Source organism: Flammeovirga agarivorans (assembly GCF_012641475.1).
Classification (GTDB): Bacteria; Bacteroidota; Bacteroidia; order Cytophagales; family Flammeovirgaceae; genus Flammeovirga; species Flammeovirga agarivorans.
The window spans coordinates 346,028-403,698 of the sequence record NZ_JABAIL010000004.1 but is presented as its reverse complement, the minus strand read 5'-3'; the positions used below and the strand labels follow the sequence as shown (position 1 = coordinate 403,698).

General features: G+C 33.0%; 50 protein-coding genes (2 of these 50 running past the window's edge). 19 read left to right on the top strand and 31 right to left on the bottom strand.

All coding sequences use genetic code 11. The annotated features are described in order from the left end of the window. From tamL to HGP29_RS14525, 3 genes are all read right to left on the bottom strand, one after another. Window positions 1–469 carry the start of a translocation and assembly module lipoprotein TamL gene (tamL, locus tag HGP29_RS14535; RefSeq protein WP_168883145.1) on the bottom strand. Its footprint begins 1,835 nt before the window's first position, so only the first 469 of its 2,304 coding nucleotides appear in the window; its start codon is at window positions 467–469; its stop codon lies beyond the left edge, outside the window. After that, window positions 459–5,756, bottom strand: coding sequence for a translocation/assembly module TamB domain-containing protein (locus HGP29_RS14530; RefSeq protein ID WP_168883144.1), 5,298 nt, complete (start codon window positions 5,754–5,756; stop codon window positions 459–461). The genes tamL and HGP29_RS14530 overlap by 11 nt, the downstream gene beginning before the upstream one ends. A 115-nt stretch (window positions 5,757–5,871) precedes the next feature. After that, the gene (locus HGP29_RS14525; protein ID WP_168883143.1) at window positions 5,872–6,303 is read right to left on the bottom strand and encodes a DUF7832 domain-containing protein; all 432 of its coding nucleotides are present in this window, start codon (window positions 6,301–6,303) and stop codon (window positions 5,872–5,874) included. Window positions 6,304–6,566: 263 nt separating this feature from the next. Here HGP29_RS14525 and HGP29_RS14520 point away from each other — a divergent pair, with 263 nt between their 5' ends. The 3 genes from HGP29_RS14520 to HGP29_RS14510 are packed head-to-tail and all read left to right on the top strand — an operon-like array spanning window position 6,567 to window position 10,809. After that, complete coding sequence (locus tag HGP29_RS14520; RefSeq protein ID WP_168883142.1) at window positions 6,567–8,888, top strand: TonB-dependent receptor plug domain-containing protein; 2,322 nt, start codon at window positions 6,567–6,569, stop codon at window positions 8,886–8,888. 40 nt (window positions 8,889–8,928) lie between these two features. Next, complete coding sequence (locus tag HGP29_RS14515) at window positions 8,929–10,101, top strand: NTP transferase domain-containing protein (RefSeq protein WP_168883141.1); 1,173 nt, start codon at window positions 8,929–8,931, stop codon at window positions 10,099–10,101. A gap of 51 nt (window positions 10,102–10,152) precedes the next feature. Beyond that, a complete protein-coding gene (locus tag HGP29_RS14510; RefSeq protein ID WP_168883140.1) occupies window positions 10,153–10,809 on the top strand; it encodes a bifunctional nuclease family protein in 657 nt (218 codons plus the stop codon). Between the two features lie 41 nt (window positions 10,810–10,850). Here HGP29_RS14510 and scpB read toward each other — a convergent pair whose 3' ends face one another. Further along, window positions 10,851–11,480 carry an SMC-Scp complex subunit ScpB gene (gene scpB / locus HGP29_RS14505; RefSeq protein WP_317169946.1) on the bottom strand — a complete coding sequence of 210 codons (630 nt, stop codon included), beginning with the start codon at window positions 11,478–11,480 and terminating at the stop codon, window positions 10,851–10,853. Between the two features lie 64 nt (window positions 11,481–11,544). Next, a complete protein-coding gene (locus tag HGP29_RS14500) occupies window positions 11,545–11,922 on the bottom strand; it encodes a TraR/DksA family transcriptional regulator (RefSeq protein WP_168883139.1) in 378 nt (125 codons plus the stop codon). Between the two features lie 367 nt (window positions 11,923–12,289). Here HGP29_RS14500 and HGP29_RS14495 point away from each other — a divergent pair, with 367 nt between their 5' ends. The 4 genes from HGP29_RS14495 to purU all read left to right on the top strand — a co-directional run bounded on the left by HGP29_RS14495 (window position 12,290) and on the right by purU (window position 16,533). After that, a complete protein-coding gene (locus HGP29_RS14495; protein ID WP_168883138.1) occupies window positions 12,290–12,958 on the top strand; it encodes a DUF4178 domain-containing protein in 669 nt (222 codons plus the stop codon). Window positions 12,959–13,286: 328 nt separating this feature from the next. Then, entirely contained in the window at window positions 13,287–14,027 is a 741-nt protein-coding gene (gene lptB, locus HGP29_RS14490; RefSeq protein ID WP_168883137.1) for an LPS export ABC transporter ATP-binding protein, read from the top strand. Between the two features lie 121 nt (window positions 14,028–14,148). Then, window positions 14,149–15,660, top strand: coding sequence for a GH3 auxin-responsive promoter family protein (locus tag HGP29_RS14485; protein ID WP_168883136.1), 1,512 nt, complete (start codon window positions 14,149–14,151; stop codon window positions 15,658–15,660). A 15-nt stretch (window positions 15,661–15,675) separates the two neighbouring features. Next, entirely contained in the window at window positions 15,676–16,533 is an 858-nt protein-coding gene (purU, locus tag HGP29_RS14480; RefSeq protein WP_168883135.1) for a formyltetrahydrofolate deformylase, read from the top strand. Between the two features lie 60 nt (window positions 16,534–16,593). Here the strand turns inward: purU and greA are convergent, their stop codons facing one another. The 3 genes from greA to HGP29_RS14465 all read right to left on the bottom strand — a co-directional run bounded on the left by greA (window position 16,594) and on the right by HGP29_RS14465 (window position 18,371). After that, window positions 16,594–17,064 carry a transcription elongation factor GreA gene (gene greA, locus HGP29_RS14475; RefSeq protein WP_168883134.1) on the bottom strand — a complete coding sequence of 157 codons (471 nt, stop codon included), beginning with the start codon at window positions 17,062–17,064 and terminating at the stop codon, window positions 16,594–16,596. A 111-nt stretch (window positions 17,065–17,175) separates the two neighbouring features. Continuing rightward, window positions 17,176–17,682 (bottom strand): NADH-quinone oxidoreductase subunit J family protein, encoded by a 507-nt coding sequence (locus tag HGP29_RS14470; RefSeq protein ID WP_168883133.1) that lies wholly within the window; start codon window positions 17,680–17,682, stop codon window positions 17,176–17,178. Continuing rightward, window positions 17,682–18,371 carry a 4Fe-4S dicluster domain-containing protein gene (locus HGP29_RS14465; protein WP_168883132.1) on the bottom strand — a complete coding sequence of 230 codons (690 nt, stop codon included), beginning with the start codon at window positions 18,369–18,371 and terminating at the stop codon, window positions 17,682–17,684. Before HGP29_RS14465 ends, HGP29_RS14470 begins: the two co-directional genes overlap by 1 nt. 198 nt (window positions 18,372–18,569) lie before the next feature. Between HGP29_RS14465 and HGP29_RS14460 the strand changes: the two genes are divergently transcribed. After that, window positions 18,570–19,250, top strand: a complete 681-nt coding sequence (locus HGP29_RS14460; protein WP_168883131.1) for an arginine-tRNA-protein transferase — start codon at window positions 18,570–18,572, stop codon at window positions 19,248–19,250. Here HGP29_RS14460 and lpxK read toward each other — a convergent pair. The 3 genes from lpxK to topA all read right to left on the bottom strand — a co-directional run bounded on the left by lpxK (window position 19,218) and on the right by topA (window position 24,244). Next, window positions 19,218–20,216: a tetraacyldisaccharide 4'-kinase gene (lpxK, locus tag HGP29_RS14455; protein WP_168883130.1), complete on the bottom strand. Its 999-nt coding sequence runs from the start codon at window positions 20,214–20,216 to the stop codon at window positions 19,218–19,220. The genes HGP29_RS14460 and lpxK overlap by 33 nt on opposite strands. An 89-nt stretch (window positions 20,217–20,305) precedes the next feature. Then, complete coding sequence (gene sucC, locus HGP29_RS14450; RefSeq protein WP_168883129.1) at window positions 20,306–21,496, bottom strand: ADP-forming succinate--CoA ligase subunit beta; 1,191 nt, start codon at window positions 21,494–21,496, stop codon at window positions 20,306–20,308. Window positions 21,497–21,832: 336 nt separating this feature from the next. After that, window positions 21,833–24,244 (bottom strand): type I DNA topoisomerase, encoded by a 2,412-nt coding sequence (topA, locus tag HGP29_RS14445; RefSeq protein WP_168883128.1) that lies wholly within the window; start codon window positions 24,242–24,244, stop codon window positions 21,833–21,835. A gap of 428 nt (window positions 24,245–24,672) precedes the next feature. Between topA and HGP29_RS14440 the strand changes: the two genes are divergently transcribed. Both HGP29_RS14440 and HGP29_RS14435 read left to right on the top strand, forming a co-directional pair. Continuing rightward, complete coding sequence (locus HGP29_RS14440) at window positions 24,673–25,953, top strand: citrate synthase (RefSeq protein ID WP_168883460.1); 1,281 nt, start codon at window positions 24,673–24,675, stop codon at window positions 25,951–25,953. Window positions 25,954–26,067: 114 nt separating this feature from the next. Further along, the gene (locus HGP29_RS14435; protein ID WP_168883127.1) at window positions 26,068–27,453 is read left to right on the top strand and encodes an outer membrane protein transport protein; all 1,386 of its coding nucleotides are present in this window, start codon (window positions 26,068–26,070) and stop codon (window positions 27,451–27,453) included. Window positions 27,454–27,504: 51 nt separating this feature from the next. Here HGP29_RS14435 and HGP29_RS14430 read toward each other — a convergent pair whose 3' ends face one another. The 6 genes from HGP29_RS14430 to mdh all read right to left on the bottom strand — a co-directional run bounded on the left by HGP29_RS14430 (window position 27,505) and on the right by mdh (window position 32,049). Next, complete coding sequence (locus HGP29_RS14430) at window positions 27,505–27,876, bottom strand: DUF983 domain-containing protein (RefSeq protein ID WP_168883126.1); 372 nt, start codon at window positions 27,874–27,876, stop codon at window positions 27,505–27,507. 3 nt (window positions 27,877–27,879) lie between these two features. Next, window positions 27,880–28,587, bottom strand: coding sequence for a cell division ATP-binding protein FtsE (locus HGP29_RS14425; RefSeq protein WP_168883125.1), 708 nt, complete (start codon window positions 28,585–28,587; stop codon window positions 27,880–27,882). A 6-nt stretch (window positions 28,588–28,593) separates the two neighbouring features. After that, on the bottom strand, window positions 28,594–28,797 hold the full coding sequence (locus HGP29_RS14420; RefSeq protein WP_168883124.1) for a fructose-6-phosphate aldolase: 204 nt from the start codon (window positions 28,795–28,797) through the stop codon (window positions 28,594–28,596). A 95-nt stretch (window positions 28,798–28,892) separates the two neighbouring features. Continuing rightward, a complete protein-coding gene (gene fsa / locus HGP29_RS14415) occupies window positions 28,893–29,549 on the bottom strand; it encodes a fructose-6-phosphate aldolase (RefSeq protein ID WP_168883123.1) in 657 nt (218 codons plus the stop codon). Window positions 29,550–29,614: 65 nt separating this feature from the next. Further along, the gene (hemG, locus tag HGP29_RS14410) at window positions 29,615–30,952 is read right to left on the bottom strand and encodes a protoporphyrinogen oxidase (protein WP_168883122.1); all 1,338 of its coding nucleotides are present in this window, start codon (window positions 30,950–30,952) and stop codon (window positions 29,615–29,617) included. A 164-nt stretch (window positions 30,953–31,116) separates the two neighbouring features. Next, the gene (mdh, locus tag HGP29_RS14405; protein WP_168883121.1) at window positions 31,117–32,049 is read right to left on the bottom strand and encodes a malate dehydrogenase; all 933 of its coding nucleotides are present in this window, start codon (window positions 32,047–32,049) and stop codon (window positions 31,117–31,119) included. A gap of 189 nt (window positions 32,050–32,238) precedes the next feature. On the opposite strand from mdh, the gene HGP29_RS14400 reads away from it, so the two are divergent. Beyond that, window positions 32,239–33,519 carry a UDP-N-acetylmuramoyl-tripeptide--D-alanyl-D-alanine ligase gene (locus HGP29_RS14400; protein ID WP_168883120.1) on the top strand — a complete coding sequence of 427 codons (1,281 nt, stop codon included), beginning with the start codon at window positions 32,239–32,241 and terminating at the stop codon, window positions 33,517–33,519. Between the two features lie 39 nt (window positions 33,520–33,558). Here the strand turns inward: HGP29_RS14400 and HGP29_RS14395 are convergent, their stop codons facing one another. The 3 genes from HGP29_RS14395 to HGP29_RS14385 all read right to left on the bottom strand — a co-directional run bounded on the left by HGP29_RS14395 (window position 33,559) and on the right by HGP29_RS14385 (window position 37,772). Then, window positions 33,559–35,706, bottom strand: coding sequence for a GH92 family glycosyl hydrolase (locus HGP29_RS14395; RefSeq protein ID WP_168883119.1), 2,148 nt, complete (start codon window positions 35,704–35,706; stop codon window positions 33,559–33,561). A gap of 80 nt (window positions 35,707–35,786) precedes the next feature. After that, window positions 35,787–37,160 carry a signal recognition particle protein gene (gene ffh / locus HGP29_RS14390; RefSeq protein ID WP_168883118.1) on the bottom strand — a complete coding sequence of 458 codons (1,374 nt, stop codon included), beginning with the start codon at window positions 37,158–37,160 and terminating at the stop codon, window positions 35,787–35,789. A 111-nt stretch (window positions 37,161–37,271) separates the two neighbouring features. Continuing rightward, window positions 37,272–37,772 carry a hypothetical protein gene (locus tag HGP29_RS14385; protein ID WP_168883117.1) on the bottom strand — a complete coding sequence of 167 codons (501 nt, stop codon included), beginning with the start codon at window positions 37,770–37,772 and terminating at the stop codon, window positions 37,272–37,274. 118 nt (window positions 37,773–37,890) lie between these two features. Here HGP29_RS14385 and HGP29_RS14380 point away from each other — a divergent pair, with 118 nt between their 5' ends. From HGP29_RS14380 to HGP29_RS14370, 3 genes are all read left to right on the top strand, one after another. After that, entirely contained in the window at window positions 37,891–38,148 is a 258-nt protein-coding gene (locus HGP29_RS14380; RefSeq protein ID WP_168883116.1) for a hypothetical protein, read from the top strand. Window positions 38,149–38,248: 100 nt separating this feature from the next. Then, complete coding sequence (locus HGP29_RS14375; protein ID WP_168883115.1) at window positions 38,249–39,466, top strand: bifunctional 3,4-dihydroxy-2-butanone-4-phosphate synthase/GTP cyclohydrolase II; 1,218 nt, start codon at window positions 38,249–38,251, stop codon at window positions 39,464–39,466. Between the two features lie 70 nt (window positions 39,467–39,536). Further along, the gene (locus HGP29_RS14370; RefSeq protein WP_168883114.1) at window positions 39,537–39,962 is read left to right on the top strand and encodes a redoxin domain-containing protein; all 426 of its coding nucleotides are present in this window, start codon (window positions 39,537–39,539) and stop codon (window positions 39,960–39,962) included. Here HGP29_RS14370 and HGP29_RS14365 read toward each other — a convergent pair. From HGP29_RS14365 to ftsH, 3 genes are all read right to left on the bottom strand, one after another. Next, window positions 39,948–40,697 carry a phenylalanine 4-monooxygenase gene (locus HGP29_RS14365; protein WP_168883113.1) on the bottom strand — a complete coding sequence of 250 codons (750 nt, stop codon included), beginning with the start codon at window positions 40,695–40,697 and terminating at the stop codon, window positions 39,948–39,950. The two genes, HGP29_RS14370 and HGP29_RS14365, sit on opposite strands and share 15 nt — an antisense overlap. 100 nt (window positions 40,698–40,797) lie before the next feature. Next, complete coding sequence (locus tag HGP29_RS14360; protein ID WP_168883112.1) at window positions 40,798–41,022, bottom strand: hypothetical protein; 225 nt, start codon at window positions 41,020–41,022, stop codon at window positions 40,798–40,800. 3 nt (window positions 41,023–41,025) lie between these two features. Further along, window positions 41,026–42,996 (bottom strand): ATP-dependent zinc metalloprotease FtsH, encoded by a 1,971-nt coding sequence (gene ftsH, locus HGP29_RS14355; RefSeq protein WP_168883111.1) that lies wholly within the window; start codon window positions 42,994–42,996, stop codon window positions 41,026–41,028. Between the two features lie 292 nt (window positions 42,997–43,288). Between ftsH and HGP29_RS14350 the strand changes: the two genes are divergently transcribed. Continuing rightward, complete coding sequence (locus tag HGP29_RS14350; protein ID WP_168883110.1) at window positions 43,289–44,227, top strand: tetratricopeptide repeat protein; 939 nt, start codon at window positions 43,289–43,291, stop codon at window positions 44,225–44,227. A gap of 13 nt (window positions 44,228–44,240) precedes the next feature. Here HGP29_RS14350 and HGP29_RS14345 read toward each other — a convergent pair whose 3' ends face one another. From HGP29_RS14345 to HGP29_RS14310, 8 genes are all read right to left on the bottom strand, one after another. After that, on the bottom strand, window positions 44,241–46,007 hold the full coding sequence (locus HGP29_RS14345; protein ID WP_168883109.1) for a tetratricopeptide repeat protein: 1,767 nt from the start codon (window positions 46,005–46,007) through the stop codon (window positions 44,241–44,243). 130 nt (window positions 46,008–46,137) lie between these two features. Continuing rightward, window positions 46,138–47,142: a sugar phosphate nucleotidyltransferase gene (locus HGP29_RS14340; RefSeq protein ID WP_168883108.1), complete on the bottom strand. Its 1,005-nt coding sequence runs from the start codon at window positions 47,140–47,142 to the stop codon at window positions 46,138–46,140. A 20-nt stretch (window positions 47,143–47,162) separates the two neighbouring features. Further along, the gene (dut, locus tag HGP29_RS14335) at window positions 47,163–47,597 is read right to left on the bottom strand and encodes a dUTP diphosphatase (protein ID WP_168883107.1); all 435 of its coding nucleotides are present in this window, start codon (window positions 47,595–47,597) and stop codon (window positions 47,163–47,165) included. A gap of 1 nt (window position 47,598) precedes the next feature. Continuing rightward, entirely contained in the window at window positions 47,599–49,122 is a 1,524-nt protein-coding gene (locus HGP29_RS14330) for a lipopolysaccharide biosynthesis protein (RefSeq protein ID WP_168883106.1), read from the bottom strand. A 77-nt stretch (window positions 49,123–49,199) separates the two neighbouring features. Beyond that, window positions 49,200–49,976, bottom strand: coding sequence for an enoyl-CoA hydratase-related protein (locus HGP29_RS14325; RefSeq protein WP_168883105.1), 777 nt, complete (start codon window positions 49,974–49,976; stop codon window positions 49,200–49,202). Window positions 49,977–50,069: 93 nt separating this feature from the next. After that, complete coding sequence (locus HGP29_RS14320; RefSeq protein ID WP_168883104.1) at window positions 50,070–51,080, bottom strand: tetratricopeptide repeat protein; 1,011 nt, start codon at window positions 51,078–51,080, stop codon at window positions 50,070–50,072. 46 nt (window positions 51,081–51,126) lie between these two features. Further along, a complete protein-coding gene (locus tag HGP29_RS14315; protein ID WP_168883103.1) occupies window positions 51,127–51,933 on the bottom strand; it encodes an OmpA family protein in 807 nt (268 codons plus the stop codon). 128 nt (window positions 51,934–52,061) lie between these two features. Next, complete coding sequence (locus HGP29_RS14310; RefSeq protein WP_168883102.1) at window positions 52,062–52,355, bottom strand: hypothetical protein; 294 nt, start codon at window positions 52,353–52,355, stop codon at window positions 52,062–52,064. A 190-nt stretch (window positions 52,356–52,545) separates the two neighbouring features. On the opposite strand from HGP29_RS14310, the gene HGP29_RS14305 reads away from it, so the two are divergent. The 4 genes from HGP29_RS14305 to HGP29_RS14290 form a co-directional block, all read left to right on the top strand. Further along, the gene (locus HGP29_RS14305; RefSeq protein WP_168883101.1) at window positions 52,546–53,838 is read left to right on the top strand and encodes a tetratricopeptide repeat protein; all 1,293 of its coding nucleotides are present in this window, start codon (window positions 52,546–52,548) and stop codon (window positions 53,836–53,838) included. Between the two features lie 73 nt (window positions 53,839–53,911). After that, window positions 53,912–55,852 (top strand): DNA topoisomerase (ATP-hydrolyzing) subunit B, encoded by a 1,941-nt coding sequence (gene gyrB / locus HGP29_RS14300; protein WP_168883100.1) that lies wholly within the window; start codon window positions 53,912–53,914, stop codon window positions 55,850–55,852. Window positions 55,853–55,924: 72 nt separating this feature from the next. Continuing rightward, window positions 55,925–56,869, top strand: a complete 945-nt coding sequence (locus HGP29_RS14295) for a lysophospholipid acyltransferase family protein (RefSeq protein WP_168883099.1) — start codon at window positions 55,925–55,927, stop codon at window positions 56,867–56,869. A gap of 308 nt (window positions 56,870–57,177) precedes the next feature. After that, window positions 57,178–57,671 carry the start of a PorP/SprF family type IX secretion system membrane protein gene (locus tag HGP29_RS14290; protein WP_168883098.1) on the top strand. 571 nt of this gene lie beyond the right edge of the window, so only the first 494 of its 1,065 coding nucleotides appear in the window; its start codon is at window positions 57,178–57,180; its stop codon lies beyond the right edge, outside the window.

Below are 57,671 nucleotides of genomic sequence, written 5' to 3'. Positions count from 1 at the left end.
CAATACTATCCAAACGATAAGGGTTGTCCTTAACATGAACGATATATTTTACAGTAGTAGATTTCGTATCCTTATGATATTCTTCTTCGAAAGATACTCTATTACCAAAATATCCATTATTATCTAAAGTACTCTCAAGCAATTCTGCTGTTTTCTCTGAAAGAATTTTATCATAATATACCGGCTTTTCACCAAAGGTATTGGCCATTTTTTTCTTTAAACCTTTTGGTCTTTTGGCATTTTCTCCTCTGAAGTAAAACCATGCTCCATTTTTTTTATTTGGAGAGACTGAAAGTTTTTCTGTTAGAGTATATTTGAGATCATCATCCACTTTTACAGTATCCTCTTTATCGTACTCGATTCTGGCACCATTGTAAAAAGTCTGATTTTCTTCTAAGTACTTCGTTATACTACAGCTAAAACAAAGTACAGAAGTAAGGCTTATATATAGAAGTTGTTTAATCTTCATTTTCGGATAAAAGTCTCTTTAGTTCTTTTTCTTTTTGATAAAATAATTGGGAGTTGACATACCCTATCTCTTCACCCTCTTCAACTGGTATGCGGCTTTCTGAGTCATCCATTTTTAAAGAATCACTAGGAGTTGTTTTTATGGATGTTGAATCTATTTCCACTTTAGTAGAGTCCGCTTTTTGTTGTGTGGAATCACTTTTTGCAGGAGCCATACCTTGAGATTTTGCAGGTTGCATTCCACCAGAATTTGAAGATGAATCTGAACTTGCTTCCATCATTCCTCCACCAGTATTAGACCTTTTGATCATACCCATCCTTTTACGGATATCCTTTTTCTTATCTAGGTTTCTGATGAACAATTCTCGGCCATGATTATAATCCTTTGTGAAAACAATAGAAACTCCAGTTTTAAATACATCAGGAGTAAAATATTGAGCATCAATGGATCTAAATAATCTATTTTTTAAAGTCCCATCTGTTAAAAGGTTGTATTCTAATAAGAAGTCTGTGTTGAAAGTACTGCTGTTATTATTCGCTTCATTACCATTTACGGCAACTTTTCCACCTACAGATACACTTAATCGATCTTTGAATAGTGATTTTTTTAAGGTAACACCTACATCTGTTCTGTTTGATGAACCTCCGGAAGTTTGTTGTTGGGAATAAGAGTCAACATCAAAATCGACATCAACAAAACCATTCGTAAGGTTATTGGTTACATTATTCAATTGCTGACTGATAATCGAACTTACAGAACCCGTTACCATATCTTGAGTATTCGCTCCATCTCCTCCAGCATCATTTAGGAATGTCCCTAAGATTAGAAGTGAGAAAACTTGTTTATTAAGTTGTGACTCATCCTGATTTAAATATTCTATGGCAGATTCAATTTTGTCACCACCCTGACTTCCTTCAGGATATTCTAATTCAAATGAAAGTTCAGGTTTGATCACATCACCCCTCATATTCATATAAACAATAAAATTTCTTTTTGCCTTGTATTTATTGGACTCACTTGGCGAAATCTGATTGGCCACTAAAGGATAAGGTGAAGTACTCGTTTGATAGATCGCTGTCATATTCGCTTGAGGATTATACGGATCTCCAGTCCACAATACAGTACTTCCCTTTTTCAAAGAAAGCTTTTTATTCATTAATTGATAGAAAGTCATACTATAATCACCTTCTGTCACCTCATATTGACCTGACATTACTAGATCACCACCAGCATCCATTCTTAGGTGTAAAACTCCACCTCCTACTAACGTCAATGCATCACCGGCTCTAGGGTCAATCACTACTTTAAAGGATGATTTATCATCAATGTTTATGGTAGTTTTTAACTCATAATTATGTGTGCTTTTAGCAATAGTGATCGTATCGTCTTCCTGAACAAATTCAATGATATCATCACCAGTATCGATCTCTGCAATACCACCGTCCATATATACATAAGTCAAATCAGTACCCCTAGCTATACGAATCTCAGAGTCTATCATCAAGTGATCGATTGGGCCGTTTATTTTAGTAATATTTCCGACAATCAACTTTCCAAAATATTCTGGATTGTCTTTTGACGTTGAATTAATTACTGTGATATCATCAGCACTGAACTTCAGGTTAAAGTCCATGTCAGTGTAATCTGTTGTATAAATATTACCTGCTAGTAAAGCATATCTTCCATTTTCATCTTTAAAACCAAAATTCTCAAAATGCATCCCCTTATCATCAAAAATCATTTGACCGTCGGTACCTGCCAATTTCAGATTAAACATTTTGACCTTAAAAGTGGGTTCTTGCATTTTAATAGCTCCTTTGATATCCAAAGGTCCGACACCACCACCTTTTACCTTAAGACCTCCAGAAAATCCTCCGTTAAGATCCGATAAATATTCACTGCTTAAAGCTTCAAAAGGATGAATTAGTAAACTATCGATGGTTAGGGACAAATCCAATGGTGCAATCGTATCAGCAACATTAAATGAAGACTCTGAATGGATATTACCGATTGGGCCAACTATTCTGGCATTACTTTCATAGACATTAATGTCATCCGTATTCTTTGCATTGGAAGTTAATGTAGCGAGTATATGGTTTAAAATACCAAAGTCTTCAATTTTGAAATCTGCTGATAACTTTCCCCCTTGTGATATATCTCCAATCTCTATATCTGCATTAACTAATCCATTAACTAATGAGGTATCTGTTGTAACATTATAAGTGATATCATCTAATGAATAATCTATGACTTCAAACTTGTAGACAGTATCTTGTTCGTCAAATTGAGATGAGAAGAAATTAAACTTCTGTCCCTTTTGTTCTAATGTCAATTCATGGATATAGGGTAATCCACCATCTGATAGGATATAGTTATTAGTATTAACGTTCCACTTTTCATCATTGACAATCAATGGATCATCCAATTTAAACCTGTAGGTAGTAGAATCTAATGTTAAGTTTGCACTGGCTAACAACCATTTTTTAGTAAAATCTTCATTCTGACCAACAGTTTTAAAAGTAAGCACATTATCATGCGCCTCGCCTCCAAATTCCCAATTATGGACAGCATAGTCTTCATAACCTAACATTCTCAGTCTTTCGAAACCAAGCTTATAAGCCATTTTTTTACCGTCTGCATGAATCGATACAAAAGTGGAATCCACATCAATATCAGAATACGTCACCCTTGGTACTAGAATATCAAAATCAAAAATATTAGTGGCAGCATCAAAGTTGAAGTCAAATTGTGAGATTTGTAATGAGTCCAAATCTTCAATCGCTCCATTGGTCAACAACTCACTATCCGTCAATTTTAATGATCCATACATTTTACCTTTTGATGGCGGTAATTGACCAATCATTTCTCTTGAAGAAATATACTGGGAGAAATACCTTTCCAAGACAACCGCTAATGAATCTAATGGAATATCCGCTTGCATGTCTCCCTCTAAATGTGGAGCAGAAAGTGCACCTGCAATATGTGTACTGTCTAGTTCTGCATGCAGTTTTACGTAATCATATTTATATTTCTTTGTACCATCGAAATAGTACAAATCTTTAATATCGAGAGTGGTATTTAAATTAGTGATATCGAAACCTTTTGTTTCAGAGTCAATACTCATTCCTATTGTTGCAGTATCTTCTAGGAAGTTTAATTGATTAAAATCGATGTGCTCTATATCACCAATCACAGATGCATAAGGAATATCGGAGTTCATATCAACATTTCCATTCAGGTTAAACTTTGCACCTTTGGAGTTTGTTTTAGCATCCCATTTAACAGCCATCCTATCTACATCAAGATTTACTTTCAACCCACCGTAATCATAATTATTGTATTCAGCTTTTTTTAGGTCGAAAGTGGCTAAAGTCTTTAAATCTTTTTCAACATCAAAACCTTTACCAACAGCAGTAAGATAAGTACTTACTTTTCCTATTGTAGTGTCCTTTAATATTTTTCCTACATTAAGATTATAGGTATTTGTTTTTAATTGATATTCATCTTCATTGAAAAGACTAAAATCTAAATCAAAAGCACCAAAGTTTTCTAAACTTAAAGACATCTCACTACTTACATCCTTTAAGCCGCCTTTTACATGTAACTGACCTAAAATATGCTGGGGTATATTGAAGGCATTTAAAGTTTCTTGATCTACATTTAAATCCAACAGTGTCTTTGTAAAGAAATTTAAGGAATCAATACTCACTTCGTACCTCAGAGAATCTTCACTTAATAAATCTTGAAGATGTAATACTAAATCTGTTTCAATTCCTAAGTCAGAGTTAATCTTTGCATCGGATACTCTCATATCTTCAACAGTCCCTTTTACTTTTAACTTACCATCAATATTATAATCCAAATATGGAGCTACTGTTGAATCTTGTTTTAGGGAAGGATCAAAAATCAATGCATCCTTAAATGAAATATGTGATCTCTTTAAATTATTATCGATCTGAAGATCCTCAATATAGTCTCCTATTAAGTATAAATTACTAAATCGTAAATGAAGATCCGTCAATAAAAAACTGTTATTTATTTCTAGAAGTAATTCTGTTAAGTCTATTTTCTGAGGGCCAACAAATACATAAGATGAAAAGCTTCTAACAAAAACTCCACTTTTTTCTTTTCCTTCGAAGTGTTCAAGATCTATTGTAATTCCAGTGTCTTGTACTTTTATATCTTTTGATTTTAGCTGAAGCTTACTTAGTAAAATATGATTCGGATCAACTCCTTGTTCTAGCCTTTCATACAAATCATCATTAAACTCCAATGAGAGTTGATCTACTTGAACATCGTCTATATTAACATCCCAACCTAAATCCAAAGATGAAATTGGTTTTAATAAAGGAGTAATATTCGTTATATCTTCATGCTTAATAGTGGTATCCGAAACTAGATCATATCGAATAGACGTTTCGTCAAGTTTAAATAGGCCTACTGCTACCTTTTGATCAATCAAATTAAAATGGTGATCTTCTACTAGAAAGTGACCAATAGAAAGATGAGCAGATTCTTTGAGTGGCTTATCGTGATAAACTAATTTGGTATTCTCAATACTTAAAGATTTAAGTACTAAATCGAATGGTACTTCCTCAGCAATTTCTGTTGTATCAGTTTCTTCAACAATATTGCTTGTTGTTTGCCCAAAAACTTCGTAGGAAATATCTGATTTTTTTAAAGCAACTTCTCCAATTTTATATTCAGAAGTATTAAGGTTGATATTAGGGATAGAGGCTGTTAGTTCTCCAAGATTCAGTTTAGCTGTCATCATCTGTACACTATCAGAGTACAATAAATGAATATTTTTTAAGCTTATTTGATTTAAAATAATAGGTGGAATAACAGATGAAGTTGTATCCTCTTCAACCACTACAGTAGAATCATCGCTAGAAAAAGAATCTAGGATGTAATCAAAATTAAATTTACCGTTTTTATAAACGTATATATTTGTTTCAAGACCATTGACCTCAAAATCGTCGATAACGACCCTATCCATAGATGCAGTTTCTAAATCTACATCTAGTAAAATTTCGTCTAATTTCACAAAGTCATTACCATTGGGGTGTTTTAATAAAATTCCATCAATGACTAATGACTTTGGGAAATTTAAAGCGATATAATCAATAGATACCTTGCTATTTGTCTTTGTAGATAAAAATTCTGTGGCTTTGGTAACCACAATATTCTGAACATAAGGAACTCTAAGAATTCCATACACAAAACAGATAAGTAAGACGAATAGAATAAGGATACCTAAAAAAAGTCTTTTGACAGATCCTTTCATTCTCGAAATTAGAGTTAAATATTCGTATGACAGTTTAGGTTATACTAAGAAGTAAATTTAACTATTTTTTATGGTATTACGAGAAGAGAAGAACTTAATTTTTCAGCATTTGTAATTAATACCTTGAGAAACGGGCGTCTAAGATTTTTGACATTTTATCAAAGTCTTCCCAGTTTTCTGAAACATGGAAAATTGTATCTTTATCATTTGCCAGATTTTCTTTATAATCCTTGATGTAATCTCCTGAACTATAGTAATCTGTTAAGAATCGATGAAGCTTAATATCAAAAAGCTCTTTTTCTATAATGCCATCTAAAGTTTCAGCTAAAATTGTTGGTGTAATCTCTTTTCTTTTAAAATAAATGATTTGTGCACCAAACTCATCTTCAAATTCTTCAGAATAAAGATCATTTAAAATCACCCAACCAAAGAAATAACCGATATGAATGTAAGCGTGGTCTAATGAAATATCTTCTGGAAATTCAGGTCCGAAGTAATTTCTAACATTATCAATGATATTATTATCCTGTTCTTGATGTGTAGTCATAACTAGTTTTATCGATGTAAAGTGATTAGATTTGTAATACTTTTTTTCTGATTCAAATGCCTAATAAGTGAATAAGAATGTATACATTTCACTAAATTACACAGATTAGTCATTGTATGGTAATAAATCATACTCATTTTTTAATTCTCTAAGTAATTATGCTTAAAAGTTTCCAAACTCTTTCAATATTACTTCTATATATATCTGTTTTTTTCTCCATAACCGAAACTAAAGCTCAAGAAGCAGTTTTACGGGGTGTTGTAATGGATTCTATCGGAAACCCTGTGGAATCTGCTATGGTTCAAGCAGGAGTTAATCAGAATAATTTTTATCTAACAAATGCGGAAGGTGCTTATATTATCACTATCCCGACAGATACATTGGTTACTGTATTTTTCAATCATCCGTCCTTCTCTCCTAGAGCTTTTGAGGTACAATTATACAAAGACGAGATAAAAAATCTTGACGTCAAATTATTTAAACAGATTTACCAACTTAAAGAAGTTAAAGTTGTCGATAATAAAGAAACCGAAGTGAGACAACAAGCGGGTTCTGTGTTCGTCAAAGGTGAAGATTTAAGAGAAATACCTGTTGGTTATGGCGAATTCACCCAACAACTAGTAGCTAGTGGTGCTTTAGGTATAGCCTCTAATAATGAATTATCTTCTGACTATTCTGTTCGTGGAGGCAGCTTTGATGAAAACCTTATTTACGTAAATAATATTGAAATTTACCGCCCTTTTATTGCGAGATCTGGACAACAAGAAGGTCTAAGTTTTGTGAATAGTAACATGGTTGATAATATTGATTTTTCTTCAGGAGGTTGGGAAGCACAATATGGTGATAAATTATCGTCATCCTTAAATATTGAATACAAAAAACCACTTAGTTTTGAAGGTACTTTAGAAGCATCTTTACTCAATGGTTCTCTTACCTTAGGAGGTGCATCAAAAAACAAAAAACACACGGCAATAATAGGTGCTCGATATAAATCAACTGAATATTTACTGAACACTTTACAAACTGATGGTGAATACAGACCAAAGTTTGGTGACGTCCAATCTTACTTAAGTTTTGACTTATCCGGAAAAGGGAAAAAAGGAAAAACGTATTTAGATGCAATAATGTCTTATGCCGCGAATAGGTATAGTGTTTTCCCTTCTACCCGTAGTACAAATTTTCAGACAGGTGAAGGTATCAGTAATTTAACTATCGCCTTTGAAGGAAAAGAACAATTAGATTACGACACCTTTCAGGGAGGATTAAAATTAATCCATAATTTCAATGATAAATTCACTTCCAATCTAATCACATCGGCAATGGTGACTCAGGAACGAGAAAGAAGTAATTTAGAAAGTGCATATAGAATATGTGATGTGGATGATATTGGAAATGGTGTGAATGACTGTGCTACCGAACAAGGTATTGGAGGTGAATATCAATACTCACGAAATACACTAAAAGCCAATGTCTACACAGTAGAAAACAGAAATTCATGGCTTCTGAATGATCTATTTGATGTTGAATTCGGAGTACAAGCTAAGTTTGAAGAAATAAACGATAACCTTTCAGAGTATCAGTTCCAAGATTCTGCCGATTATGTTATCAGTATTGATGATCAATTAAAGACTGAAAACAACTTGGAATCGCAACGCTATTCTGCTTACGCCCAAAGTAGTTATTACTCTAATAACAATCAACATAAGATGACTTTAGGAGTAAGAGGAACATATTGGAGTGTAAATAATGAAGTTAATGTTTCTCCAAGATTCCAATATTCTTTTAAGCCAGAATGGGAAAAAGATGTTGTATTCAATTTCGCTTCTGGAGTGTATTATCAACCTCCTTTCTACCGAGAAATGAGAAGACCTGATGGTACTCTGAATGAAGACTTAAGGGCTCAAGGCTCACTACATATCATAGGTGGGATCAACTACAACTTTGAACAATGGGGTCGTCCATTCAAATTGATATCAGAAGTTTATTATAAGCATTTATGGAATGTTGTCCCTTACAATATTGACAACATTAGAATTAGGTATTCAGGAGAAAATGAAGGCGTTGCTTATGCTACAGGTATTGATACTCGATTAAGTGGTGAATTTATTCCCGGTACTCAATCATGGATTTCATTGAGCGTTATGAGTACTAAAGAAAAAATTGACAATGATCCAAGAGGCTATATTAGAAGACCTACAGATCAACGAGTTACTTTAGCAATGTTCTTCCAAGATCATTTACCAAATAATCCTACCATGAGAATGAATTTAAGATTTATGTATGGTTCTGGATTACCTTTTGGACCTCCAGACAATCCTGAATTAAGAAATGCATTCAGTGGAGGAAATGATTATATGCGATTAGACCTTGGATTAAATAAATTAATCGCACTGAATAAAAAATCCGACAACCCTAATGAGGAATTCATGAAAAATCTTTCAATTGGTGTCGAAATATTAAATGTTTTGGGCAACAATAACGTTATTTCTTATACATGGGTAAAAACATATGATGGTACACAGTACGCAGTACCAAATACTCTATCCCAGCGTTTTTTCAATGTAAAAATGATTTTGCACCTTTAAAAAAACGTGTATCTTTAAGTTGTCAAAAAAATAGAGAGCTATGCAGGAGAGTGATTTAGTAAGACCTAAAGTAGGACGTTTTTGCAGAACAGAAATCGCCTTTTTAGGAACTTCACCAGGGAAAGTAAAAGAATTAGTATTCAGATTAATTGAAAACTTATCAACTAACTGGAATATAGGATATATTGATTGTGACCACCAAAGTTCGGAAATGGAAAAAGAGTTGGGATTTGATTCTTCAAAGGCCCTATCTCACAAAGCTCGAGTGGAAATAATTGATAAAATCACTTTTTCTAGAGTTGACTTTAGAAAAGCACTTAGTGTTTCTGATAGACATGTTGTATTGAATGATGTTGACGCTGCTTTTATTAATGGAAACCATTTCAAAGCATCTCGACAAGTTCTTATTATTGATAAGGAAAAAACACCTACCCTTCACAGAAAGATTAAAAGACTTAGTAACATACTTTGCATTATTCTTACAGAAGGAACAACAAAAGAAGACATTCCAAGCATTTTATACGATCGTATAAATAATTTAGAACACAAGCCTATCTTTAGTATTGATAAACTTCATTCAATATCTCAATTTATTGAACTTAGTTTTAAAGAAGATACTGGAAATATTAATGGGCTTATTCTAGCGGGTGGTAAATCCAAAAGAATGGGTGGTAAAGACAAAGCAAAAATTAATTATCACGGTACAGAGCAACGTTTCCACATGAAGGAAATTCTCTCTAAGTACACTGTGAATGCATTTATGTCTTGTAGACCTCAACAGTTAGATGATTTTCAAGATCAACTAAATCTTTTACCTGATACATTTACTGATTTAGGTCCTTTTGGTGCGTTATTAACTGCATTTAGACATAATCCTAATTCAGCTTGGATGACTGTAGCAATTGATCTTCCTTTTGTAGACGATCAAACGATCATGCATTTGATTTCTAAAAGGGATCCATCAAAGTTAGCTACACTTTATAAAGCTAAAGATACTGGCGCTCCCCAACCATTATTGGGAATTTGGGAACCAAGAGCATATTTAAAACTTCTTCAAGCATTAGCTTTTGGGAAAAATTCACTTCGTGATATTCTAGAAGATGCTAATATTAAGCTTATTGAACCACTATCAGATCATATGCTTAGTGAAGTTGATACCATGGATGAACTAGATATTGCAATAAAACAACTAAGTCAGCAAAATTCCATTTAGATATTTGCTCAGAATGTTTAGTTTTGTAATTGAAAAATTAACAGAAAAGTCTTGAACAAAGTAAGATTAGAAATATTAGGGCTTTCAGCAAGCCATACATCGCATGGTTCTTTTGCTTTAGTACTTGGAGAAAAGCATGGAAACAGACGTTTGCCTATTATTATTGGTATGTTTGAAGCACAAGCTATTGCATTAGAAATTGAGAAAATTTCTTCAAACAGACCCATGACCCACGACTTATTTAAAAGCTTTGCATTAAAACTGGGAGCTTCGATTAATCACATTCAAATTTCCAACTTAAAGGAAGGAGTCTTTTATGCTGATATACATATCATTACAGCAGAAGGTGAAGAAGTGATATTAGATGCTAGACCTTCTGATGCTGTAGCTATTGGTATTCGATTTAATGCTCCTATTTATGCATATGAGAATATTATGGGTGAGGCAGGTATTCAGGTAGAAGAACTTGAACAGGATGAAGTAGAACATGCTGATGACCTGGAAGAAGATGATGAACTTGAGATTGAAGACTTTGAGGGGTTAGATGAAGACGAGGAAGAAGAAGTCGTTGCTCAAGACCAAGAAGATGAAACAGAATATCAAAATCTAAGTATTGATCAGCTCAACGCATTGTTGCAAAAAGCTATTGATAACGAAGATTATATGAAAGCAGCCTCGATTAGGGATGAAATTACTAAAAGAGGATAAATAAAAAGGCTTATAGTTTTAATCCAACTATAAGCCTTTTTTTATTGAGTAACTTCACTTTCTGTTACTTGTTCAGTTGTAGTATTTTGATCATCAGTTAATGATGGATCTAAGTCTTCTTCTTTAAATTCTTTTGGTGATGGTAAATCTTTCAGAGTATTAATCCCAAAATATTCAAGAAACCTATCCGTAGTTCCATAAAGCATTGGTCGACCGATGGCATCAGACTTCCCTTTCATCTTTATTAATTCTCTGGATAAAAGTTTCTTCATTGCATAATCACAACCTACTCCTCTAATCTTTTCAATCTCCCCTTTTGTGATTGGCTGACGGTAAGCAATAATAGACAAAGTTTCCAAAGCAGATTTTGATAGTCTTTTCTTTGACCTATTTTTTAACAAGGCATTGACTATCTTACTGTATTTCTGTTTAGTCATAAAACAATAACCATCTCCACTTTGAACTAATTCGTACGAGTGGTTTTTATGACTGTACTTTCTTTTTAATGTATCAATTGCTTTTAATACATCTTCTTTGGATACGATCTCTTCTTCAACTCCTTCTTCTTTTATATCATCAAAAACCTGTATCATTTCATTAATACTAATTGGTTCGTCGGAGATGAAGATCATTGCTTCTATTGCACTTTGAATATTTGTTTGGTCCATCATAAAAAAATTTGACACTCGATATTACCTACCAAGTGCCATAAAAATACTTTTAAAAGAAGTAAAATTAATTTCTTTTCAATTTCGCTTCAATGGAATGTTGTGTATGTGGTACGGCTCTTAATCTATCTTTAGAAATAAGTTTTCCAGTATCTACACAAACCCCGTAAGTGCCATTTTTAATTCTGACTAACGCTTTTTCTAACTGCTGCTTGTATTTCATAGCTCGGGCAGCATAGTGGTTTAACTGTTCTTTCTCAAAAGCATCAGCACCATCTTCTAACGTTTTCCCTCCAGTGTGATTAGAGTCCTGACCACTTGATTCTTTTTTTATTGATTGCTTCAAGTGCTCGAGTTCTCTGTCTGTTTTATCTAGCTTTTGGCGTAATAGGTCTTCAAACTCTACTAACTCCTCAGCTGAATATCGTACTTGTTCAACTGCCATAATTCTAATGCGGTTAAGGTTAGTGATGATACAAAGTTAATAAAATTGAAATAGAAAAAATCATACCAAGCAAAGAAAGAACTAAAAATAAACTCAACAAACTGTTTTTAAGGGATAAAATTGTATAAATTGAATATTATTATTCCTTAATATTTCTATCTAAATGGCAGACGATATAAAAAAAATCATACAAGATAATTTATGGCCAGATATAAAAAAAACGGCTTCGAATGATAAATTTAAATATTACACTCAACATTTAACCCAAAATCAAATACATCAATTTGACTTTGAAGTTAAAAAATTCATAAGTACATACGATATAACAAGGAAGGGAATAATTGCATTTAATATATTTCACTTGTACATGGATTGGCCCTTCTCTACTCTGCTCATTGGAGGATCTTTATATATGTTATATCATCAATCACAAAGACTTAAGAACCTGCCTGATCTAATTTTCTCCAAAATTGGAGGAGTATTGCCTTATAAAAAGAATAATACTTACGAAAAGAATGATGATAATTATACCTATGACCCATCAAGAATTAATATTAATGATATTCAGATAGGTTTTCTTGTTGATTACAACCTCAATACTTACCACGCAGTAGATCACATACAGTACGTTCTTAATAAATCGCATAACGAAGAAAGAATACAATTAAATTCCGGTATTGATGAATTATATCTATTCAAGATTAAGAATACATCCAATCACTCTGTAAAAATTGGACAAAAGATAAATATCTATGCAATTTCTGACAGTCTAGATACTGACATCTTCTTAAACCAAAAACCTAAATCTATTCTGAGGTATAAAGAAAAATCCTATTTCAGAGATAAAGAAACCAGAGGAAGCATCTACTCTTTTAGAACAAATAAAACAGTATCGAAATTTGTGAAATGGGATTATTGGGATGAAGAAAGAACACACTTCTTAAGCATCATACAAAAGGATGTGAAAAACTTCAGTGCTTTTTATGGAAAGATAGTTTCAGATTCCGCTTTCTCTGAAATCTTGCCCAAGAAATAATTTTGGTATTTATATTTAAAACCAAAACAAAGGTCAATACTACTTTGAAGGGCTGATATTTGGGCTCGAAATTATAGTGTAGAACTAATTATTTTAATATCTTAAAATGATGGAGTATTTGATAAACAATCATACGCTATCAATCCAGTGTTTATTGAGATTAAAAAGAAGGTGAGATTCTTTGTTTTACTAAAAATGAATGTTAAAAAAAGTTAGCTATCATTAAGTAGCTTCTACCCCCAAAAAAATATATTATTTTTGGGTTACTGTTGTTGAAATTAAACTATTTCATCAACTTTAGGAAAGAAAAAAATTATATAAAAAATATATGGTACTAAAGGCAGATAATTTAATCAAGCAGTACGGTAAACGTACAGTTGTAAATGATGTTTCTATTCAAGTTGAGCAAGGAGAAATTGTTGGTTTATTAGGACCGAACGGAGCAGGTAAAACTACTTGTTTCTATATGATCGTTGGTCTGATTAAGCCTAATAATGGAGAAATTCATCTTGATAGTGAAAATATCACAAGCCTTCCTATGTTTAAAAGAGCAAAAAAAGGTGTTGGATATTTAGCTCAGGAGCCTTCAGTATTTAGAGGATTAACAGTTGAAGAAAATATCATGCTTCCTTTAGAAATGGAAAAAATTTCTAAAGATGAGAAAAAGAAGCGTGTGGATGGATTATTAGAAGAATTCTCATTAACTCATGTTCGTGACAACCTTGGTATGTCACTATCAGGTGGTGAAAGAAGAAGAACTGAGATTGCAAGAACACTTGCTACTAACCCTAGTTTTGTACTATTAGATGAACCTTTCGCAGGTGTTGACCCTATTGCCGTTGAAGAAATCCAACGAATAGTATATAATTTAAAAAAGAAAAATATTGGTATTCTAATCACTGACCACAACGTAACAGAAACACTATCAATTACTGATAGAGTTTATATCTTACAAAGTGGAGTTGTATTCAGAGACGGTACACCAGAGCAATTGATCAATGATCCCGAAGTACGTAAAGCCTACTTTGGTGAATACGCTGAGTATAAAAAGAAAGATTTCTCTGAGTAAGAAATATAGATTAGAAAGGATGCTCAGAGATGAGTATCCTTTTTTTTATCTAGAAATTTTACTTTTCATGACCCAAACTGAATTCCAATTTTTTTAATAATCCTTTTATTGGTTTAGTGGTATGGAATTACTATCATCTGCCTTTAGTTGGTTCTCTAAGAGACGAATGCATCAAATTGAGTATTTCATGTCTCATCCAATTGAAGTGCAAGAAAATTTATTTAAAGATTTAGTATCCAGTGCAAAGAACACTGAGTATGGAAAAAGATATAATTTCTCATCCGTAAATAATATTTCTACTTTCAACAATTACGTTCCAGTTTCAACTTATGAAGATCTTTCCGATGATATCGAAAGAATGATGAAAGGTGAACAGAACATCCTTTGGCCAACGAAAATTAATCAATTTTCTAAATCCTCAGGTACTACAAATGCTAGAAGTAAGTTTATTCCTGTTTCGAAAGAAGCATTAGAAGATTGCCATTACAAAGCTGGTAAGGATCTTATGACACTTTACATCAACAATTACCCAAACACTAAAATGATGTTCGGTAAGAGTTTAGGTATTGGTGGATCCTATCAGAAAAGTAATTACAATGAAAATACTATCAGTGGTGATGTATCGGCAATTATCATGAAGAACCTTCCCTTTTGGGCGGAGTTCATGAGAGCACCAGAAATTGAAGTTGCTTTGATGGATGAGTGGGAAAGTAAGATTGAAAAAATTGCAGAAACTACTATTGATAAGAACATCACAAGTATAGCCGGTGTACCCACTTGGACCTTAGTTCTTATTGAAAGAATTTTAGAGAAAACAGGTAAGAAAACTCTTCATGAGGTATGGCCTAATCTTGAAGTTTTCTTTCATGGTGCTGTTGCATTTGGCCCATATCGTAAGACATTTAAAAATCTCATTGGTAATCCAGAAATGAATTTCATGGACGTCTATAACGCTTCTGAAGGTTTCTTTGGAATTCAAGACACTACCAATGATGACGAAATGCTTTTACTATTGGATTATGGTGTTTTTTATGAGTTTATCCCAATGGATGAGTTCGGCAAAGAACAACCCAAAGTAGTTCAATTAGCAGATGTAGAAATTGGTAAAAACTATGCGATCGTCATCTCTACCAATGCAGGACTTTGGAGATATTTAATTGGAGATACAGTACGTTTTACTTCTAAGTTCCCTTACAGAATCAAAATCTCAGGTAGGACAAAACACTTTATCAATGCATTTGGAGAAGAAGTAGTTATTGAAAATGCAGAGGAAGCAATAAAGGCTGCTTGTCTTCAGACAGGTGCTGAAGTTCGGAATTTTACTGCAGCTCCCGTTTATTTGGAAAGTGGAAAAAAAGGCGGTCATGAATGGGCAATAGAATTTAAAATTCAACCGAATGATTCATCCGTTTTCATTCAAGTTCTTGATGATACTTTACGAAGTGTCAACTCAGATTATGATGCCAAACGTTATAAAGATATTGCACTAGTGGCTCCAAAAGTCCACTTTTTAGAGCAAAAATCTTTTTATAACTGGATGAAAGGAAGAGGAAAGTTGGGCGGTCAGAATAAAGTTCCTAGATTGGCAAATCATCGGGAGTATATTGATTCATTATTATCTTCCTTGAAATAATATAACAGACTAAACATGGCAAATACTGCAATTTTATTAATGCACTGCCCTGACCAAAAGGGCATCATTTCATATACAACACAATTTATCCATGAAAATCAGGGTAATATTGTTTATTTAGATCAGTACGTAGATAGAGAAGAAAATAGATTTTATATGAGAATTGAATTCGACTTGGATTCATTTCTAATTCCTAAAGAAAAAATTAAAGACTACTTTTCAACTCTATTGGCTCAAAAATATAATATGACCTTCAAGTTGTATTTTAGTGATCAAAAACCTAGAATGGCTCTTTTTGTGACTAAAATGTCTCACTGTTTATATGATATTTTATCAAGAGCTGATTCTGGAGAATTACAAGTTGATATCCCATTAATTGTCAGTAATCATGAAACTTTAAAAAAGGTAGCTGATAAATTTAATATCCCGTTTTACCACTTTGAAATGAACAAAGCAAACAAAGCGGAACAAGAGGAAAAGCAAATCCAATTAATGGGAGAATTAAATATAGATTTCATAGTATTAGCAAGATACATGCAAATTTTATCTTCAGACTTTATTGAGCATTTCCCCGACAGAATTATCAATATACACCATTCTTTCTTACCTGCATTTGTTGGAGCTAAACCATACCATGCCGCGCATGAAAGAGGTGTTAAGATCATAGGTGCTACTTCACATTATGTAACTTCAGACCTAGATGCAGGTCCAATTATTGAGCAAGACGTTGCTAAAGTTAGTCATAAAGACACTGTCAAAGAATTGATCAGGAAAGGTAAAGACTTAGAAAAGATTGTATTATCCAGAGCATTATACAAACATGTCAATCGTAAACTACTGACATATAAAAATAAGACAATCATTTTTGATTAATAAAAAAGGGAGTAGAATTTATAAGTTCTACTCCCTTTTTATGTTATATCTATTATAAAATTATAGTGAGATATCCATAATTTCAAATTTCATGATTCCTCTTGGTGTTTGAACTTCTGCGATATCCCCTAATTTTTTACCCATTAAACCTTGAGCGATAGGTGAATCTACAGAGATTTTGTTTTGTCTGACATTAGCCTCTTTTGCAGAAACCAAAGTGTAAGTCATAGTTGTCCCGTTTGGAGCCTTGATTGTAACCTTTGATAAAATACCTACTTTTGAAGTATCAAGCTTTGACTCATCAATAACTCTAGCATTTGCTACTAAATTAGTTAACTCAGCAATTTTGGCTTCTAAGTGACCTTGGGCATCTTTAGCTGCATCATATTCTGCGTTCTCACTTAAATCACCTTTATCTGTAGCTTCTGCAATTTGTCTTGCAATATCTGATCTTCCTTTAGTCTTTAATTCATTTAGTTCATCAGTCAATTTTTTTAGGCCTTCACTAGTATAAAATGTTGTCTTAGACATATTTATTAATTCTTTTATAAAATGAAAAACGATCCAATGCTTAAATTAGACCGTTGTCGTTGTCGATTCGAACTACAAATATAATTCGATCTTCTTAATATATGAAATATTTTAATTTTCTTCTAAGTTTTTAGGAGTTTTACCAGCCACAAAAACAGCACCTATCAATACCACCAACAACAAGATAGCTGTTAATTCAAATCCGAAAATATACTTGGTCATAAACTCAACACCCAGAGCTTCTACTACTGACCTATCAGGGATAGTATAATCTTGATCAATGTTCTCTTGAAGAATTGCATAGGTTAAAGTACCAAAAGAGATTAACCCTAAAAACAATCCAGGCATGATCCTTTTCGAACCAATTGAAACACTATTGTCTTTTGTGTTTTTTGTATACATCACTCCAAAAAGTAAGAGCACCAATACACCACCTATGTAGATCATTACTTGAGTAATAGCAAGGAAATCTGAAGCTGATAGGACAAATAATCCGGCTACACTTAACAATGATAACAATAGAAATGCTGCATTATGAATCACATTTTTTGAGATAAAAAGTGCTACACTTGTGATAAAAATGACAGCAATAAATAAGTAGAATAAAATTAACTCCATTATTTTTTAATTACTCTTGGTTTAAATTTCGGCTTAGCTGCTTTTTTTGCAGTTGTAGGTTCAGCCTTAGGCTCTTCAACAACTTTTTTTGCTGCTTCCATTTTAGCAGCTTTCTTTCTTTCTTGTTCTTTATTGAAAAGCTCTTTTTTCTCTGTCACTTCTTCCTCAGACATATTTGCGAAACCATAAGTAAGGCTTCTCATGTCTAATTCACTAAAATCATATGATTTAGTCATGGTTAGACATTCTGTAGGACAAACGTAAGTACATAATCCGCAAAACATACATTTTGCCATATCTATATCAAACTTAGCAGCATAGATACGTCTTGGAGTACCATCAGATGTTTCTCCTATAACATCAGTACTTAGTATTGGATCGATTTCGATACAATCAACAGGGCAAATTTTTGCACATTTATCACATACAATACAATCATCAATTTCAAGATCCAGTTTATATCTTCCATTGTCTGGTACAGGAAGAACTTCTTCAGGATATTTTAAAGTAACGATAGAGTTTTCGTGATTAAAATATTTATCATCAGAAGCCGTAGTATCATCTCTTCTCTGATTTTTTAATGAATCTTTTAGGTGATCCATTGATAGCTTTAATCCATGAAGTGATGTTTTGACTGCTTCAGATATATTTCCAAAGTATGTACTATTTGCTCCTTTTTTTTGGTCCATTCGCAAATCTTAATCTAGTTTGTTACAAAGTTATTAATTCTATAGTTATATATTAGCTATTTTTGATAAAATTGTCTTGAATCTTCAATTTCCTAATAAAACTAATCATTCTTGTTTTTGTTATATAAAGCAGTAATTAATTAATAAGAGAATATATTTTTGATTTGTATATTCATAATCACACTTTTAAGAAATTATATGAGCATCATACTCGAAGAATTTACAAAATCTTGGGTCTCTCCATCACAATATGATTATTTATTAGAAAATGGATGGAGACATTTTGGTGAGAATTTTTTTAGATATAACATAAACATATATAACAATGAAATTTGTAATGTTCTTCCTCTTAGAGTTAGAATTGAAAATTTTCATTTAACGAAATCGCAACGTAAAATATTAAGACGTAATAAAAATTTCAATTACAAAATTCAGAAGGTAAACATAGATGAAGAAGCAGAACAATTGTTTTCTATTCATAAAGAAAAATTCGTAGACAATGTCCCGAATTCAATTTTTGACTTCTTGTCGGAGAAGAATCCTACTAATGTACCTACTTCTGTTTATGAGATAAGAATTACTGATCAAGAAAAAACAATTGCAATTAGTTACTTTGCTATTGGTGCTGAGGCAATTTCTTCCATTTATGGAATGTTTCATCCAGATTATGCAAAATATAGTCTAGGTATTCTCACTATGTTATTAGAAATAAAATTCACTAAAAGTAACAACCTATTATTTTATTATCATGGCTATTGTTATGACGTCCCCTCCTTTTATGACTACAAAAAGAAATTTTCTAATCTAGAATATTATCAATGGGATAATAATAAATGGGAACCCTATTTAGTTGAGCAAGGAGTTAATACAATGAAATAATTCATCTTCTTGATCAAATAGAACCTTTGGTAAGATAGGCATCACAATAAATTTCAATTCTGATTTTGTTGTGATGTCTTTTAATTTTACTGCATCTTTTTCTGTGATCACAACTGTTGAACCTTTAGGTAACTCATTCTCGATTCTCTCTATTGTTTTCTCAGTAAATGAATAATGATCTCTAAATTTATAATGCTTACTAATACTTGAATATTTTTCAACTTCTCTAATTAGTGGGTTTGGATTTGCAATACTCGTCAATAAAATCACTTCATCCGGCAAATTTACTTTCTTCTGATTATGTAGACTGTATGGTTCACCATAATAGATTGAAGTAAAGAAAACATTCCCTTTTGAGTATTTCTTTGATTGAGAAATAAACTCTTCTCTATTAGATTGATCAAAACTCTCCTCATCTACCTTAGTGAAAATGATGATCTGAGCTCTTTCTGCACCTTCTCTTCTTTCCCTTAATCTTCCATAAGGAAGAACATGATCTTGAAAAAATGGCTTACTAGAATCAGAGAGCATAATATTCACATTTCTTCCTATTGCCCTATGTTGGTAGGCATCATCAAGAATAATTAATTCTGTGTTTTCAAAAAAGGGAACACCCATTACTCTTTGTTCAGAAACTACAACTTCAACATCATCGTATTTAGAATGATATTGCATCGGCTCATCTCCAATTTCTTTTGCAGTAGAGCTCTCATGGGCTCTTATGGGCCCTTTCGTTTTACGGCCATAACCACGACTCAGGACTCCTACTTTCTTATTTTCTGAATAATACTGAATTAGAAACTCTACAAAAGGTGTTTTACCAGTACCTCCTACAGATAAATTTCCAACAGAAATAATTGGCAAATCAAAATTGAATGTTTTTGATGCATTATTATCATAAGACTTATTTCTTTGATAAGTTATAGCATCATATATCACAGATAAGGGTTTCAATAGAAAATTCATACTCAAAAATAAAAAAAGCAGCTGAGTAATTATTACTACTCAACTGCTTTAATAAAAATTCACAAGAAGTGAACCTAGTATATTTTAAATTAAGCTAATGCAGCCTTTACTTTTTCAGCAGCCTCAGACAATGTAATTGCAGATACTACTTTAAGACCAGACTCATCAATAATTTTTGCTCCTTCTTCAGCGTTAGTACCTTGAAGACGTACAATAATTGGCACATTGATATCACCAATGTTTTTGTAAGCTTCAACAACACCGTTTGCAACTCTATCACAACGTACGATACCACCAAATACATTGATAAGGATAGCTTTTACGTTAGGATCTTTAAGGATGATACGGAAACCAGCTTCTACAGTAGTAGCGTTTGCTCCACCTCCAACATCAAGGAAGTTAGCAGGATCACCACCTGAAAGTTTAATCATATCCATAGTTGCCATTGCTAGACCAGCACCGTTTACCATACAGCCTACGTTACCGTCTAATTTTACATAGTTCAAACCAGATCCACCAGCTTCAACTTCTGTAGGATCTTCCTCAGTTACGTCACGCATTTCTGCAATGTTCTTATGACGGTATAAAGCGTTATCATCGATACCTACTTTAGCGTCAACAGCCATAACTTGATCATCTGAAGTTTTGAACACAGGGTTGATTTCAAACATTTCAGAATCAGTATCAACGTAAGCATTGTAAAGAGCAGTAACGAATTTCACCATCTCTTTGAATGACTTACCTGAAGTTCCTAAGTTGAAAGCAATTCTTCTTGCTTGGAAACCTTGAATACCTACTGCTGGATCGATTTCTTCTTTGAAGATAAGTTCTGGAGTTTTCTCAGCAACTTCCTCAATGTCCATACCACCCTCAGTAGAGTACATGATCATATTTTTACCTGTAGCTCTGTTTAATAATACAGAGATATAGTATTCTTTAATTTCTGATTCACCTGGGTAGTAAACATCTTGTTGAATCATGATCTTGTTTACTTTCTTACCCTCAGGACCTGTTTGAGGAGTAACTAATTGCATTCCGATGATTTGCTCTGAAAGAGTTTTCACCTCGTCCATGCTCTTAGCAACTTTTACTCCACCGCCTTTACCACGGCCGCCTGCATGAATTTGAGCTTTTACAACCCAAAAGTTTGTTCCTGTTTCTTCAGTAAGTTTTTTTGCAGCTTCAACTGCTTGTTCTGGAGTGTCTGCTACATAACCTGCAGGAACTTTTACTCCGTACTCCTTAAGGATGCTTTTCGCTTGGTATTCGTGAATATTCATGATATTAGACCCGTTGGGCGCACAAGTTTGTTTTGTGTATTGCTACTTGATTATACTTTATGATTTACATCATTAAAGTTTGGTATTACAATTCTAAATAAAATAAAACAAAAGTCAAATTTGCATACACGAATAAGCGATATTGAAATTTATACTTCAAAAAAAATATTACGCTTAAAACATTGTAATAACACTGATAATCAACCAGTAAACGTATTTAAACACTAACAAATGTTCGAAATGCAGTTTTTTATGACTTTATTATTTTAACGAAGTTTTTTTTACAAAAAAGGTGATTTGAATACACAAATCACCTTTTTTAATTTTATCATTTGACTACTTTTTAGTTGTAGTCTTCTTCTTTGCTGTTGTTTTCTTAGCGGCAGTCTTTTTAGCTGGAGCTTTTTTAGCAGGTTCTTTCTTAGCAGCTGCTTTACCCTTAGCTTTAGGTGCTGGAGCTTCCTCTATGATTTTCTTAACTTCCTCATAAGTTAACTCTTCCGCTTTTTCTTTTAACTCTTTTGGAATTTTTACGTTTTGCTTACCGTATTTTATGTAAGCACCCCATCTACCATTTAGTAATTGTAGATCTTCCTCTTCCTCAAAAGTTTTAATTAATTTTTTGGCATCCGCTTCTCGTTTTGCCTTAATTAATTCGATAGCTGTTTCTAATTCAACTGTTTCTGGAGCGTATTCTTTCCCTAAAGAAACAAATTTACCATCATGTCTAATATATGGGCCAAAACGACCAATGGCTGCTACAACTACTTTATCTTCGAATTTACCAAGAGTTCTTGGTAGTTTGAATAATTCTAGAGCATCTTCAAGAGTAATCGATTCTAAATATTGCCCTTTTCTTAAAGAAGCAAATTTCTTCTCTTCATCTTCTTGATCTCCTATTTGAACAATAGGACCAAAACGACCTAATCTAGTAATGACTGGCTTACCTGTTTGAGGATCCGTTCCTAATACCCTCTCAGCGTGAGCTTCTGCTCTATCTGCATTTTCTTCAGTTTCAATTACATTTTCATGGAATGGCTTGTAGAACGTATTCAACATATTTTGCCACTCTAAATTACCATGTGCAATTTCATCGAATTGTTCTTCAACATTAGCTGTAAAAGAATAATCAACGACTTTAGGGAAATGCTTTACAAGAAAATCATTTACTACCATACCCATGTTTGTTGGGAATAGCTTACCTTTTTCAGAACCATAAGTTTCTGTCAATGATTTTTCTTGAATTTTATTATCAGCTAAAACAAGCTTTGTATAATTTCTTTCTTTACCATCTCTAGCTTCTTTTATCACATACTCTCTTCTCTGAATAGTAGAAATAGTAGGTGCATAAGTAGATGGTCTACCAATACCTTTTTCTTCCAAAGTTTTCACTAAACTAGCTTCGGTATACCTTGCAGGTGGTCTAGAGAATCTTTGTGTAGCATTGATTTCATTTAATGGCATTGCTTGATTCACATTCAAAGGAGGTAACATACCTTTAGTTTCCTCATCTTCATCATGATCATCATCATTAGACTCAATATATGCTTTCAAGAAACCTTCAAACTTCACTACCTCTCCTCTAGCAACAAATTTCTCAGCGCGTTTAGCTGTAGTGATTTCAGCAGTAGTTCTTTCAAGTTTTGCATCAGCCATTTGAGAAGCAACAGCCCTTTTCCAAATAAGGTCATATAACCTAGCCTCACGGTTATCATCAAGCTTTAGTTTATGATTCTTAAAGTTTGTAGGTCTAATTGCCTCATGGGCTTCCTGAGCCCCCTTATTTGATGTTTTAAAATGACGCTCTTGAACAAAATCATTTCCATACACTCTAGCAATCTCCTCAGTTGCCGAAGCAATAGCCTCATTTGATAAGTTCAATGAGTCGGTACGCATGTAGGTGATATGACCTGCTTCATACAATCGTTGAGCTAATGACATTGTTGAAGCAACCGAATATCCTAATTTTCTACTTGCTTCCTGTTGTAAGGTAGAAGTAGTAAAAGGAGGCGCAGGAGTTTTCTTTCCTGGCTTTGTTTTTATATCTGAAATTGAAAAATCAGCTCCTATACAATCATTTAAAAATGATTCAGCATCTTCTTTAGAATTGAACTTTGTCGACAATTCTGCTTCAAGTGATTTTCCATTGCCTAAATCAAAACTTGCTACAACTTTAAAAAAGTCTTTTGCTTTAAAGGATTCGATTTCTCTTTCCCTTTCAACGACTAATCTTGCCGCTACACTTTGTACACGACCTGCAGAAAGTCCTCTTTGTATTTTTTTCCATAATACAGGAGATAATTCAAATCCTACCAATCGATCTAAGATACGTCTAGCCTGTTGGGCATTGACTAAATCATAATCAATAGTTCTTGGAGATTTGATTGCAGTTTGTATTGCTGTTTTAGTAATCTCTCTAAAAACAATACGCTTAGTCTCTTTATTTTCCAGCTTTAAGGTTTCTTGTAAGTGCCAAGAAATAGCTTCACCTTCACGGTCATCATCGGTAGCTAACCAAACTGTTTCAGCTTCCTTAGTTAATTTCTTTAGTTCTCTAATGACATCTTTCTTGTCGGGAGATACTTCATACTGTGGTGAGAAGTTATGTTCAACATCAATGGCATCATTACCTTTCTTAAGGTCTCTGACATGTCCGTAACTTGACCTTACTGTATATCCTTCTCCTAAATATTTTTCAATTGTCTTGGCTTTCGCAGGTGACTCGACAATTAATAAATTCTTTGTCATATATATTTAATCTCTATTCTATCGATCCAGAAACGTTTTTACGGGTATTTAAAATTATGGCATTATCTCCCGCGCGAAACAACTTATTACAAACTTCATGAAAGTTCAAAGAAAAAAACAACAAAAAAATAAAATCAGTGCATTTTCTTTCATTTTTATAATCTGCATCATTTTAATGAGTGACTTATATCATTTAAATGTAATTATTTGTTTTTCGTTGATAATTAAAGAATTTGTACCGTTAACACACTGAATTAAGGCCTTTTTTTTGTAAAAAAATTATTATTAAAATATATTTAGGCACTCAAACGAATATAAGGGACAATTTGAGACAATAATTTTACACGTGCGAACAAAATAATTAACATCAAATTATGCAAGAAGTAGAACTTGACCACAACAAACCTCAAACAAATTCAGAGAAAGACATGAGTGAAAAGACAGCGCAATTGACGTATGGCGGTAAATCATATGATTTACCAGTTTTGAAGGGTTCGGAAGATGAACTAGGTATAGATATCAGTAAGCTTAGAGCTCAAAGTGGTTTGATCACTTTAGACGTTGGTTTTAAGAACACAGGTTCTACTACTAGTGACGTTACATTCCTTGACGGAGAGAAGGGTATTTTAAGATATAGAGGCTATTCGATCGAAGATCTTTGTGAGCATTCTACATTCTCAGAAGTTGCATATTTACTTATCAATGGAGAACTACCTACAGCCCAAGAATTTGAAAAATTCAAAACAGACATTTCTCGCCACACATTAGTACACGAAAATGTAAGAAAGATTTTTGATGGTTTCCCTGCAGACGCACATCCTATGGGAGTTCTTTCTTCATTAGTTACATCATTGACAGCTTTCCATCCAGAATCTCTTGATCCAAACAGAGATCCTAAGATGGTTGACTTAACTATCCACAGATTAATCGCTAAATTACCAACATTAGCATCTTGGGTATATAAGAAAAGCATTGGTCATCCATTGATGTACCCAGAGAATAAATTAAGTTATTTAGAGAACTTCATGAAAATGATGTTCGGTTTACCAGTTGAGGACTATGAATTAGATCCAATCTTAGTAGATGCTCTAGATAAATTATTAATCTTACACGCTGACCACGAGCAAAACTGTTCGGCAGCTACAGTAAGAGTCGTAGGGTCTTCTCAAGCTTCATTATATGTTGCAGTTGCTGCAGGTATCAATGCACTTTGGGGACCTTTACATGGCGGTGCCAACCAAGCGGTTATCGAAATGTTAGAAGATATCCATGCTAACGGTGGTGACGTAGATAAGTTCATCGCGAAAGCAAAAGATCCTAACGATCCATTCCGTTTAATGGGCTTTGGTCACAGAGTATACAAAAACTTCGACCCTCGTGCTAAAATCATCAAGAAGCATGCAGATGCAGTACTTGAGAAATTAGGCATTAACGATCCACTATTAGAGATCGCTAAAGGTTTAGAAGAAAAAGCATTAAACGACGAGTACTTCCAAGCTAGAAAATTATACCCTAACGTAGACTTCTACTCAGGTATTATTTACAAGGCAATGGGCTTCCCTACTGAAATGTTTACAGTATTGTTTGCTCTTGGTCGTCTTCCAGGTTGGATTGCACAATGGAAAGAATCTAGAGAGTTATCTCAACCAATTTCTCGTCCTCGTCAGATCTATACTGGTGAAACAGCAAGACCTTATCCTAAGAAATAATTTATTTTTTAGAGAAAATATAAAGAGAGCCATCAGAAATGATGGCTTTTTTTATGTATTTTTATTTCATCTATTATCAAGTTCTAGTATTCTATTCATCTTTATTACAATCCTATGAGAGGAATATATTTAGTTATATTCATTTTTCACACATTCCTACTTTATGGACAAGGAAACTATTATTGGCAACAACAACAAGGTGCAAATGGCAATTTACTTGGAGGTTCACTAGCCTCAGGAGCCACCGATAACAGTGCCATTTATTATAACCCTGGTGCATTAGCTTTTACTGAAACTCCAAACGTATCTTTTACTTCAGACTTAATTGGTTACACCATACTTAACATAAAAAATGGCGCAGGTGAAGGTGTTGACATTAAGGGTAATAGTTTGGAAACAAAGCCACAAATGGTAGCTGGTACGGCTTTTAAATACAATAAGCAAAAGTTTAAAGTAACTTATGCCTTTATTAATCTTTTGAACTCAAAACATGAATTTGCAGTACAAAATTCTGGGAGTGTCAATGGATCCAATGTATTTTTTGAAGGATACTTTAATTACAAATCATTACTTAGGAATGATCGTTTTGCAATAGGAACAACTTACCGATTAAGTGAAAAGATTGGTGTCGGAATTACTCATTTCCTTGATATTAAATCAGCACAGATTACTTCCAATGTAGATCAAACCTGGGCCAATGGAAATGGAGTTCAAGATACATTTTCTGCTTTCACAAATTTACGTTTTAATCATGCATCTCTATTATGGAAAATAGGTATAGCATGGCATGTTAATCAAAACCTCAATCTTGGCTTTAACTTTGACACACCCGATATCCGAATCAAATTCCTTTCAAAATCTACGGCTCGAAAAATAAGAGAGAAAACATTAGATGATGGAAGTATTTCAAAAGAAATAAGCACACAAGACAAAGTATATTCCAACTACAAATTACCTTTTACAGCTGAGTTCAATATTGGATATACGATAAACAAAGTTGATTTATCTGGAAGAGTTGGAATTTTCAGTAAAGTGGACCGTTATGGAATGCTAGAATTACAACCTGAAATTTCTACTTTCTCTCCATTAGATCAATCTTTTAGTCAGTATTATAGTGCTAATAAAGTCATTTACAATGCTGCGGTCGGTGTAAAAAGTAGATTGATAAAAAGCATGAATTTCTTATCTGGTTTCAGGACAGATTTCAACATTGTAGATCAAAATCAAGTCAATCCACATGCTGAGAATGTGTTATCTTATGATTACTGGGACTTATACCATATTTCTGCAGGTATAGAATGGTTTGGCCCTCGGTTCAATATAATAGCTGGCTTAGTTACCGATTTAGGTTTTTCAAATGGAGATCCTCAATATGTAAACCTTACTCCTAGAGATTATAGTCAATTGAATGAGTTTCAAAGTAACACTGAATCTTCATTTGTACAATTTAATTTAGTCTTTGGTATTACTTATCACTTTGTAGATAAAACTCAATTATAATTATGATGATAAACAAAAAGGGAGAGTAATTAGCTTACTCTCCCTTTTTGTTTATTTACTCTTATCGTAATCAATACCTCCAAAAAGATGTAGATAGATTGACCTTGAAAGCCTAAATACAAATGTCATTAAGACTACCATTGGGATTACTGCAGCTGCTATATATACCAAAGGATCACTTGAGTCTAAGAAAAAATATACAGCAAAAATTGTTATAAACATGATTGCCGTGTTAATTCCATAGCTAACATACATAGCACCATAATAAAATCCTGTTTCAGGATTTAATGTTGTCCCACAATGTGGACATCTATCATTTATTTGGTGAAATTTAGGTGAGAGTGCCGAGTGTGTAAACATATCTCCTTGTCTACAACTTGGACATTTTTTTTCGATGATTGCAGAAAGTTTAGATTTACTCATATTTTATTTACCGAGTTCCAAACGTTGTTGTACCTGTTGCTTAGAAATATCTTTGATAATTCCTTTTTCACAGATCAGGGCGCGTTCAGGGTTTAACTTTAAAAATGAATGTTGATGTGTTGCCATAATCACACAAGTACCTTCTTCATTTATTTCTTTAAATAACTGAAGTATAGATCTAGATACTTTGGGATCTAAGTTACCTGTTGGTTCATCTGCAAGAATAAGCTTAGGACTATTTACTAATGCCCTAGCAATAGCTACTCTTTGCTGTTCACCACCTGATAACTGATGAGGCATTTTTTCTTTAGTTAGTTTTGGTAGATGCACCTTTTCAAGTAATTCATCTACTTTGTTTCTCATTTTCACTTCATTTTTCCAGCCTGTTGCTTTCATAACAAAGTGTAGGTTTTCTTCGACAGTTCTATCAGTTAGCAATTCAAAATCTTGAAATATAACACCAAGTGATCTTCTCAGAAATGGAACATCTTTATCACTTATTTCATTGACTTGAAATCCATTCACTTTTACTTTTCCAGAAGCAGGTAAAAGGTCAGCGTATAATAACTTCAATAATGATGATTTACCACTTCCTGTTGGGCCTAATAAGTACACAAATTCAGAAGATGCAACATCTATATTTACATCATTAAATATGATTGCTCCTTCAAAAGATATTTTGATATTTCTTAGGCTAACAACTTGATTCATTGAATATTAAATTTCTAATTTTTGAATTTTACCAAATTCTAAACTATCTATAACTTTTTTGAGGTCTTCTTCTTTTCCTTCAAGACCATATTTTTCAAGTTTAGTTAATGGTCGGTCTGCTCTAAAGTAAGCAATGAGAACAAAGTTATCATCGCGAAGTTGGATGTAATTAGGGATTTTTGCTTTCCCTTTTACTTTAATAATATACATAGAAAATTTTAAAATGTAATTCTCTTTATAATACTAAAAAATTGAGACAAGATAACTCTCTACCTTGTCTCAACTTTCTAATACAGAATAATATTTTATTCTTCCATTTTCTTAGCATCAGCGATAAACTGAGCTAGACCTTTATCTGTTAAAGGATGGTTCATAAGCATCTTAATCGCTTTCAATGGACAAGTTGCCACATCAGCTCCAAGTTCTGCACATTGCATAATGTGAATAGGATGACGAACAGAAGCAGCTAATACTTGAGTACCAAACCCGTAGTTTTCAAAAATGTTTACGATATCTTCAACTAATTGCATACCATCAGTTGAGACATCATCTAATCTACCAATAAACGGAGAAACATAAGTAGCTCCAGCTTTTGCAGCTAAAAGTGCTTGACCAGCAGAGAAGATTAAAGTACAGTTTGTATCAATACCTTTGCTAGAAAAATATTTGATCGCTTTGATACCGTCTTCAATCATTGGAATCTTAACTACGATTTTAGAATCAATAGCAGCCAATTCCTCACCTTCTTTGATCATTTCTTCGTAAGTAGTAGATAGAACCTCAGCACTTACATCACTATCAACAATATCACAGATTGCTTTATAATGAGCATGTACAGCTTCTTTTCCCTTTACACCTACTTTGGCCATTAAAGATGGGTTTGTTGTAACGCCATCTAATACACCTAGTGCATGAGCTTCCTTAATCTCATCTAAGTTGGCTGTATCAATAAAAAATTTCATGTCTATATAAGAGTTTAAGATTTGGACAAAAATATAGTTTTAAAAATAGAAAAAGTACAATAATTCTATTTTTTTAATTCCTCAAATGATTTTGTAAGCTCTATCGCTTGGTCGATGCAATTCGGCACAGATATACCTCCTTTCCAATTGGCAGAGATAAACAACCCTTCAATTGGGTTATTTTCTAGAGAATCCCACAATTCCAATACTTCTTCAGTGTACTGAGGAATAGCCCTATTCCATTTATAATATTTTTGAAATACAGGCTCTCCGGAAACTTCTATAGTATTAGTTAGTTCATCATGTACACTTGCCAAAACTTCTTTTTCAGAAAGTTCTGTTTTCTCTATATTCTGCATACCACCCACAAAAGTAGTAATCAAAATTTCATCACCATTGGTTCTGTTTGGGAAGATACTACTGGTCCATATACTACCAGAAGTAAATACATTTTCAACTTTTGGGTTTAAACCACCAAAACCTTGTGGAGCGTTTTGTGCATCACTCTTTTTATAAATTGAATGAACCACACACATTGGAGGCGCAGGAATATTTTCTAATCTCTGAGCTACATCTGGTAACATTTCTTTCAAGAAGCTCGCTGTTCCAATTGCATTGGATGCAATGACCACTTTATCAAATTGGAAAGTTTCTGTAGAAGTAACCACCTCAAAACCGCTTTCACCTTTTGAGATGTTTTTCACTTCTTGAGAAGTCTTCACATCAACTTGTTCTGCAATTTTATTGGTAAAAACAGATAGACCATTTTTGAAACTATATGCTTTCCTACGCTCTGTAGAAGCTCCTTCAGCTTTAGAATTTTTTCGCTGATTTATCATTCCTTTAATGATAGAACCATAATCTTTTTCCGCTTCATAAAGGGCAGGAAACGCAGCTTTAATGACCAATTTTTTTGGATCACCTGCATATATTCCTGAAACAAATGGATCTAATGCGTAATCACAGATTTCTTTATTGAAACGTCTTAAAAAGAAGTCGTATAACGATTCAATTTTTTCGGTAGGTTTATTCCTTCTAAAAAACTCTGTGATAATTTTTAATTTAGCTGAAAAGCTAAAGAAATGATTAGTAAAGAAATTATGTGGTCCAGAAGGAAGTATTTGGTATTTCCCTCCTTTTAAAACGAATCTATCCTTATTAGTATCTAATGCTTGGAGTAACTCTTCTCCTAACCCTAGTTCATTAATAAAATTAATATGCTGTGATGTTAGCAATAATGAATTGGGGCCATTCTCAAAAATCCTCCCATCAATTTTTTCAGTAGATATACATCCACCTACTTTTGATTGTTTCTCAAGAACAGTACAATTGTACCCTTTCTTATTCAGAAAATAAGCCGTTGTCAGACCTGATATCCCTCCTCCTATTATTCCTATATTCATCTATTAAAACGATAGATATTCGATGTAAAAAATTTAGATATCAAAGGTAGTTAAAAACTCTTTTTTTGATATACTTTTTACGCTAATCTTTTTAAATAAAAAAAGCCATTTCGTTTCCGAAATGGCTTTTTTATATGTTTTACAAAAGCTTTGTAAGCTATAGATTAAGCTTCAACGTTTAAAAGACCGTTAGTTTTCTTAACGCCTTCAGCTGAAGTATTTAATTTAGCTTGCTCATCTTCTGATAATTCAATCTCAACGATTTTCTCGATACCGTTTTTACCTAAGATTACAGGTACACCGATACAAAGATCATTTAAGCCATACTCTCCTTCTAATAGAGCAGAACATGGGAACATTTTCTTAGAATCTAAAGCGATTGCTTTAACTAATTCAGATACAGCTGCACCTGGAGCATACCAAGCTGAAGTACCTAATAATTTAGTTAATGTAGCACCACCAACTTTAGTAGCTTCTACGATACCTGATTTTTGCTCTTCGCTTAAGAATTCTGATACAGGAACTGAGTTACGAGTAGCTTTTTCGATCAATGGTACCATACCTACGTCTGAGTGACCACCGATTACCATACCTGAAACATCTGATTGAGGACAACCGATAGCTTCAGCTAAACGATATTTGAAACGAGCACTATCTAAAGCACCACCCATACCGATGATACGGTTTTTAGGAAGACCAGTAGCTTTTGCTGCTAAGTAAGTCATTGTATCCATTGGGTTAGAAACAACAATGATGATTACTTCTGGAGAATGCTTAATTAAGTTTTCAGCTACAGTTTTAACGATATTCGCGTTTGTAGTGATTAGCTCCTCACGAGTCATACCTGGCTTACGTGGGATACCTGAAGTGATTACAGCAACATCTGAACCTGCAGTAGCTGCATAATCATTTGTCACACCTGTGATAGTTGAATCGAATCCATTTAAAGAAGCAGTTTGCATCAAGTCCATTGCTTTACCTTCTGCGAATCCTTCCTTGATGTCAACCAATACGATTTCGTCTGCGAAATCTTTAATAGCGATGTATTCTGCACAGCTCGCGCCTACTGCGCCTGCTCCTACGACTGTTACTTTCATTTGTGTTGTGCTAGTTTGTAAAAAAAGTAATTTATAAAAATTATTACCCTACAAATTTGCATTAATTATTTAACATAATTGAATGATTAGAGGATAACATAAAAATGATTTTTGTCAGTTTTTAATTTCTTGTTTATTGCATTAACAAAATTATCTTATCAGATTGCATTAAAAATTAGACTTTTTATAATGAAAATTGAAGAAATATATAAGATCTTTCTGAGTACCAGTGAAGTATCAACTGACTCTAGAAATATTAATAAAAACTGTCTTTTTTTTGCTTTGAAAGGCGGAAATTTTGATGGTAATAAATATGCTAAAGGTGCAATTGAGAAAGGAGCTGCTTTTGCTATTGTTGATGACAAATCTGTTGCTGAAAATGAGCGATTTATATTAGTCGATGATGTTTTATCAACATTACAAGAACTAGCTGCATACCATAGAGATCAATTTGACATACCTGTTATTGCGGTGACTGGTTCTAACGGTAAGACGACTACGAAAGAAATCCTGCTTCGCATATGTGAAACAACTTTCAAAACTCATGCAACAAAAGGTAATTTCAATAACCACATTGGCGTCCCTCTAACATTACTTGATATGCCCAAAAATACTGAAGTGGCTTTAATTGAAATGGGTGACAATCATGTTGGCGAAGTTGCTGAACTATGTAAAATAGCAAAACCAACTCAAGGGTTCGTTACCAATATCGGTAAAGACCATATTGAGGGCTTTGGTAGCTTTGAACAAAATATAAGAGCAAAGAGTGAAATCTTTGACTACTTGATAAAAAACAATGGAATTATATACATCAATTCTAAAGATGAAATTCTAAAAAACATGTCAAAACGTATGAAGAACCCAATACTTTACGGTGATGAATACGATTTTGCATTTTTAGAATTTATTGAAGTTAATCCATTTATTGTATATAAAGACAGACAAGAAAATATTATCGAAACCAATCTATTTGGTGCTTATAATTTTGAAAATATCCTCACTGCTTTTACTGTTGGAAAAAAATTAGGGATTGAACCAAATGTGATGAATAAAGCAATAGCTTCTTATTCTCCATCCAACAATAGATCTGAGATCGTTAAAACAGAAAAAAATACATTAATTCTTGATGCTTACAATGCAAACCCATCATCCATGGAAGTCGCTTTGAAGAACCTATCTTTAATTGATAGTGATAAGCAGAAGTATGTTATGTTGGGTGATATGTTCGAATTAGGAGAAATATCCTCTGAAGAACATTCCAACATCATTAATCTTGCACAAACATCAGGTTTTAAAGAAACTTTCTTTATTGGTGAACGTTTCTCTGAGTTCAATCAGAACAATAACCAATTTTTTCAATCGAAAGAGGAATTTATTGATTATTTAAAATCTCAAAATATAAAAGATTCCATCATTCTAATAAAAGGTTCAAGGTCTATGGGATTAGAAGCTTTAAAGGAAGTGTTGTAAAAAAGAAATGGCGATCTATTCTAGGTGATCGCCATTTCTTTATTTAAACTCTAATACACCACCACTCATTATCTGAGGATAAGTAATTATTCTGTCCTTTATTTCTTTTCCATTATAAGTGATTTTTGTTACGCTCTCTCCTTTTGGTACTGATGATCTTACCTCAAAAACAAGATCATCCCCCAATAAAATTTTTGCATTGGAAACTTGTGGTTTCATAATGACAAATTCAGAGTTCACTGGGTTGACAGGATAAAAACCCAGAGTTGAAAAAATATACCATGCACTCATTTGTCCACAATCATCATTACCAGTGATACCTCTAGGTGTATTATCATAGAATTCATCATAGATTCTCGATACTAATTCTTCTCCTTTTTCAGGTTTATCAGAGTAAGCATATAAATATGCAATATGATGAGATGGTTCATTTCCATGAGCGTATTGTCCTATCATTGCTTCTTGCCCTAAATGTTTATTATCGCCATTAGATTCGGTACTAAAAAATTCATCCAATAACTTTGTGAAGTTGTCTTTACCTCCTAATAACTCTGTATATCCTTCAACATCATACTGCATAGGAGTCCAAGTATATTGCCATGCATTTGCTTCGGTGTAGTCTCCTGGATTATTCATTGGAGATGTTGGCGTAAGTGGATCAAAGGGTGTTCTGAACTTACCATTTGAATCTTTTCCTCTCATCAAACCAGTACTATCATCAAATAAGTTTTTATAGAACATCGATCTACGATTAAAAGACTCATGCAACTTTTCTTTCCCCATCATTTCCGCCATTAAAGAGATACTGTAATCATCTAATCCACTTTCTAATGTTCTTGAAACAGATTCATTATCAATTAGATCAAAAGGATAGTAACCGTATTTGTTATACATTTCCCAATCTGACTTCAAATGACGAACAATTGATGATTCTACCATTGCATCTAATGCCTTAGTCGCATCAAAATCACTAAATCCTTTTACATAAGCATCTACAATTACAGGAATAGAGTGATTACCAATCATGCAATAGTTTTCTTGTCCCCAAGCAGTCCAAATAGGTAAAAAACCTTGTTGCTGACTATGATCTATCATCGTATTGACAAAAGCATCTACTTTTAAGGGTGTAATTAAGGTATATAATGGATGAGCAGCCCTGTAGGTATCCCATAATGATAGTGTAGAATAATATTCTTTATTATACCCTTTATGTATTTCATCATCGGGACCTCTGTATTTACCATCGACATCCGCAATGTTGGAAGGTTGTAAGAACAGATGATATAGACTTGTATAAAAAATCTCTTTATGCCTTTTGGAAGTTTCTTCAATATCAATTTTTGATAAATAGTTATTCCAAATTTCTTTAGAACTTTGTACTACTTTACTAAAATCCCAATGAGGCAGTTCAGTATCCATATTATTAATAGCTCCTTCTACACTCACTGAAGATAAGGCAACCTTAACCAATAAAGAGTCAGTCTTAAAATTGATAATATACTTATCTGCTTTTTCTTTATTATGTTTTGGGAATTTTTCTATTTCTTGTATTGGGTGATCAAACTTAATATGATAGAAATATTTTCTTTCTACCCAATTCTTGGTATGTGCATATCCTGAAATTGAATTTTCTCTTGTATTAATTTCAGAGTTTGCTTCAAGAACTAAATTAAGGCTATCAACTGTAAATCTTAATCCATGTTGAAGGTTGATATATATGTTGGCCTTATCGTTTGGAAAAGTATATCTGTGTAATGCTACTCTTTCTGTAGATGTTAATTCTGCCTTAGTTTTATTTTCAAGGTCAACAGAATAATATCCTATTTCAGCTTTTTCATTTAGCTTACGGGTTTTCCTATTGCTTGTTGTAAAAGGTAAAATCAGAATATCTCCAAATTCACTAATACCTGTACCACTTGCTCTTGTTTGAGAAAATCCTAAAATTGTTGAATCTTTTAGTTGGTAACCTGAGGTATAATCCCAGCCCTGACTTGTGTTATCTGGACCTGGCTGTACCATTGCAAAGGGCCTGCTTGGTCCTGGAAAAGTATGTCCGGTTCCATCAGTACCAATAAAAGGGTTAACATATTGAGTATAATCAGTGGTAATATTTAACTGTGTTCTTTTATTTGTAGGTTGACATCCAATAAAAGTTACAGTGAAAAAAAATAAAAGGTATTTATTCATTTCTGGGTTATTTTCATTCAATATAAAAAAAGGTATCAAGTTTATAAAACCTGATACCTTTTATATTATTTAGAGATCTACTATCTCTTCTTTTTTCCTCCTAAACGATTACGAAGAGAACCTTTTTTCTGTCCTTTACCTTTTTTACCCATACCAGGGATACCAGACATTTTATTCACTTTCTTCATCATTTTACGCATCTCTTCAAACTGCTTGATCAAGTTGTTCACTTGTTGTACTGAAGTACCAGAACCAGCAGCAAGACGTTTCTTACGAGATTGATCCAAAGAATCAGGATTTTGTCTCTCATAAGGAGTCATTGAATTGATGATCGCTTCAACAGGTTTAAACGCATTAGAATCAATTTCTTGATCTTTAACCATCTTATTTAAACCAGGAACCATTCCAATCAAATCTTTCAAATCACCCATCTTCTTGATATGTTGGATTTGAGAAAGAAGGTCATTGAAATCAAATTGGTTTTTACGAAGTTTCTTGTTTAGACGCTTTGCCTCTTCTTCATCAAAAGCTTGTTGTGCTCTTTCAACTAATGAGATAACGTCACCCATACCAAGGATACGTTGAGCCATACGGTCAGGGTGGAACTCATCTAAAGTGTTATCTAACTTCTCACCAGTCGAGATGAATTTAATAGGTTTGTCAACTACTCTTCTAATTGAAAGTGCTGCACCACCACGAGTATCACCATCTAACTTAGTAAGAACTACACCGTCGAAGTTCAATCTATCGTTGAAGGCCTTAGCTGTATTTACAGCATCTTGACCTGTCATTGAGTCTACTACGAATAAAGTTTCAGAAGGATTAACAGCATTTTTAACTGCCTCGATTTCCTTCATCATTTCTTCATCTACAGCCAAACGACCCGCTGTATCGACTACTACTATTGATTTTCCATTTGTTTTGGCAAATTTAATGGCATTTTCCGCGATAGAAACAGGGTTCTTGTTTTCGCGCTCAGTGTAAACATCTACACCTATTTGCTCACCAAGAGTTTCAAGCTGATCGATAGCGGCTGGACGGTAAACGTCTGCAGCTACTAATAATACTTGTTGTCCTTGCTTTTTAAGTCTTGCACCTAGCTTACCAGTAAAAGTTGTTTTACCTGAACCTTGCAGACCAGAAATAAGAACAGTTGCAGGCGATCCTTGTGGAGAGAAAGGTGTCATTGTACCACCCATTAGCTCCGTTAACTTATCGCTTACAATTTTAGTAAACAATTGACCTGGTTTAACGTCAATAAGGATATTCTGACCTAACGCCTGCTCACGAATTTCATTCGTAATTTCTTTTGCTACTTTAAAGTTTACGTCGGCCTCTAAAAGAGCTCTACGAATTTCTTTAACAGTTGACGCTACGTTGATTTCACTAATTGACCCCTCACCTTTCAGATTCTTGATCGCACGGTCAATTCTATTACTAAGATTATCAAACATATATTTTTATATATCTTTTCTTGTATTATTACTATTTCAGTTTAGCTCGCAAAAATAAAATTTCTGCTTGTCTTTTACAATTAAATATAAGACATCTTCATCAACTAAAACTTATTTTTTCCAATCATTAAAGATAATGTTCGCAATTATCTTGGGTTCGAAATAAGAAAACTGTCCAAATTCACAATCGCTTAATTCCTTTAGTAAGTTAGTTATTAATGGATTAGCACCATCAACTTTAAGTTCAAGCAATGCTGTAGGATAATGTATAAAGCCCATTGCCTCTAAAAAATCAATAATTTCAAATTCATCAAAAAAATAGTGATTTGGAATTTTATGGTACTCTTCATTTTCATCATCTACTTTAGCAATAGCAAAAAAATCAGTGTATTTATTCTTAAACAGTAAATACAATTCATTATTAAATTCTATGATTTGATACGTATAAGAGTATCTGTCTGAAAATTGGATGTTAGCTTTGATTGAGAAAAACGACTTTACCGTTTCTTCCCAAAGAGATAAATCTATTGTTTTATTTTCTGATTCAACAAACCCTGTAATTCCTTTTGGAAGTCTGTAATTGATCAGTTTTTCTTCGTTAAATGGCTCCATTTTAAAATTGTTAAGCTTGAATTTATTGAAATTTTAACGGATTTATTAAAAAGTCTCCTCATTCATTTTACCTTTGCACTCGATAAATCAATAAAACGGTGATATGTTAAAAAGATTTATGGGATTAGGAGCCTTAATTGGTATAGGTTTAGGTGACCTGATTTACAAGTATTATCCGAGTATTCCAAGAGATACTCTTAATCATAAGACAACGATATTTATTAGTTGTGCTATCTGTATTTTTCTTGGTACTCGATTATATGAATTTAGCAAGGATAGAGATGATAAGTGGCTCCAATCTAGTGCATTAATTATTTACATGATGGGTGGACTTATTTTAATTGGCAGTCTTGTTTTGACTACATTTATTAAATAGTGAATATTCATTCTTTTATGTATATCGCACTTTTTCTCGTAACTTTGTTATAACACATATAAAATTTATTGGATTAAACATCCTTACTCACATATAAGAAATGGCAGAAAAATTTAAATTAGACTCAATCGAAGATGCTATTGAAGCAATCAAAAATGGAGAGATTGTTATTGTAGTCGACGATGAGGATAGAGAAAATGAAGGTGATTTTATCTGTGCAGCAGAAAAAGTTACGCCTGAAATCATCAACTTTATGTCAAAAGAAGGTCGTGGCTTAATTTGTTGTTCTCTTTTAGAAGACAGATGTGAAGAGCTTGGTCTTGAATTAATGGTGGGTAAAAATACCGCTGCTTTCGAAACACCTTTTACAGTTTCAGTTGACTTGATTGGTCATGGGTGTACAACTGGTATTTCTGCTAGTGATAGAGCTAAAACTGTATTAGCATTGGCTGATCCTAATGTTGATCCAGCTATCCTAGGTAAGCCAGGACACATTTTCCCACTAAAAGCCAAAAGAGGTGGTGTGTTAAGAAGAACTGGACACACTGAGGCTACAATTGATCTAGCTCGCTTAGCTGGTTTAGAACCTGCAGGCGTACTTGTTGAAATCATGAATGATGATGGCAGCATGGCTCGTCTTCCAGACTTGGTAAAAGTAGCAAAGAAACACAACCTGAAATTAATCTCAATCGAGGATTTAATTCAGTATCGTTTAAAATTAGAAGATTCTTTAGTAGAAGAAGTAATTGGTGTTGATATGCCAACTGAGTTAGGACACTTCGACTTAAGAGCATTTAAACATACAACTACAGGAGAACTACACTTAGCTTTAATAAAAGGTGATATTTCTGGTGATGAACCTGTAATGGTTAGAGTTCACTCTTCTTGCGTTACTGGTGATATTTTTGGATCGTGTCGTTGTGATTGTGGACCACAACTTCATGGAGCTATGGACATGATCGAAAAAGAAGGTAGAGGTATTATTTTATATATGAACCAAGAAGGTAGAGGAATTGGTTTAGTTAACAAACTAAAAGCTTATAAGCTTCAAGAAGAAGGTATGGATACCGTTGAAGCAAACAAAGCTCTTGGTTTCAAATCTGACCAAAGAGACTACGGTGTTGGTGCTCAAATTCTCAGAAAATTAGGTGTTTCTAAAATGAAATTAATTTCTAATAACCCTAAGAAAAGAGCTGGTTTAATCGGTTATGGCCTTGAAATAGTTGACAATGTAGCTATTGAAATCACTCCGAATAAATTCAACCAAAAGTACTTAGAGACAAAAAGAGACAAAATGGGTCACAATATCCTTAAATAGTCTTTTAATTAGATATACATAGAAAAGGCTGTTCTTTTATGAACGGCCTTTTATAATTGGTTTAATCTTAATGAATAATCCTCTTTCAAATATAGAATTAAGAGATAAAGACGGGATTCTTTATAAGCTATCTTTACTTAAAGAAGAGTCTTTCTCTTTGATATTACTTAATTCCGTAAGTTCTTTACGCGACATTTCTCATTTAGATCTGCTAGCTAAACATTTTGAAGAGCTCAAATCAAATAAAACCTCTCCAATTGTTATTGTCTCACAACCTGAATCTCATTTAGGTAAGTTTCTCAAAAAAAATAAATATTCTTTTCCAATACTTTCTGACCCTTCTAGTAGAATCTCAAAGATTTTAGATTGCCACATCAAAAAATTAAAAACTTCACAAAGAGCAACGATTATATTTGAAGAGAAATATAAAGAAAGGGATAGATTCATTTTCATGTCTACCCCTCAAAAACATTTGGATTTTTTACTGAATAACTAGTTCATTGTTATTTATTTTCTCTAAAAGTTCATCAAGTTCTGATAGTGAGTTATGTAAATCTTTGTACGATTGTATTACCCAATACTTCTCTTGAAACTTGTCCTTGATATATGGTGTCTTTAATATTTCCAAGACATTAAAGTCTACCCTTTTCGGAATATCACTATGTAAACTATAATCCGATTCTCCCTTGGAGGATAAAATTCCAGCTCCATAAATTCTTAAGCCTTCCTTAGTATTAATCAAACCAAATTCTACAGTATACCAGTAAAGTCTAGAAATCAATTCAATGATATGTTCATTGTCAATATATTTCAGAGCAATGATACTCATATCTTCCAAGAACTTACAAAAATCTTGATTGGCTAATAATGGAACATGACCATATATATCATGAAACATATCTGGCTCCTCCAAATAATCTAATTCACTTAGTTTTCGAAACCATGAAGATGATGGGAATTTTTTTGCTTTTAGAAGCTCAAAAAATTCTTTATTGGGGATTAGTCCTGTTACTGGAGAGATACTCCATCCGGTAACTTTTAGCAGACTTTTATCAAGATCATCAAAGTTTGGAATTTGGTCTTCTGTAAAACCAATTACTTCAATTCCTTTGAAAAATTCCTTTTCTGCTAAGTTGGGTAGCATTTTCATCTGCCTTTTAAAGAGCGTACTCCATACGGTCAGGTCTTCAGAAGTATACTTCTCATACCCTTGGTCTTTTACAAAATACATGTGTTTATCGTTTGAATTGGTGTATGTGATAGTTAGTAAAAAAGGACTGTAGTGTTACTACAGTCCTTACAATATGAAAAAAAATCTTGACAAAAGGGAATTATAAACCTTGAATTTTTACATTCAACAAGTTTAGTCTCTCCCTTGATTTCTCCTTTAAGTACTCTAATTGAGAGTCATCTATCTGATAATCATCGATTAAATTTTCAATAAAAATATCAAATGAAATTAACTCATTATTTATACTACCAGACTTTATAAGTTCCTTAACAGCTTTAGCTTCTCTACGGATAAACTCATCAATTTTACTTTCCTTTCTAATCATTGATTAAACATTTCTTGGTCCAAGAATATCAACAACATCTTTTTCATCTAAGATCTCTTTTTCTAATAGGATCTGTGCTAGTTTCTCAAGATCATCAATTCTTTCTCTTAAGAAATCTTTTGTTTCTTCATAGCATTTCGCAATGATCTCAAGAGATTCCTTATCGATTTGTTTTTCAAGATCTTCTGATCTTCTCATTGATTGACCACCATTACCTAAGAAATTGTTCTGACCTTCTTTCTGAAGAGATAAATTTGGGAAGTTATCACTCATACCATATACTGTAAGCATTGAGTTGACAATTCCTGCAACTTTTTCTAGATCATTAGATGCTCCTGTTGAAATCGCCCCAAATTTAATTTCTTCTGCAGCTCTTCCACCTAAAAGGCCTTTAATTTTTCCTAATAGTTCACCTTTACTCATCAAAAACCTATCTTCAGTTGGAGCTTGAAGTACATATCCTAATGCACCCGAACCTCTTGGAACTATTGATACCTTTCTTACAGGATCAGCTCCTTTAGTAAAGTGACCAACTATTGCATGGCCGGCCTCATGGTAAGCTACTGTTCTTTTCTCATTATCATTGATTACCGCATTTTTCTTTTCTAAACCGGCAACAACTCTTTCGAATGCATCAAAGAAGTTTTGATGATGTACTTCAGATTTACCTTCTCTTGCTGCTAGCAGTGCCGCTTCGTTACATAAGTTTGCTAGGTCGGCCCCAACAAAACCTGCTGTTTGAGCGGCTATCTCTTCTAAGTTGACATCACTACCTAATTTAATTTTTCCAGAATGTACTTTAAGGATCATTAATCGACCATTTAAATCTGGTCTATCCACTTGTACCTGTCTATCAAAACGACCTGGACGCAATAACGCTTTATCTAAAATTTCAGGTCTGTTCGTTGCTCCCAATACGATTACAGTTTGGTCAGCTGCAAAACCATCCATTTCTACCAATAATTGGTTTAAAGTATTTTCTCTTTCGTCATTACCCGACATTCCATTAGATGATCGGCTTTTACCAATGGCATCTAATTCATCGATAAATATGATACAAGGAGACTTTTGTTTTGCTTGAGTAAATAAGTCTCTAACCCTTGCTGCACCAACACCAACAAACATTTCTACAAAGTCGGAACCTGATAAAGCATAAAATTGTACACCTGCTTCACCAGCAACTGCTTTAGCTAGTAAAGTTTTACCTGTACCTGGAGGGCCTACTAATAAAATTCCTTTTGGAATTTTAGCTCCCAAGTCCGTATATTTTTCAGAATTCTTTAAGAAATCTACTACTTCTGTAAGCTCTTGTTTGGCTTCATCACAACCTGCAACATCATTGAAATTGTGCAAGTGTTCTGCATCAGATGCATAAATCTTAGCCTTACTTTTACCAACATTGAGGTAGTTGTTTCCACCTCCTCCCATTCCGCCGCCTTTCGACATTCTACGGAATACGAAACCCCAGATTAAAAACAAAAGGCCGAAAGGAAGTAACCAATTAGAAAAGAAGTTACCTAACCAATCATTTTCTATTACTCCTTTATAATCAATGCCATGTTTTTGTAGATCGTTAACTAGATCTTTATCCTCTAGTTTGATCACATAGAACTGTCTTGCTAGGTCTTCTTTACGCTTTTCGTAATCAATTCTCCATGGAGCTGCCTTCCCTTCAGGGTTTAGGTTCCATAGTTCATTTTTCTTTGTCGCTGTTTTGGATGTATCAGCAACCACTTCTTCTTTTGCAGCTGCTTTTTCTATTGCTAAACTATCTGACGACTTTTTAACCTTACCATATATTTTGTCATCTGATATAACTATATGTTCAATTCTTCCTGCTTCAAGACTATCTCTAAATGAATTATAGGACATTTCTTTTACACTAGGTCCGGAAAAAAAGAGGGTTTCTAAAAATAGCATTCCACCAAGAATACTTAAAAAGTACCAAATAGAAAATTTTGTAGTGCTTTTCATTAAATCAAAATGTTTGAAAAAAGAACAATCAACACGTTTTAGGTCAATCTGTTTGTTTACGTATGTTAAGAATCAAGTTAAGTATAAATCTTTATAAATAAAAAAGCCTGACGCTACAAGCGACAGGTTTTCTACTAGTGTCAAATTAATTATCTTAAAAACGTACGTGTACGTTATATATTTCAATATTAAATTTTTTATCTTTCGTAATGCAAAAATATTAAAACTTTGGCTGAAACCAATACTTTTTGGAACAGTTATATTGTTTTATTTAAAGATATAAATTTTTTCTATGTTTGAAATTACTCCTTTTGTTTTCTCTTTCAAAACATATAATGAAAAGAAAAAAAGTAATTTTTTAATTCCAAAACTTGGAAATGTCAACGAACAGGGAATAACCTTAAGCAATGAGTTAATTTCCTTTCATGATATTCTACGTACAACTTACTATAGAGGTTATCTTGTTATCACTTTTGATAATTATCCATTACTAGGTAGACAAACTTCAGAATGGTACATTCAGAAGAATAACTGTATTATCATTAAATCATCAATGATTAAAGATATTAAGCTAGCGTTTAATGTTTTTAAATCTAGATTTGCTCAAAAAACTAGAACTTGTGGTCATTGTGAGAACGAGATTAATTGGGACAAACATCTTGAAAGTCAATATCATTACTGCGATGAGTGTCATTCAATCAGTGATAAACACGGCCTTCTCATGAGTAATGGAGAAGAGTTTGACATTTGTCCTGAGACTGGTTATTGGGACCGTTTAGGAATTCGTAGACAATATCAATATTTTTATTTTGACAAGAAGTTATACTGGAACTATAATAAATATTATGGTGGCGATAATCTAGGTATTGAATTCTTCCATAATAATATCTTGAAAAATCTTATGTTTTTAATTGGAGTACCCGGTACTCTAATAGAATTCTATAAAGCAAATCAAGGCCACCACCCTGATTTTACAGAATTAGCTGAAGCAAATTTTGCTAGCCGATGTGGAGAAATAAAAGAAGCTGCAGATTTATATACAAAGATGCAAATGAGATTTCCCTATTTTCCGGCTTTACATTATAATCTTGCTATTGCATATTTGCAAGTGAATAATATTGAATTAGCAAAACGATATTTCCAAAAGTCATTAGAAGGTTGTTCTAACTATACTCCGACTTTAAAGGTATTAAAGTACTTATCTGAGAAAGAAAAAATAGGAAGCGTTTAGGCTTCCTATTTCTTCATTCAATATATTTTTTTTGGTTGATTTTCTGATCTAATTGATCTGAAACTTCTCCACCTAATTTCTTAGCCTTTTCCCATTGTTCTAATGCCTCCTCGGTTTTACCAAGCTTAATCAAAACATCTCCATAATGTTCAATTACAGTTGATGCTTGTGATATATCAGCAGCCTTTTTGAGATATTCTTCAGCCTTTTTGTAATCACCTTTTACAAATAAAACCCATCCATAAGTATCTAGGTAAGTATCATTTTCGGGTTCTGCAACTATCGTTTGATAAGACATTTCCTCCGCCTTCTCTAAATTCTCTTTTCTCAAGGATAAGTAATAAGCATAATTATTTAAGACATAAATATTTAAAGGGTCAACTTTTAATACTTCATCATATTTAGTGAAAGCTTTAGCATAATCATCCATTTGATAGTAAGTATCACCTAACTGAGAATTAAAATCAATTTTCATTGAAGGGTCAACTACTAACTGTAAGCCTTGAGTAAATATCACTTCTGCCTCATCATAATCTTTCTTCTGCAATTTTGCAGATCCTGAATAAAGATATAATAATGCTTGGTTTGGAAAATATTCTATAGCCATATCTGCATGTTTATCAACAGAATCCACTTGTTGTAACTCCCAATCTATAGATATTACTTGCTTCCACAACTTAAAATTATTAGCATTTTTTTCTAATGATTTTAAGTAATAAGTTCTTGCTAAATCATATTTTTTCTGACTAATTAAAAAATCAGCATTTAAAGCCATTAACCTGTCATCATTAGGGTGCGCCCCCATGGCGATATTGATTAATTCTTCTGCTTCAAACCTTTTCTTTTCGTTGTATGAGAACTGTAAATACCCTGCTAGGATATTAAAACTTTCATCAGTAAGTTGATCACTACATCCAAATGCTTTTTTCAACTCTTCGTAATAGTTTTCTGACTCACCTTGATTTCTATATATATTAGCCATTAAAAAATGACCTTCTCCTTCATTGGGATTATTCTTTAGAATAGGCTCTAACATTTCTAATGCCTCATCAGTACGATTATTTCCTAAAAGTAGTCGTACCTGAGAATACTTAAATGTCAATTCATCTGGATAAGCATTGATTAATTTTTGTCCTTCCTTTAAAGCAGCTTCCAAGTCTCCTAATCGAATGTAAATTCTTTGTTTTTGACGAACAATAACATCATTAATACCATACTTTTCTTCACCTATATCAAAATATTCGATAGCGTTGCGTGGTGCCCCCATTTGTAGGTAAAGCATGGCAATTTGGAAATAAGCCTCTTCATCGTCACCAGTCTCTTCAATCTGTTTCTCTAAAACCATTAAAGCATCTTTTAGCAGGTTTAGAACTTCATAGTTCTGAGCTACTAATTTGTAATAGTATTTGTTTTCCGGATCAAGTTCTAAAGCTCTTTTAGAAAATTGTAATGATCGTTGGTAATTTTCAATTTTAGAATAAGCTAAAGCTGTTTGGTATTTAATTCCATCATCTTTGGGATTTAAGTCATTACATTTCAATAGTAATTCTAATGCTTGATCATATTCTTCTAGAAGATATTCATTAACAGCATATATAAACAACTCTTCTGCTTTTCTTAGATCTTTTTTAGAGGGTTCTTCAATAGATACTACTGGGGTTTCTTTCTTTTTCTTAGACTTTTTCTTCTTTTTACGTTGTGCAAAAGCAGTGTCCGTAGCCGCAAAACCTATAAAAAGGGCTAATAATATGGTATATATTCTAAAAGAGTTTTTGTTCATAAGTATGTTTTACCCTCACAAAGTCAATCTATGTATTTTACTATATATAAATCTACAAAAAACATAAATGAAAAAAACAGCGAAATATAAATATTTCGCTGTTTTCATCTATAAATAAAGATTTTTTTAGTTATTCCCTAACTGAAGTAAAGTCACCAATACTTAAATCTTTCGATCTACCTGTATATACAACATGGTTACCTACTACTGAGTTTTCAATATTTACTTTTCTGATGTCGGTATCTTCTTGAACAATTGAATTTTGAACAACAGAATTTTCAATATTAGTATTTTTACCTACTGATACATATGGTCCAACTACAGCATTTTTAATCACTGTATTTTCACCAACGTATACTGGGCTAATCAAAACAACATTATCTAAAACAGCAGACTCATGTACTAATTCTTGATCTTGAATGTACGTTAAATATCTTTGGTTAGTATTAACGATGGCATCTTTATTACCACAGTCTAACCATTCATCTACAGTACCGGGCTTCAATCTTGCACCTTTTGCTTTAAGATTTTCTAAAGCTCCAGTTAATTGATATTCGCCATCGTTCATGATATTATTATCTACTAAGTATTGAAGTTCGTCTCTTAACTTCTCTCCTTCTTTGAAGTAATAAATACCAATGATTGCTTGATCAGATACAAATTCTGAAGGCTTCTCAACAAAATCAGTAATGATTCCGTCATTATCTAGTTTCACTACACCAAATGCTGAAGGATCTTCAACTTTCTGTGTATAGATAATACCATCTTCAAATTTATCAATCGCAAAATCTGCTTTAAATAAAGTATCAGCAAAAGCTACAATAATATTACCGTCCATACTATCACCCGCACATAAGATGGCGTGAGCAGTTCCTAATGGCTCATCTTGGTAATAAATTGTCCCTTTAGCGCCTAATGACTCAGCAATTTCAACTAACTCTTTTTCAACTATTTCTCCGAAATCACCAATAACAAAAGCAATTTCTTCTAACTTTTCATCAGACATTGCAGCTAAATCCTCAACTAAACGATGAACGATTGGCTTACCTGCAATTTTTACTAATGGTTTTGGGGTAGTTAAAGTATGTGGTCTTAAACGGGAACCACGACCAGCCATTGGGACAATAATTTTCATATTATATTTTATTTAAAAAGTTATTTTTTTCCAGTACTTCCGTATCCTCCTGCACCACGCTCAGTATCAGAGAGTGTTTCTACAGGTTCCCACTCAACAGTTTCATGTTTTGCAATAACAAGTTGAGCGACTCTTTCACCGTCTTTCACCTCAAATTGCTCATTTGAAAGATTAACCAATAAAACACCAATTTCTCCTCTGTAATCTGCATCTATTGTACCTGGAGCATTTAGCACACTTAAACCATGTTTAAAAGCCAGACCACTTCTTGGTCGAACTTGTGCTTCATAGCCTTGAGGAAGTTCAATGTAAAGACCTGTTGGTACTAAAACTCTTTCTAAAGGAGCTAATACCTTAGATTCTGATAATACTGCTCTTAAATCAAGACCTGCTGACAGCTCAGTTTGATACTCAGGTAAAGCATGGTGGCCTTTATTAATTACTTTTATCTTCATTTTATTTTTTTAGTATTTTCTTCTGCACAATTTGTAAGGTAGACACAATGAACTGCCTTTCCATAAAAAATACAATCAGCAAGAATAATGCAAAGATAGCATTATGAATAAATATCGACTCCCAAAATCCATTTATAGAAAGTTGGGAAAGCAAAACTAAAAAGCATCCTCCCATAATCAAATAAAATGATATCATTTTTACATTATATGGAATAGGATAATATTTTTGACCAAGCACATATGCTAATATCATCATACTCAAATAGCAGACAAAAGTTGCAATAGCACTACCATAAAAACCGAAATATGGAACTAAAAGAGCATTTAATGAAATTGTAAAAAGTGCTCCAATTGCGCTTATCAATGCACCATACTTTGTATTATCAGTTACTTTAAACCAAACTGACAAGTTATAATACATACCAAGGAATAAGTTTGCCATTAGTAAAATGGGAACAACAGGTAATCCTACTAAATATTCCTCGCGACGAATTAGAATTGGGGCAATAACTTCCAAATTTGCAGAAACTGCAACTACCATTACCATTAGTACTATTACGAAATAATACATGATTCTTGCAAAAACTTTTGGAGAGTCTTTCGAACCTGCTTGATTAAAGAAAAAAGGTTCTGCAGAATATTTATACGCAGTAACTGTAAACGTTACAAATATTGATAGTTTATAACAAGCAGCATATACACCAACAGCATAATCCGCATCACCGAAACTATAAAACCCTTCAGGTAATAGTAATGGAATTAATAGCCTATCAGAAACTTCATTAATGGCAAAAGCAACTCCTGCAAAAACTAAAGGAAAACCATAAGAATAAAATGGTTTCATTGATTTCCAAGACCATGAAAACTTGAGTTTAATAAACTTATCCATGAATAAGATCATGATAATTGCTTTAGAGATCAAATTTGCAAGGAATGCATAACCCAATCCTAATGAAGGATCATAAATTTTTGACACAAACTCAGTAATAAAACTATCTGAATTAGTTTCAACGATACTTACACAGGTAACTAAGAAGAAATAATTTAAACCAACGGTTAATACTACTTCTATAATTTTTAATACAGCAAATCTTTTCGCTTGACCATCGATTCTAAGACTTGCAAAAGGAACTACTAATAGAGTATCAATCGCATATAGTAAGGCAAAAAACTTCACATATATATCACTGTTTTCAAAGCCTAAGAGTGTTGAAATTTGCCCAGAAAACAACCAAAGTATACTGGAGAACACTACTGATGTAATGCTCAATGAAGAAAGTATTTTAGAAAAAACTTCTTCTTTATCACTACCTTCTTTTGATGCAAACCAGAAGTACGTTGTCTCCATACCATATGTGTATATCACATTGAAGAAAACCGCAAAAGAATAAAAAATAGAAACGATTCCAAACGCATCAGGATCAAAAACCTTAGTATGAAGAGGTACTAATAAATAATTTATTAACCTCATTAATACTGTAGTTAATCCGTAGATAACAGTATCTGATAATAATTTTTTTAACATGAGTAGTTTTAAAAATAAAAACCTCTTTGTTCAATTTTACACTGAACAAAGAGGTTTTATATATAATTATATTTCAATTACTTACCTGTGAAATTAGGCTTTCTTTTTTCTAAAAATGCAGATGTACCTTCAGTGAAATCATCTGTTTTTATTGCACTTGAAAAAGCATTCGCTTCAGTTTGGTATCCAGATGCATTTGTATGAGCTGCATTGATACAATCAATGGCATGTGACACTGCAATCGGAGCTTTCGCTAAGATCTTTGCTGCGATCTCCTTTGTTTTATTCATTAACTCATCTTGTGAGACTACATGATTTACTAAACCAATTTCATGACCTCTTTTAGCAGAAATCATATCTCCAGTAAGAATCATTTCGTTAGCAATTCCTTTACCTACTAGGATTGGTAATCTTTGTGTCCCACCATATCCAGGTATTATACCTAATGATACTTCAGGCAAACCAAACTTTGCATTGTCAGATGCAACACGAATGTGACATGCCATAGCTAATTCACATCCTCCACCTAAAGCAAAACCATTAACAGCTGCAATGACAGGTTTAGGGCAATTCTCAATACCATTAAAAATCTCCTGGCCTTCTTCAGAGAATTTTCTAGCATTTAGTTCATTCAGGTCTTTAAACTCTGAGATATCAGCTCCTGCAACAAAAGCTTTCTCTCCTTTTCCTGTAATGATCACAGTTCGAATTTCTTCTTCATCATAAGCCATGTCGAATGCACTCTTCAGTTCTTGTAATGTTTTTCCGTTAAGTGCGTTTAGTTTACTCTCTCTATTAATAGTGATTGTAAGTAAACCATCGTTCTTTTCTAAAAGAAGATTTTGATAATCCATGTGGTATTAATTTCCTTTTTTTGTTAGCGTTTGATTGTGATTAAAGTAATTTATTAGCTGATCAAACTCTATTCTACACTAATGTATAAAACCTTATTTACATTTCAGATAAATTTCTTTATCTATTTCCATGTTTTTTGATTTTAGATAGCTGATATATTCACAAATAGAAGATTTTTCTTCTAAACTGATCATTTGAGTAATTATTTCCTCCAATTTTTGAGCTTGTCTTCCTTCAGGAATATTCTCAGTTAATAGCTTAGTTGCTTCTTGGTATTTTTTATTAAGAATCAATGAAGAATAAACAGAAGTCTCCTTTGATGCTAATTCTTCATTATAATAAACAGCCATATTAAATGCGTCAACTGATTCTTTGAAGTTTTTATCATTTAAATAACTTCGACCTAAATTTATGCGATAAACAGAATTTGTAGGAATGATTTCGATAGCTTTCTCAAAAAACTTAGATGCTTCACCATAATTCTTTTTTTGCATTTCAACCATTCCTAAATTATTGAAAGCTTCATGTCTCTTATGATTAATTTCAATTGCCATTAGTGAATAATGAAATGCAGAGTCTAAAATCCCAATATGATAAAATACAAAACCTAAATTGGTGTATAGAACATCACTAATTCCTGAGATTTCCTTCAATTGTTTAAGATCAGCAAGTGCCGCTTGAAAATCCCCTTTCTCTTCTAATAAGGTTGCTCTATTTAGTAATAATGATGTGTTTTCGGGGTTACATGTAAGCCCTTTACTAACTGTCTTTATTGCTTTATCTAAGTCTTTTAATTTAAAATAGACATTTGCTTTATTCTGGTAGGCATCTTCTAAACAATTATCCTGTTTCAAGGCTATGTTATATGCATTTAAAGCCTCATAAGTTTTACCTTGTCCATCATAGGCAATTCCTAGGTTATTCCATGCTTCTGTAAAAAGAGAATCCTCTTCTAAAGCTAATTTTAATTGAATTTCAGCTTTTTCAAATTCTTTCATTTGTAAAGCATCTCTACCTTTTATAAAAGATTGATTTCTTTTGGCATTTTCATCACAACTAAAAAATGCAAGCGTTAGTAATATTAAGGTGAAGTATTGTTTCATATAAATAAAAAAAACCGATCCATTATTGAATCGGTTACAAATATATCTAGTTGATTGCTTTTATCGAAACTCTACGGTTTTTCATTCTACCTTTTTCATCATCATTTGATGAAATCGGCCTTTCAGAACCCCATCCAACAGTTTCCAATCGATTTGGATCAATCCCTTTCCTAACTAATTGCTTTTTTACTGCAATTGCTCTATTAAGTGATAGTTTCTTATTGGCTGATACACTACCTACATTATCGGTATGCCCTTCTATACTTAGTTTAAGTTTTGGAGCATAGCGTTTTAACAACATTGAAAGTTCATCTACCGTCTGTTGAGAGGCTTTTGATAATGTTGCACTACCTGTTGCAAATTGGAAATATAAATCTACTGAACCTTGTGATTTCAACAATTCCAACATTTCTTGTGCAGTCTCGGCCTCTTGAATTCTATCTTGACCAATAATGGTTACCGTATATGAATCTCCATTTTCATGAGTTTCAATCACGCACCAAAATTTCTTATTGTTCGATTTTACTTGAAAAGATCCATAATTATCTCCTTTGAAAAGGGGCTTACCTCTTAAAGATCTCACTTTATCAAAATAAGTTTGCAAAATCTGTTGTCCATCTGGGTGACGCTCTCCTGTAGCCTTAAAAGTTGCAAAAGTTTTATTACCACTTAATGGAATAATATCCACATCACTCATTGGGAACTCTATTTCATCAAATTTCACTTCGCTATAAAGTAAATCATACCCTCCTAGCTTTAAAACTAAAGGGTTAGATGTTACATCTTCTTCTTGAGCATTAGCATTAAAAGAAAAGAAAATGAGTAAAATATATAATGAAAAAAATCTTTGCATTATGATTTATATATAATTTGATAATTGGAATAATAGTTTTGTAAGCAAATTACGTGCAAAGTATTACACATTAAAAAGAAAAGCCACCCTAAATGGATGGCTTCTATAATTATACTTTAGTAAATTTCTTAATTTAACGAGAAGGTTGGCACTGCTGGTGAGGCCATTTCAGATATACTCAACTCCATGATATTCATCTCCACAAAGTCATAAAGTTTAAATGCAGTGAGTATATTGTCTACTTCGTCAACTGAAGTCGCATCTAAAGTCAACCAAGCCTTTTGTGCGTCGTCAGATAACATAAAAGATGATATAATTCCCTGATTCATCATTTCTCCAATCTCAGTATATTGAGATGGAAGTAAGTCAATAAGATTTTGATCTAGAACTTCAGGTAAAATTATTTCAACAATAAATTTCATATGATTTTTCAGAATTATTAGACGACAAGATTATCTAAAATATTTAACGATTCCAATTTTTTATCGTTGCTTTCACTTAATGTTATTAAAATTTGATGGCCTTTTAACATCAAATTGATAGATTTGAATTTTACTTAATGAGTTCATGAGAGATTTTTTCATCAAAATACTTTTCATATTAGCAATATTTATGATAACAACTGAAGTGTATAGTTCTACACATCAAAGTATTACTTACGATGAAAACTATCTATACCCATATCTTAAGGTGTTATTATCACCTAATGAAAATTATCCACTCCCTAAAGTAATTTCTGAATCAGAATATTCTGAAAATGAGCTCATCATAAGAGGCTTATGTGAGATGAAAAATACTCAATATTGGAGTGCATTTTGGGATCTAAAAAAGGCCTATCACAATTCACTGAAATCTTTAGAAGAGAATGAATTGGATACCTTAAAAAGATTAAATGTAGGAATGATATCTGTTGCTTTAGAAGTTGTTCCAAATGAATATCACTGGCTTAGAAATTTCCTTGGCTTCTCTCCTATAGACCCCAAATTATCAAGGGATCTTATTTCTGATGCAAAAAAATCAAAGGATAGAATCACAAAATTTCAGGCTTATACCTCTGAATTACTAATCAACACATATTTTTTAAAAAACTATGAATTAGCTAACTCATTGCTAATTGATTACGAAAATAATTTTAAAGATTCAGCTATCGCCCAATGTGCCATTGCCTGGGTGAATTATAAACTAAGAAAACCAAAAAAAACCATTTATTTTCTCAATAAAATTGACATCAAAAAAAACCAATGGTTTGGATACTATAATTACCTAAAAGGTAGCAGTTACTATTACCTTACTAACTTTGATTCAGCTAATGTCTACTTCAATAAATATTTATCTAAAACAGAAAAAGACTATACTAAAGATATTTATTATAAAAAACTGATCTCCTATTGGTTAGTAAATAATACTACAGATAGTGTTCAGTATTTCAAAGAGATGGTAATCAATAAAGGTACAGCCCTTATCAGTGTTGACAAATATGCAATTTCATTCGTTAAAAAAGATGAATTACCTAACGCTGATATCATGTTCTCTAGAATACTATTTGATGGAGGTAATTACAATGAATCGATTAAGAAGTTAAAAGGAATAAATATCGATAGTTTAAATCATTTAAATCAATTGGAATTTTATTATAGATTTGGGCGAGCAAAACAAGAGTTAAATGATACTACTTTTGCAATAAATGCTTATCTTAAAGTTTTGGAATTGGGAGGATCTAAACCAAAAGAATATTATCCTGCGAATGCTTCTCTAAACTTAGGGCACCTCTATGAAGGCCTTAACGAAGATGAACAAGCTCGATTTTTTTATAAAAAGGCTATATCATATCCCAAACATCCTTATAAAAATAGTATTGATTCAGAATCCAAAAGAAGATTAAAAGCCTTGACTGCAAGTAACTAAGTTTTTAGACCCTATTAGGGGTTGTAATTAATGACAAAAAAGGGTAGCTTCGCAGATATTTTTTAGTAAAGATATGGAAGAAAAAAAAGACAATTATTCAGCCGGTAATATCCAGATCCTTGAAGGATTGGAAGCTGTTCGTAAAAGACCAGCCATGTATATTGGGGACATTGGTATTAAAGGTCTTCATCATTTAATTTGGGAGGTTGTAGACAACTCAATTGATGAAGCAATGGCTGGCTATTGTACAGATATATATGTAACTGTAAACGAAGATAATTCAATTACAGTTTCTGATAATGGCCGTGGTATTCCTACAGACATGCACCCGAAAGAGAAAAAATCAGCTCTTGAGGTAGTAATGACTGTACTACATGCCGGTGGTAAATTTGATAAAGACACTTACAAAGTATCAGGTGGACTTCACGGTGTTGGTGTCTCTTGTGTGAACGCATTATCTACAGATTTAAAGGTAACAGTTCATAGAGGCGGTAAAATATTCCAACAAGAATATAAGACTGGTATTCCTCAGTACGATGTTAAACAGATTGGAGAAACTGACATCACAGGAACAACAGTTCAATTCTGGCCTGACTTAAGTATTTTCACTCATGGCGTTTATAACTATGATACTATTGCCTCTCGATTAAGAGAGCTTTCATACTTAAATGCAGGTATTACAATTCACTTAAAAGACCTTCGTCAAAAAGATGAGGATGGTGAGTTTGTAGGTGAAGTATTCCATTCTGAAGGTGGTCTTAGCGAATATGTTGCATATTTAGATAATACGAGACAATCACTTCTAGCTACTCCTATTTTTATGGAGGGTGAAAAAGCAAATATTCAAGTTCAAGTGGCAATGACTTATAATACGTCATTCTCGGAACATGTATTCTCTTATGTAAACAACATTAATACTTACGAAGGTGGTACTCACGTAGCAGGTTTTAGACGTTCACTAACAAGAACTTTAAAATCTTATGCAGATTCTACAGGTTTATTAGACAAAGTAAAAGTAGATATATCTGGTGATGACTTTAGAGAAGGTTTAACTGCAATTATTTCAGTTAAAGTTCCTGAACCACAATTCGAAGGTCAAACTAAAACAAAATTAGGTAACTCTGAGGTTTCTGGAGCGGTAGATTCAGCTGTAACTGAGACATTAAAAACGTTCTTAGAAGAAAATCCAAAAGAGGCTAAAAATATTGTACAAAAAGTAATTACTGCTGCTCAAGCAAGACATGCTGCTCGTAAAGCAAGAGAGATGGTACAACGTAAGAACGTTCTTACTGGTACTGGTCTTCCTGGTAAATTATCTGATTGTACTGAAAAAGATCCTGCAGTTTCAGAATTATACCTAGTGGAGGGTGACTCAGCAGGTGGTTCTGCTAAGCAAGGTCGTGATCGTATGTTCCAAGCTATTCTTCCATTAAAAGGTAAAATCCTTAATGTTGAGAAAGCTCAAGAACACAAAATCTATGATAACGAAGAGATTAAAAATATCATTACTGCATTAGGTGTTCGTTTTGGTACTGAAAATGATGAAAAAGAGCTTAACTTAGAAAAGTTACGTTACCATAAAATCATTATTATGACCGATGCCGATGTCGATGGTTCACACATTAGAACATTGATTTTAACTTTGTTCTTCCGTTATATGAAACCATTGATCGAACAAGGATACTTATATATCGCTCAACCTCCTCTTTACTTAGTGAAGAAAGGCAAGCAAGAAAAGTATTGCTGGTCTGAGGATGATCGTATGAGAGCTATCCAAGAATTTGGTGGCGATGAAGGAAAAGTGAACATCCAACGTTATAAGGGTCTTGGTGAAATGAACCCAGAACAACTTTGGCACACAACTATGGATCCTGAATTCCGTAGTATGAGTAGAGTGGATATCGAATCTGCCGCCGAAGCTGATCATTTATTCTCTATGTTGATGGGTGACGAAGTTGCTCCTCGTAGAGATTTCATTGAAAGAAATGCTCGTTATGCAAAAGTTGATGTATAACCAATAGCTATCAATAAATATTCAGGCAACGGACGGAGGTTCGTTGCCTTTTTACATTTAAGATATATATTAATGAGTCAACATAAGGGTTGGAAAAAAGTTAAATACGAACTTTTATATCAATTAATCAAAGGGTTAATAAAACTCGCTAATTGGGCATCAAGAAATATGTTAATGTGGTCTTTTGGAAAACTTGGAGGTTTAGTGTACTACATTATGCCTAAAACAAGAGACCTAACCTTAAAGCATCTCAAATATGCTTATGAAAATGAGCTTAGTGATGCTGAAATACAAAATATAGCAAAGAAGGTTTTTTCTAATTTAGGTAAAAACTTTACGGATATTGTACGTTACCCTTCTATTAGAACAAGAGAAGAATTGACTGCTGTAATGGAAGTCGAGGGTGAACAACATCTAATTGATGCTTACAATAAAGGTAAAGGAGTAATTTTATTGACCTGTCATAGAGGTGCTTTCGATATGGTAGGTTTTTATCTTAGTATGAGTAATTATCCTTGTATCGCAATTGGTGCTAAGCTACATGATGAAAAATTAAATGATCTTGTAGTAAAGACGAGAAGGCATAATAAAAATGACCAAGCTGACTTTGTTGAAAGATCTGATCCTAGAGGAAGTATTAAAATGTTCAAAAAGTTGAAAGATGGCGGTTTAGCTTTTTTGCTTATTGATCAAGATACTGATAAAGTTCAAAATACTTTTGTAGACTTCTTTGGAAAACCTGCTGCTACTCCTATTGGCGCTGCTACATTAGCGTTAAAAGCGGATTCAGCAATTATTCCTGCTTCGATAAAATTACAAAGTAATGGTAAGCATTTACTAGAATTTAGACCTGAAGTTCCTCTTGAGAAAACTGGAAACTTAAAAGAAGATATTAAGACCAATACTCAAAATATGTCATTGGCACTTGAAAAATTTATACGCGAAGCTCCTGACCAATGGGTTTGGTTCCATGAAAGATGGAAGACCAAACAAGAAGAAGAAGTAAGCAATTCCTAAAAAATGAATTTTATTCTAGTTTTGAAGAACTGATTTCAAGAAATTGAGATCAGTTTTTTTGTTACACAAATGTTTGATATCAATACAAAAAGGAAATTATCACTTTCAAAAAGTACTATTTCTACAATTAACAATATTACTTATCAAAATATCACTAGTAAGAAGAGACTCAAAATAATACAAAAATAATGAAACTTTTTTTTACAACTGAATTTCGAAAAAAACTCTGCAGACGTAAGTTGTAATACAATTTAGAAGAAACGATTTTTTTTCAGAATACGTTTTGTAAGTAAATCACCTAATTACTTATGAGACCTAATTTTAAAAACTATTTCTGCTTTATCTTTCTCACAACCAGCATACTCACAAGCAGTTATTTATTCGGACAAGACACTCAGTTTTCACAATACTATGCTACACCATTATACCTTAATCCTGCCCTAACAGGATCAAGTCAGGAAACACGAGCCATCATCAATTATCGAAACCAATGGGTAGGATTACCTGCTGGAATACAGTCTTTTATGGCATCATTTGATCACAATTTTAAGTATAAAAGATTTTCACTCGGAGGATATATAAAAAATGACAGCTATGGTGTAAATGAAGGAACTCCATTACAGCATTCTACTTTTACTGTGTCTGGCTCTTATACTATTCCTATTTCAAAGTATGTTGGCCTTAATGTTGGCTTACAGGTTGGTTACGGACAAAATAAACTTGATTTATCATCATTAGTTTTCAACGATCAGCTAGATTCCTTTGGTTTTACGGGCGGAGGAACAAACGAACCATTTGTTCA

Coding starts and splice junctions, on each gene's coding strand:
- lpxK (WP_168883130.1), bottom strand. CDS start 20,216: ATGAATTTTCTATTGAAACCCTTATCTGTGATATATGATGCTATAACT.
- HGP29_RS14340 (WP_168883108.1), bottom strand. CDS start 47,142: ATGAAAATTATTGTCCCAATGGCTGGTCGTGGTTCCCGTTTAAGACCA.
- HGP29_RS14440 (WP_168883460.1), top strand. CDS start 24,673: ATGAGTGAAAAGACAGCGCAATTGACGTATGGCGGTAAATCATATGAT.
- hemG (WP_168883122.1), bottom strand. CDS start 30,952: ATGAATATAGGAATAATAGGAGGAGGGATATCAGGTCTGACAACGGCT.
- HGP29_RS14485 (WP_168883136.1), top strand. CDS start 14,149: ATGGAATTACTATCATCTGCCTTTAGTTGGTTCTCTAAGAGACGAATG.
- HGP29_RS14315 (WP_168883103.1), bottom strand. CDS start 51,933: ATGCAAAGATTTTTTTCATTATATATTTTACTCATTTTCTTTTCTTTT.
- HGP29_RS14395 (WP_168883119.1), bottom strand. CDS start 35,706: ATGAATAAATACCTTTTATTTTTTTTCACTGTAACTTTTATTGGATGT.
- greA (WP_168883134.1), bottom strand. CDS start 17,064: ATGTCTAAGACAACATTTTATACTAGTGAAGGCCTAAAAAAATTGACT.
- HGP29_RS14400 (WP_168883120.1), top strand. CDS start 32,239: ATGAAAATTGAAGAAATATATAAGATCTTTCTGAGTACCAGTGAAGTA.
- HGP29_RS14420 (WP_168883124.1), bottom strand. CDS start 28,797: ATGTATATTATTAAAGTAAAAGGGAAAGCAAAAATCCCTAATTACATC.
- HGP29_RS14525 (WP_168883143.1), bottom strand. CDS start 6,303: ATGACTACACATCAAGAACAGGATAATAATATCATTGATAATGTTAGA.
- HGP29_RS14430 (WP_168883126.1), bottom strand. CDS start 27,876: ATGAGTAAATCTAAACTTTCTGCAATCATCGAAAAAAAATGTCCAAGT.
- HGP29_RS14375 (WP_168883115.1), top strand. CDS start 38,249: ATGGCAGAAAAATTTAAATTAGACTCAATCGAAGATGCTATTGAAGCA.
- gyrB (WP_168883100.1), top strand. CDS start 53,912: ATGGAAGAAAAAAAAGACAATTATTCAGCCGGTAATATCCAGATCCTT.
- HGP29_RS14360 (WP_168883112.1), bottom strand. CDS start 41,022: ATGATTAGAAAGGAAAGTAAAATTGATGAGTTTATCCGTAGAGAAGCT.
- HGP29_RS14305 (WP_168883101.1), top strand. CDS start 52,546: ATGATAACAACTGAAGTGTATAGTTCTACACATCAAAGTATTACTTAC.
- HGP29_RS14345 (WP_168883109.1), bottom strand. CDS start 46,007: ATGAACAAAAACTCTTTTAGAATATATACCATATTATTAGCCCTTTTT.
- HGP29_RS14520 (WP_168883142.1), top strand. CDS start 6,567: ATGGATTCTATCGGAAACCCTGTGGAATCTGCTATGGTTCAAGCAGGA.
- topA (WP_168883128.1), bottom strand. CDS start 24,244: ATGACAAAGAATTTATTAATTGTCGAGTCACCTGCGAAAGCCAAGACA.
- ffh (WP_168883118.1), bottom strand. CDS start 37,160: ATGTTTGATAATCTTAGTAATAGAATTGACCGTGCGATCAAGAATCTG.
- HGP29_RS14385 (WP_168883117.1), bottom strand. CDS start 37,772: ATGGAGCCATTTAACGAAGAAAAACTGATCAATTACAGACTTCCAAAA.
- HGP29_RS14470 (WP_168883133.1), bottom strand. CDS start 17,682: ATGGAGTTAATTTTATTCTACTTATTTATTGCTGTCATTTTTATCACA.
- mdh (WP_168883121.1), bottom strand. CDS start 32,049: ATGAAAGTAACAGTCGTAGGAGCAGGCGCAGTAGGCGCGAGCTGTGCA.
- HGP29_RS14310 (WP_168883102.1), bottom strand. CDS start 52,355: ATGAAATTTATTGTTGAAATAATTTTACCTGAAGTTCTAGATCAAAAT.
- lptB (WP_168883137.1), top strand. CDS start 13,287: ATGGTACTAAAGGCAGATAATTTAATCAAGCAGTACGGTAAACGTACA.
- HGP29_RS14495 (WP_168883138.1), top strand. CDS start 12,290: ATGGATTGGCCCTTCTCTACTCTGCTCATTGGAGGATCTTTATATATG.
- HGP29_RS14465 (WP_168883132.1), bottom strand. CDS start 18,371: ATGGACCAAAAAAAAGGAGCAAATAGTACATACTTTGGAAATATATCT.
- dut (WP_168883107.1), bottom strand. CDS start 47,597: ATGAAGATAAAAGTAATTAATAAAGGCCACCATGCTTTACCTGAGTAT.
- HGP29_RS14500 (WP_168883139.1), bottom strand. CDS start 11,922: ATGGCAGTTGAACAAGTACGATATTCAGCTGAGGAGTTAGTAGAGTTT.
- HGP29_RS14370 (WP_168883114.1), top strand. CDS start 39,537: ATGAATAATCCTCTTTCAAATATAGAATTAAGAGATAAAGACGGGATT.
- HGP29_RS14365 (WP_168883113.1), bottom strand. CDS start 40,697: ATGTATTTTGTAAAAGACCAAGGGTATGAGAAGTATACTTCTGAAGAC.
- HGP29_RS14460 (WP_168883131.1), top strand. CDS start 18,570: ATGAGCATCATACTCGAAGAATTTACAAAATCTTGGGTCTCTCCATCA.
- HGP29_RS14325 (WP_168883105.1), bottom strand. CDS start 49,976: ATGGATTATCAAAATCTTCTTTTAGAAAAGAACGATGGTTTACTTACA.
- HGP29_RS14425 (WP_168883125.1), bottom strand. CDS start 28,587: ATGAATCAAGTTGTTAGCCTAAGAAATATCAAAATATCTTTTGAAGGA.
- HGP29_RS14295 (WP_168883099.1), top strand. CDS start 55,925: ATGAGTCAACATAAGGGTTGGAAAAAAGTTAAATACGAACTTTTATAT.
- HGP29_RS14350 (WP_168883110.1), top strand. CDS start 43,289: ATGTTTGAAATTACTCCTTTTGTTTTCTCTTTCAAAACATATAATGAA.
- HGP29_RS14380 (WP_168883116.1), top strand. CDS start 37,891: ATGGGATTAGGAGCCTTAATTGGTATAGGTTTAGGTGACCTGATTTAC.
- scpB (WP_317169946.1), bottom strand. CDS start 11,480: ATGATGGACCAAACAAATATTCAAAGTGCAATAGAAGCAATGATCTTC.
- HGP29_RS14435 (WP_168883127.1), top strand. CDS start 26,068: ATGAGAGGAATATATTTAGTTATATTCATTTTTCACACATTCCTACTT.
- HGP29_RS14530 (WP_168883144.1), bottom strand. CDS start 5,756: ATGAAAGGATCTGTCAAAAGACTTTTTTTAGGTATCCTTATTCTATTC.
- ftsH (WP_168883111.1), bottom strand. CDS start 42,996: ATGAAAAGCACTACAAAATTTTCTATTTGGTACTTTTTAAGTATTCTT.
- HGP29_RS14320 (WP_168883104.1), bottom strand. CDS start 51,080: ATGAAACAATACTTCACCTTAATATTACTAACGCTTGCATTTTTTAGT.
- HGP29_RS14330 (WP_168883106.1), bottom strand. CDS start 49,122: ATGTTAAAAAAATTATTATCAGATACTGTTATCTACGGATTAACTACA.
- fsa (WP_168883123.1), bottom strand. CDS start 29,549: ATGAAATTTTTTATTGATACAGCCAACTTAGATGAGATTAAGGAAGCT.
- HGP29_RS14515 (WP_168883141.1), top strand. CDS start 8,929: ATGCAGGAGAGTGATTTAGTAAGACCTAAAGTAGGACGTTTTTGCAGA.
- sucC (WP_168883129.1), bottom strand. CDS start 21,496: ATGAATATTCACGAATACCAAGCGAAAAGCATCCTTAAGGAGTACGGA.
- purU (WP_168883135.1), top strand. CDS start 15,676: ATGGCAAATACTGCAATTTTATTAATGCACTGCCCTGACCAAAAGGGC.